Source organism: Pseudomonas sp. Z2-11, from assembly GCF_054161305.1.
Map to the genome: position 1 here is coordinate 5,375,515 of NZ_CP096395.1, position 56,768 is coordinate 5,432,282.

Here is a 56,768-nt window from a genome sequence, read left to right on the forward strand (position 1 = left end):
TGCAGTGCTTCGAATTTCACCGGTTTGCTCAGGTAATCGATCAGGCTACCCGCAGGGCAATGCGCCTGGTCCACGTTCGGGCTGACCACCAGCACGGGTAAGTCCTGGCAACCTGACATCGCGCGGATCTGACAGCAGACCGACACGCCATCCGATGGTGTCGACTGGCAATCGAGCAGCACCGCGTCAAAACTGTCGCCCTGCAACAGCTCCAGCGCCGCGCGGCCACTGTCGGCGGTGCGTACTCGGTAGCCAAGCTTGAGCAACATGCCGCGCATCACCAGTTGGTCGATGTTGTTGTCGTCGGCCAGCAGCACCGTGCACTCCTGGGGCAAGCGCGCAGCCCGGCGTGCGCCGCCAGGAAACGTTGCCGGGACGGCCACAGGCAAGGCGATGTCAAATTCCACGTCCAGCTGGAAACGACTGCCGCGCCCCGGCTCCGAGGTATGGGTCAGGCGCCCGCCGAGCAATTCCACCAGTTGCCGACAAATCGCCAGGCCGACGCCGAGGCCGCCGTATTCGCGGGTCATCGAGCCGTCGAGCTGGAAGAAACGCTGATACAGGGTCGCCTCCCCCAGATCGGTAAAGCCGATGCCGGTATCGATCACGGCGAAAGACAGCACCAGGCGATCGAGCTCCGACGTCCGGCCACTGACTCGCAGCGCGATGCCACCGACGCGGGTGAACTTGATGGCATTGTCCAGCAGGCATTCCAGGCACTGGGCCAATTTACCGCTGTCACCTAGCAAGCGGTCCGCCAGGCCAGGCGCTACGTCGACCTTGAAATCCAGGCCCTTGGCCGCCGCGTTGGCGCCGAACTGCACCTGCAGGGCCTCTATCACGCTGCGCAGGCTGAACGGCGCCGGATACACCTTGAGCTTGCCGGCCTGCAACTCGGTGAGGGTGAGCATGCCGTTGACCATGCGCATCATGTCCCGCGCCGAACCGGCTGCGGTCTGCTGATACTGGCTGAGTTCCTCGTCCATCTCGACGGTTTCCATCAGTTCGAGGCAACCGATCACACCATTCATCGGCGTGCGCAACTCATGGGTCAACGTGGCGAGAAATTCGTCCTTGAGCTTGTTGCCCTGAGCCAACTGCTGGTTCAGCACTTCGAGTTTCTGCCCGGCGTCGAACAGCGTCTGCGCCTGCTGTTCGCGCATGGCGTTGATGCGGTCCGCCAGGGCCAGGGACAACAGCGCCACCTCGATGGCAGAGCCGATCTGGCTGGCATACATGGTCAGGAAGATGTTTGGCAGGTAACCCAACACCATCATCGTATTGACGACGCCCCCCAGCAGAAACGCCGACCAGGCGATAATGAAGTAACGCGCCACCCGCAGCCCCCGCCACCAGGCGAACAAGCCGGCGGCGAAAATCACCACGGTGAACACCAGGGCCAGCGCCGTCGCCAGGCGCAGCGCCAGCGCATAGCTGGTCATCAACGACAGGCCCACCACCACCGCGCCATAGGCAATCAGCGCCAGCAGCAATCGGTCGAGCCAGCGGCTGTGCTGGGCGGTTTGCAGGAAACTGCGGGCAAACTGGCTGCCAAAAACCCCCGCGCAGCCAATGAAAAACGGCGTCGCGGCGTTGGCCCACCAGGGGTTGTCCGGCCAGAAATACTCAACCGCCGCACCGTTGACCGACAGTTGATAGAGGCCGAACGAGGCGATATAGAAGATGTAATAGAGGTAACTGGTGTCGCGCACGCTCAGGTAGATGAACAGGTTGTAGACCAGCATCCCCAGCAGTACGCCATAGATGATCCCCAGCACATACAGGCGCACCGGCTGCTGTTCCAGGTACGCGGTGCTTGACCAGAGCGTCAACGGGGCCTGGATCGAGCCCTGGCTTTGCAGGCGCAGATACACGGTCTGGCGTTGATCGGGTTGGAAATCCAGGCTGAACAGGTAGTTGTTCTGGCGCACCTCGCGACTGGCGAACGGCAAGGCATCGCCGGTCTGGCGAACCAGGCGATAGGCACCTTGCGTATCGGCCAGATACAAGTCCAGGCGGTCCAGCGGCGGATACGCCAGCTCCAGCAGCCAGGTGCGCTGGGCGCCGGGATTGCCCGGGCGGTAGTGCAAGTCGATCTTCAGCCAGAACGCCGAGCGCGAATACCCTGCGTTCAGCGTGGCTTGGTCGTGGGGTTTGAAGCGACCGGCCGCGGCCTGGGCCAGGACATCCTCGAGCGTGGCCGTGCCGCTGGCGTCTTCAAACACCTGCAAGGCATGGCCCAAAGGCAGGCTTCGGGTAGATTCATCGAATTCAAGGGCGCTTGCCAAGGGGGACAAGCACAGCAGCAACATCAGCAAATAGCGCATTAAAGCCCCAGCGTGGCCTGTCCGGTTGAGTCAGGAAGCCCCCCATTCCCTGAGTAGACGTAAAACCGGCATTACCTGTTATTGGTTGGATCCATCCGTAGCATAGCCGTTGATGGCCAATTTGCACCATTGAAATTTTTCCGACAAAAGGCTCTAGCACGGGCGTCTCAGCGCCAAGCGTTGAGATAGAGCTGTTGCTTTGGTCAGGTTGGTACTGGCGGGCCATTCGTGGCGAGGGAGCTTGCTCCCGCTCGGTTGCGTAGCGACCGCAAGATCTCGGGGTCGCTTCGCGCCCCAGCGGGAGCAAGCTCCCTCGCCACAAAAACAGTCGCCAGCAGGAAACGTCGCGTAAAACCCTCAGAGCCCGATCACCGATAAATGGGGTTTGGTGATAAGCTCGCGCACCATGAATATCTACAACTCCCGCCCCGTTGTCCTCTGTCTCTCCGGCCACGACCCCAGTGGTGGCGCCGGCTTGCAGGCAGATATCGAAGCCCTGCTCGCCCAGGGTTGTCATGCCGCCCCGGCCGTTACCGCGTTGACCGTGCAAGACACGGTCAATGTCAGCGATTTCCGCGTACTCGATCGCGAGTGGGTGCTGGCCCAGGCCAATGCCGTGCTCAACGATTCGCCCGTCGCGGCGGTCAAGCTGGGGATGCTCGGTTCGCTGGAAATGGTCGACACAGTGGTCGAGCTGCTCCAGGCGCATCCACATCTGCCGATGGTCTGCGACCCGGTGCTGCGCGCCGGTGGTGGCGGACGGCTGGGCAAGGATGAAGTCGGCTACGCCATGCGCGAGCGCCTGCTGCCGCTGGCGATCATCGCCACGCCCAACCTTCCTGAAGCACGCATTCTCGCCGAACTGCCGGAAGGCAGCGCCGATGAATGCGCCGAAAAACTGCTGCCCTTCGTCAAGCACCTGCTGATCACCGGCGGTCACGGCGATGAACATGAAGTCCACAATCGCCTGTACAGCCGCGACGGACGCCGCGAGACCTTCACCTGCCAGCGCTTGCCCGGCAGCTATCACGGTTCCGGCTGCACTCTGGCCAGCGCCCTGGCCGGCCGGCTGGCCCAGGGTGAACAGCTCGCCAGCGCGGTGAAGACCGCGCTGGATTACACCTGGCGCACCCTGCGCGATGCCGAACAATTGGGCAAAGGCCAGTTCGTACCGCGTCGCCTGCCGCTGGATTTCTGCTCGTAGCAAAGGAGCCGTGGAATGAAATTACGTGGCCTTTATGCCGTCACCGACAGCCAGTTGCTGGCCGGCAAGTTCCTCGCCTATGTGGAAGCCGCGCTGGAAGGTGGCGTGACCCTGCTGCAATACCGCGACAAAAGCAGCGACGAGGCCCGGCGCCTGCGCGAGGCCGAGGCGCTGCGCAACCTGTGCGAGCGCTACAAGACCCAATTGATTATCAACGATGACGCCGAACTGGCCGCACGCCTCGGCGTCGGTGTCCACCTGGGCCAGACCGATGGCCCGCTGGCGCCGGTGCGGGCGTTGCTGGGGCACAAGGCAATCGTCGGCGCCACTTGCCACGCCAGCCTGGAACTGGCCGAACAGGCCGTCCGGGAAGGCGCCAGCTACGTCGCGTTCGGGCGCTTCTTCAATTCCAATACCAAGCCCGGGGCGCCCGCCGCAAACCTTGAACTGCTCGAACAGACCCGTATCAAACTGCATATACCGGTGTGCGCCATCGGCGGCATCACTCTGGAAAACGCCGCCCCGCTGGTGGCCCATGGCGTCGACCTGCTCGCGGTGGTCCATGGCCTGTTCGGCGCCGACAGCACGGCTGAGGTGACGCGCCGCGCCCGCGCCTTCAACGACCTGCTGCAAACCAAATAGTCATTTCCCGATTTCGAGAGCCCTACCATGTCCCGTTCCGAAACCCTGTTTGCCAACGCTCAGAAACACATCCCCGGCGGCGTGAATTCACCCGTTCGTGCGTTCAAGAGCGTCGGCGGCACCCCGCTGTTCTTCAAGCACGCCGAGGGCGCGTATGTCACCGACGAAGACGACAAGCGCTACGTCGACTACGTGGGTTCGTGGGGCCCGATGATCCTCGGCCACAGCCATCCGGACGTGTTGGACGCGGTGCGCAAGCAATTGAAGCACGGCTTGTCCTATGGCGCGCCGACCGCGATGGAAACCGAAATGGCCGATCTGGTCTGCTCCATCGTGCCATCGATGGAAATGGTGCGCATGGTCAGTTCCGGCACCGAGGCGACCATGAGCGCGATCCGCCTGGCGCGCGGCTACACCGGGCGCGACAGCATCATCAAATTCGAAGGCTGCTACCACGGTCACTCCGACAGCCTGCTGGTCAAGGCCGGCTCAGGCGCGCTGACCCAAGGCGTGCCCAGCTCGGCGGGCGTACCGGCGGCATTTGCCAAACACACGCTGACCCTGCCGTTCAACGACCTCGAAGAAGTCGAGAAAATGCTCGGGGAAGTCGGCCAGGAAGTGGCCTGCATCATCGTCGAGCCGGTGGCCGGCAACATGAACTGCGTGCCGCCAGCGCCGGGTTTCCTCGAAGGCCTGCGCAGCCTGTGCGACCAGCACGGCGTGGTGCTGATTTTCGACGAAGTGATGACCGGCTTCCGCGTCGCCCTCGGCGGTGCCCAGGCTCATTACGGCGTAGCGCCGGACCTGAGCACCTTCGGCAAGATCATCGGCGGCGGCATGCCGGTAGGCTGCTTCGGCGGCAAGCGCGCGATCATGGAATGCATCGCCCCGCTGGGGCCGGTCTACCAGGCCGGTACCTTGTCGGGCAATCCGCTGGCCATGGCTGCCGGCCTGACCACCCTGCGCCTGATCAGCCGTCCGGGTTTCCACGCCGAGCTGAGCGACTTCACCACTCGCCTGCTCGACGGCTTGCAAGTACGCGCCGATGCGGCGGGCATCCCGTTCGTGACCACCCAGGCCGGCGGCATGTTCGGCCTGTACTTCAGTGGCGCCGATGACATCGTGACCTTCGACGACGTGATGGCCAGCGACGCCGACCGCTTCAAGCGCTTCTTCCACCTGATGCTCGAGGGTGGCGTCTACCTGGCGCCAAGCGCGTTCGAAGCCGGCTTCACCTCCATCGCCCATGGCGAGGCCGAGTTGAAGATCACCCTCGACGCGGCCGAGCGGGCCTTTGCTGCGCTGAAGTAAACGTATGGCCAATCACTGACGCTGGCTGACACCAGCGTCAGTGATTGCCCATTGCCTCGGTATGCCTTTTTCCAGGTATTTGCCCAACAAGCGGCCGCTATCGTTCCCTCGCAGCAGAAAAACGAGTAAAGACTTTGTAAGGATGGCCCTGCTTATTTCATAATGCGCGCTTATTGGATCCCCCGGAGGGTCCACGCGCCCCTCAGAGGTAAGTCGATCCCCATGAACCGCACCGGCCGCACCCTTGCCTTGGGCTGCCTGTTGCTCCTTCAGCCCCTGCTCGCCAACGCACAGGCAGGCGGCAACTCGTTGTTGATCCCGGCGATGGGCCGTTGCACGCTCAACACCCAGCCACAAGATCTGGCACCGGCACTCGACGCCTGTCGAAAAGCCGCCGACGAGGGCGATGCCCAAGCGCAATATGAGCTGGGCGAGTTCTACTATGACGGCAAGGCCGCGCCCCGCGACCTCAAGCAAGCCCTCGACTATTTCGAAAAAGCCTCGCTGCAAGGCCACGCCCAGGCGCAATTCAAGCTTGGCGGCATGTTCTTCCATGGCGAAGGCGTGCCGGCCAACAACGTCCAGGCTTACATCGTCTTGAAGATGGCAGCGGTCAACGGCGCCGAAGAGGCACTGGACACCGCCGACGAAGTCGCCGAGCAGATGCCCCGCGACGAGCTGGAAGTGGCGACCCAGGTGCTGGGCCAGATCTTTCGCAAATACCTGATGGAATTGCAGAACGCCGACGGGCGCACGCCGTTTTCGCCGCTGCCCTGATTATTGCTTCGGCCTGGATGGCCTCATCGCGAGCAGGCTCGCTCCCACAGTTGGATCCCTGTAGACACAAAATTTGTGTGCACCAGCAATCCATTGTGGGAGCGAGCCTGCTCGCGATTGGGGGCAACTCGGTGTTGAGCCTTACTTCTCAGGCATCGGCATCGGAAACGGCATGACATTGCCGACCGCGCCACGGGCTTCGCTGATTTTCGGCGTGCCCAGGCGCTCGACCTCGTCGATGCGCACGATCGAGTGCATCGGCACGAAGCTGCGCACCACGCCTTCGAACTGCGCCTTGAGCTTTTCTTCGCTCGGATCGACGACCACTTGCGTGCGCTCGCCAAAGACGAATTCCTCGACCTCCAGGAAGCCCCACAGATCACTCTGATAGATCTGTTTGGCGTACATTTCGAACACCTGGCCCTGGTTGAGGAAAATCACCTTGTAGATTGGAGCTTCACGTTTGGTCATGGCTGGCGAAACACATCGGCGGGTAAAAATGAGGGCGCGAACTATAGCATAGCCACTGCTCGCGCGAATTAGCCACACAGGCCACTATTTCCCTATAATGCGCGGTTCTTTGAATCACGTGATGAACCCGTCCATGGCCAAGAAGCTTTACATCGAAACCCACGGTTGCCAGATGAACGAGTACGACAGCTCGCGCATGGTCGATCTGCTGGGTGAACACCAGGCCCTGGAAGTCACCGCCCGGGCGGAAGACGCGGACGTGATCCTGCTCAACACCTGCTCGATCCGCGAACGCGCCCAGGACCGGGTGTATTCCCAGTTGGGCCGCTGGCGCGAACTGAAGCTGGCCAACCCGGACATGGTTATTGCCGTTGGCGGCTGTGTCGCCAGCCAGGAAGGCGCGGCCATTCGTGACCGCGCGCCCTACGTGGACGTGGTCTTTGGCCCACAGACCCTGCACCGCCTGCCGGAAATGATCGACGCCGCACGCATTACCAAGCTGCCGCAAGTAGACGTCTCGTTCCCGGAAATCGAAAAATTCGATCACCTGCCCGAACCGCGTATCGACGGCCCAAGTGCCTACGTATCGGTGATGGAAGGCTGCAGCAAGTACTGCACCTTCTGCGTGGTGCCGTATACCCGCGGCGAAGAAGTCAGCCGCCCCTTCGACGACGTGATTGCCGAAATCATCCACCTGGCGGAAAACGGTGTGCGTGAAGTGACCCTGCTGGGGCAGAACGTCAACGGCTACCGCGGGCTGACCCATGACGGTCGCCTGGCGGACCTCGCCGAACTGATCCGCGTCGTGGCGGCGGTGGATGGCATTGACCGCATCCGTTACACCACCTCACACCCGCTGGAGTTTTCCGACAGCCTGATCCAGGCCCACGCCGAGGTCCCCGAACTGGTCAAGCATCTGCACCTGCCGCTGCAATCGGGTTCCGACCGGATCCTCGCGGCCATGAAACGCAACCACACGGCGCTCGAGTACAAATCCAAGCTGCGCAAGTTGCGCGCAGCGGTACCGGGGATCTGCATCAGTTCGGATTTCATCGTCGGTTTCCCCGGCGAAACCGAGAAGGATTTCCAGCAGACCATGAAGCTGATCGAGGATGTGGGCTTCGATTTCTCCTATTCCTTTGTCTACAGCCAGCGCCCCGGCACGCCAGCGGCGGACCTGGTGGACGAGACGCCCGAGGAAGTGAAGAAGGAGCGACTCAATGCCTTGCAGCACCGCCTTAACCAGCAAGGTTTCGAGATCAGCCGACAAATGGTCGGCTCCATCCAGCGGATCCTGGTGACCGATTACTCGAAAAAAGACCCGGGCGAATTGCAGGGGCGCACCGAGAATAACCGTATCGTCAACTTCCGCTGCGACACTCCGGCATTGATCGGCCAGTTCGCCGACGTGCACATCGACGCCGCGCAACCGCACTCCCTGCGCGGTTCGCTGGTCCAGTAACAACACCACTCCATGTGGGGGCGAGCCTGCTCGCGAATGCGCTATTACGGTCAATATCGAGGTTGGATGTGACAGCGCTTTCGCGAGCAGGCTCGCTCCCACACTGGTCGTGGCGAGCCTGTTGTCAGATTGCACCGCTTAAGAGCTTTCGCACCCAGCCTACTGGCGTTATCCTTGATTTCATCTTAATTGCCCCTGGGCGGCTAAAAACGACCTTGAACGCACCCATCGAACCACATCGTTTCATTCTCGAGCCCTTCGAGGCTCGCCGCTTCGCCAATCTGTGCGGGCAATTCGACGAGCATCTGCGCTTGATCGAACAGCGCCTGGCCATCGAGATCCGCAACCGCGGAAACCAGTTCGAGCTGATCGGCGAACCCAAGCACACCTCCTCCGCGGAAAACCTGCTGCGCCGCCTCTATCGGGAAACCAAGGCAAGCGAGCTGTCGCCGGATCTGGTCCATCTGTTCCTGCAGGAATCGGCTGTCGAGGAACTCGACAACCCAGCCCCTGCGGAACCTGCGGTGGCCCTGCGCACGAAAAAAGGCATGATTCGCCCGCGCGGCCTGAATCAGCAGCGCTACGTGAAGGAAATCCTCGCCAACGATATCAATTTCGGTATCGGCCCGGCCGGCACCGGCAAGACGTACCTGGCCGTGGCCTGTGCGGTCGATGCGCTGGAGCGCGAACAGGTGCGACGCATCCTGCTGGTGCGCCCGGCGGTCGAAGCCGGGGAAAAGCTCGGCTTCCTGCCCGGCGACCTTTCCCAGAAAATCGACCCGTACCTGCGCCCGCTCTACGATGCACTGTACGAAATGCTCGGCTTCGAATACGTCGCCAAGCTGATCGAACGCCAGGTCATCGAGGTTGCACCACTGGCCTACATGCGTGGCCGCACGCTGAACAACAGCTTCATCATCCTCGACGAAAGCCAGAACACCACCGTCGAACAGATGAAGATGTTCCTGACCCGGATCGGCTTCGGCTCCACCGCCGTCATCACCGGGGACATCACCCAGGTCGACCTGCCCCGTGGCACCAAGTCCGGGCTGAACCATGTGATCCAGGTGCTCAAGGATGTTCCGGGCATCAGCTTCACGCATTTCATGCCCAAGGATGTCGTGCGCCATCCGCTGGTGCAGCGCATCGTCGAAGCCTATGAACGCTTCGAGAATCGCCAGGAAGACGCGCCCGCCGCCAAGGGCAACAGCCACGATGCTTGAACTCGACCTGCAACTGGCCAGCGAACATGCAGCCCCCGGCGAGGCCCAGTTCCGTCAATGGTGCGAACTGGCCCTGCGTCAGCGTAGCGCCGACTCGGAACTGACCATTCGCCTGGTGGACGAAGCCGAAGGTCGCGAGTTGAACCACACCTGGCGGCAGAAGGACTACGCCACCAACGTGCTGTCCTTCCCCGCCGACGTGCCCGACGAACTGCTCGATATCCCGCTATTGGGCGACCTGGTGATTTGCGTCCCCGTGGTGGAGCGTGAAGCGGCAGAACAACACAAGAGCCCTGAGGCCCATTGGGCTCATCTGGTGATTCACGGCTGCTTGCATTTGCTCGGTTACGACCATATGGAAGATGACGAAGCCGAGGAAATGGAAGCACTGGAACGAACGTTGCTTGCCGAGCTGGGTCATCCCGACCCTTATGCCGGCGACGAACACTGATACATCAACCTGTAACGACAAAGGATTCAGAGTAATCGCTATGAGCGAAGATCGATCGACCAACGGGCAGAAGTCATGGCTGGGCAAGCTCACCCAGGCTTTTGCCCATGAGCCGAAAAACCGCCAGGAGCTGCTGGAGCTACTGCGCGATGCACACCAGAACAAACTGTTGGACAGCGAAGCGCTGGCCATCGTCGAAGGCGCCATCCAGGTCGCTGACCTGCAAGTGCGGGACATCATGGTCCCGCGCTCGCAGATGGTCAGCATCAAGGCGACCCAGACTCCCCGCGAATTCCTGCCGGCCGTGGTCGATTCCGCTCACTCGCGCTACCCGGTCGTCGGCGAGAGCCATGACGACGTCATGGGCGTGCTGCTGGCCAAGGACCTGCTGCCGCTGATCCTCCAGGAGAACGGCGACAGCTTCAACATCAAGGACTTGCTGCGTCCGGCCACCTTCGTGCCCGAGTCCAAGCGCCTTAACGTGCTGCTGCGCGAGTTCCGCGCCAATCACAATCATATGGCCATCGTCATCGACGAATACGGTGGCGTGGCCGGACTGGTTACCATCGAAGACGTGCTTGAGCAGATCGTCGGCGACATCGAGGACGAACACGATGTCGAGGAAGACAGCTACATCAAGCCACTGCCCAGCGGTGACTTCCTGATCAAGGCCCTGACGCCCATCGAGAACTTCAACGAGTTCTTCGACAGCGAATTTTCCGACGATGAGTTCGATACCGTCGGCGGCCTGGTCATGAGCGCTTTCGGGCACCTGCCCAAGCGTAACGAAACCACCGAGATCGGCTCCTGGCGCTTCCGCATCCTGAATGCCGACAGTCGCCGGATCCATCTGCTGCGCCTGTCACCCATTGCCCGTTAACCCCTGCGAGACCCGCTAAGGAAATACATGCGCTGGATAACCCGCCCCGGCTGGCCCGGTAACCTGCTGGCCGTGGCGGCCGGCGCGATCACCACCCTGGCGTTGGCACCCTTCGACATCTGGCCGCTGGCATTGCTCGCGGTCGGGTTGTTCTACGCCGGCTTGCGCGAACTCTCGCCCCGCCAGGCCCTGGGCCGTGGTTGGTGTTTCGGTTTCGGCCTGTTTGGCGCCGGCACCAGCTGGATCTACGTCAGCATCCACAACTTCGGCGGCGCCTCGGTGCTGCTAGCCGGTCTGTTGATGCTGTTGTTCATCGCCGCCATCGCCTGGTTTTTCGCCCTGCCCGCCTGGCTGTGGGCGCGCTGGCTGCGGCGCAACGAGGCGCCCCTGGCCGACGCACTGGCCTTCGCCGCGCTGTGGTTGGGCCAGGAAGCTTTCCGCGGCTGGTTCCTGACCGGTTTCCCGTGGCTTTATTCCGGCTATAGCCAGCTCGACGGCCCGCTGGCGGGGCTCGCGCCGCTGGGCGGGATGTGGCTGATATCCCTCACCCTCGCCCTGACCGCCGCGCTGCTGTACAACGTGCCCCGGCTGCTGCGCGCCGGGCGCAAGGGCTTCATTGCTGCGGGCCTGGTGCTGCTGGTCGGTCCGTGGGTCGCCGGCATGGCGCTCAAGGGTCACGCCTGGACCAGTCCTTCGGGCGACCCGCTGAGCGTGGCGGCGATCCAGGGCAATATCGAACAAAGCATGAAGTGGGACCCCGAACAGCTCAACGCGCAGTTGGCGCTGTACCGCGACATGAGCCTCAGCTCCAAGCGCGTCGACCTGCTGGTCTGGCCGGAAACCGCGGTGCCGGTGCTCAAGGAGTCCGCCCAGGGTTACCTGGACATGATGGGCAGCTTCGCCGCCGAGCGGCATTCGGCGCTGATCACCGGCGTGCCGATTCGCCAACTGGTGCGCCACGAGAGACGCTACTTCAACGGCATCACCGTGACCGGAGAAGGCGATGGCACCTACCTCAAGCAGAAACTCGTGCCCTTCGGCGAGTACGTGCCGTTGCAGGACCTGCTGCGCGGGCTGATCGCGTTCTTCGACTTGCCCATGTCGGATTTCGCCCGGGGCCCGGCCGACCAGCCGCTGCTGCAAGCCAAGGGTTACCAGATCGCTCCATTCATTTGTTACGAAGTGGTCTACCCGGAATTCGCCGCCAGCCTTTCGGCGCGCAGCGACCTGCTGCTGACCATCAGCAACGACACCTGGTTCGGCACTTCGATCGGCCCGTTGCAGCATTTGCAAATGGCGCAGATGCGCGCGCTGGAAGCCGGCCGCTGGATGATTCGTGCCACCAACAATGGCGTGACCGGCCTGATCAACCCCTTCGGCCAGATCACCGTCAGCATCCCGCAGTTCGAGCGCGGCATCCTCTACGGCGAAGTGGTGCCGATGCACGACCTGACGCCCTACCTGCAATGGCGTTCGTGGCCGTTGATCATCCTGTGCGTGTTGCTGCTGGGCTGGGCGTTGATGGCCGGACGGATGGCCAAGACCGTTTGACACATCTCTTGTAGGGCTGGATATCTCTGTGGCGAGGGAGCTTGCTCCCGCTCGGCTGCGCAGCAGTCGCAAAACCGGACAGTGCGGTTTACCTGGAGCACTGCTGGGGCCTGCTTCGCAGGCCAGCGGGAGCAAGCTCCCTCGCCACAATAGCGTTCACCTTGATAAGTCAGCGGTAGAACAACCAATACCCTACCAACCCCACCGCTTCATTCATCAACTGTCCCGACTGCCAGATCGACTTGAACTCCGGCATCCAGCCGCCCAATGGCCGGGCATTATCCTGGCCGAGAAACCCCATCGGCGCCGGTACCACCTCGAAGCCCGCACGCTGGAAGCTCCAGACCGCGCGTGGCATATGCCAGGCCTGGGTCACGACGACCACGCGCTTGACGCCTTCAGGCAACAGGATCTGCGCGCTCATCTGGGCATTTTCCCAGGTCGTGCGGCTGCGCTCTTCCAGCCAGCGTACGGTCACCCCGTGATCATCGAGCATCGCGTCGGCCATCAGCTTCGCTTCGCTGGGCGGAGTGCCATAGTGCAAGCCACCAGTAGTCAGCACAGGCAGGCCGGACGCCTTGGCCAGGCGCGCCGCATAGCGCTGGCGCTCCAGACCGATACCGGTGGGCTGGTCAGTGCCCCAGGCCAGGTCGCCACGCTCACGACCGGACCCCAGCACCACGATGGCGTCGGCACGCTGAGCCAGGGTCGCCCATTCACTGCGCGGCAGTGGCGGCTCACGCTCCAATGCCCCGGCGCTCCACTGCACCACCACCGGCAGGCTCATCAGCCAGAAACCACCGAGGCCCGCCGCAAAACACAGGCGAGCCAGGCGCGGCCGGGAGTCGCGCCACCACCAGGCAAGCGCCAGCAGCAGTAAAAGAATGCCGGGCGGCAATAGAAGTTGTTTGATGAAATAACGAAACGGCATCGGGCATCTCCAAAGATGCCCGAAGCCTAGGTGGGTTGACGCAATGCGACAACAGATTCGAAAAAAGCCGAATCAAAAAAAAGCGACACGCGTGGATCCGGCTTCACTTGAACTGCAGCGACCGGACCTTTACAGCATCCTTGTCGGGCGTCCGGTCCTTGAGCCAGACAACCTTGGCCGGACGGGGCGCATCGAGACGCTTGTTTGCCTGGACACCACTGGAGGAGGCCTGGTGCCCGACTTGCTCAAGGTAAGCCTTGACGACTTCGAACTCTGCGGGGCTCAAGCCGCGTAGTTCCAGCTCTGCCGGGCGTTCATCACGCAAGCGACCGGCGGTTCTTGCCGCGTCCAGGGCCACCCCGAGACGATCGATCAGTTTTTCGTACAGCTCAGGTGTAGCGACTTTTCGTTGTGATTCAACCATCCCTCACCTCATTGAAGATAAGACTCACTCCCCATTGAGAAGCTTAGCTTCGCTGGGCAAACCGGCAGGACGCCGCGACCAACGGCCCTGAACGCCGGCCGTCGGCAATGGTCGGCAACGCCTGGACACGCAATCAAGGTTTCCCTCGGCAGAGCGCGGTCATGTATGCTACGGCGCTTCCTGTAACTCCACTTCCAGCCTGGCTGGGCATCGAAAACGCCGCATCCGGCGTCGTCTGCGTCCAGCATGGCAATGAAGAGGATTGGGCCACCCCATTCAGTACAAAAGTAGCCATGCACGAACACTACCAGCCCCGTGAAATCGAAGCCGCCGCCCAATCGTTCTGGGACGAGCAAAAGTCCTTTGAAGTCAGTGAACAGCCAGGCAAGGAGACGTACTACTGCCTGTCGATGTTCCCTTACCCCAGCGGCAAGCTGCACATGGGGCACGTGCGCAACTACACCATCGGCGACGTGATCTCCCGCTACCAACGCATGCAGGGCAAGAATGTCCTGCAACCGATGGGTTGGGACGCCTTCGGCATGCCGGCGGAAAACGCCGCGATGAAAAACAACGTGGCCCCTGCCAAGTGGACCTACGAAAACATCGCCTACATGAAGACCCAGCTGCGCAGCCTGGGCCTTGCGGTGGACTGGTCTCGCGAGGTCACCACCTGCAAGCCCGAGTACTACCGCTGGGAGCAGTGGCTGTTCACCCGCCTCTTCGAAAAAAGCGTGATCTACCGCAAGAACGGCACCGTGAACTGGGACCCGGTGGACCAGACCGTACTGGCCAACGAGCAGGTCATCGACGGTCGCGGCTGGCGCTCCGGCGCGCTGATCGAAAAGCGCGAGATCCCCATGTACTACTTCAAGATCACCGCCTACGCGGATGAACTCCTGGAGAGTCTCGACGAGCTGACCGGCTGGCCCGAGCAGGTCAAGACCATGCAGCGCAACTGGATCGGCAAGTCCCGGGGCATGGAAGTTCAGTTCCCGTACGACGTCGCCTCCATTGGCGAGGCCGGCACCCTGAAAGTCTTCACCACCCGTCCGGATACCCTGATGGGCGCCACCTACGTGGCCGTGGCCGCCGAACATCCGCTGGCGACCCTGGCGGCGCAGAACAACCCCGAGCTGCAGGCGTTCATCGCCGAATGCAAGGGCGGCAGCGTCGCCGAAGCCGATGTCGCCACCCAGGAAAAGAAAGGCCTGCCGACCTCGCTGTTCGTCGAACACCCGCTCACCGGCGAGAAACTGCCGGTGTGGGTCGCCAACTACGTGCTGATGCACTATGGCGACGGCGCCGTGATGGCCGTGCCGGCTCACGACGAACGCGACTTCGAGTTCGCCCACAAGTACAACCTGCCGGTCAAACCGGTCGTGCGCACCAGCGCCGGTGACCAGACCCCGGCGCCATGGCAGGATGCCTATGGCGAGCACGGTGAGCTGATCAATTCCGGCGAGTACAACGGCCTGGATTTCGCCGGCGCATTCGATGCCATCGAAGTCGCGCTGATCAAGAAAAACCTCGGCGCCTCGCGCACCCAGTTCCGCCTGCGTGACTGGGGCATCAGCCGCCAGCGCTACTGGGGCTGCCCGATTCCGATCGTGCATTGCGACACCTGCGGCGATGTACCGGTACCGGAAGACCAGTTGCCAGTGGTCCTGCCGGAAGACGTCGTACCCGATGGCGCCGGCTCGCCCCTGGCGCGCATGCCCGAGTTCTACGAATGCAGTTGCCCGAAATGCGGCGCACCGGCCAAGCGTGAAACCGACACCATGGACACCTTCGTCGAGTCCTCGTGGTATTACGCCCGCTATGCCTCGCCGCATTATGAAGGCGGCCTGGTGGAAAAATCCGCGGCCGACCACTGGTTGCCAGTGGACCAGTACATCGGCGGCATCGAACACGCCATCCTGCACCTGCTCTACGCGCGCTTCTTCCACAAGCTGATGCGCGACGAAGGCCTGGTGAGCTCCAACGAGCCGTTCAAGAACCTGCTGACCCAAGGCATGGTGATCGCCGAGACTTACTATCGTCGCGAAGCCAATGGTGCCTATACCTGGTTCAACCCGAGCGACGTCGAGCTCGAACGCGACAGCAAAGCCAAGGTCATCAGCGCCAAGCTGATCGCCGACGGCCTGCCGGTGGAAATCGGTGGTACCGAAAAAATGGCCAAGTCGAAGAACAACGGCGTCGACCCACAATCGATGATCGACCAGTTCGGCGCAGACACCTGTCGCCTGTTCATGATGTTCGCGTCGCCACCCGACATGAGCGCCGAATGGTCCGACTCCGGCGTCGAAGGCTCGCACCGCTTCCTCAAGCGCGTCTGGCGCCTGGCCCAGGCTCACGTCAGCCAGGGTCTGCCGGGCAAACTGGACCTCGCCGGCCTGAACGACGAGCAGAAAGCCATTCGTCGCTCGATTCACCTGGCGATCAAGCAGGCCAGCCATGACGTCGGCCAGAACCACAAATTCAACACGGCCATCGCTCAAGTAATGACGCTGATGAATGTGCTGGAAAAAGCCGCGCAAGACACCGAACAGGATCGCGCGCTGGTTCATGAAGGCCTGGAAGCGGTGACGCTGCTGCTCGCGCCAATCACCCCGCACATCAGCCATGAACTGTGGAATCAATTGGGTCACGCCGACCCGGTGATCGACGCCGGTTGGCCGGTGGTGGACGAAACAGCGCTGGTACAAGACAGCCTGACCCTGGTCATTCAGGTCAACGGCAAGCTGCGCGGCCAGATCGACATGCCGGCCGCCGCCACTCGCGAAGAAGTCGAAGCCGCCGCACGCGCCAACGAAAACGTACTGCGCTTCGTCGATGGCCTGACGATCCGCAAAGTGATCGTCGTGCCCGGCAAACTGGTCAATATCGTCGCAAGCTAATTGGATCGGGCGTCCAGGCCACCGGCCGGACGCCGAATATGACCTGCGGGGCCGCACAGTCGGTCCATGGGTTTCAAGGGGAGCAACAAGATGATCAAACGTAATCTGCTGGTTATGGGCCTGGCGGTCCTGTTGAGCGCCTGCGGCTTCCAGCTGCGCGGCACTGGCACCACCGAGCTGGCCATCAAGGAACTGGACCTCAGCGCGCGGGACGCTTATGGCGATACCGTGAAAATGCTGCGTCAGACCCTGGAAAACAGCGGTGTGAAAGTCTACAGCGGCGCACCGTACAAGCTGGTATTGGCAAGCGAACAGCAAAGCCAGCGCAGCCTCAGCTATGCCGGCGCCGGTCGTTCGGCCGAGTACGAGCTGACCAACGTGTTGAACTACGAAATCCGCGGCCAGAATGGTCTGTCGCTGCTGGATGACAAGCTGCAGGTGCAGAAGGTCTACCTGCACGACGGCAACAACATCACCGGTTCCGATCAGGAGTCCGTCGAAGTACGCGGCGAAATGCGTCGTGAACTGGTCCAGCGCATGATGCTGCGCCTGCAACAGCTGAGCCCCGCTCAACTGGACCAGTTGCAACAGACCGCCGACGCTCGCGCCAAGGCCGAAGCCGAAGCGCTGGAAGCGGCACGCAAGGCTGAGGCGGAAACCCCGCAACAGTCGCCGTTGCAGATCCCGGCTCAATAAGCCTTGCGGGGCGCTCCGGCGCCCCGCTCGCCTGCGCCTATGAAACTCGCTCCCGCTCAACTCGGCAAACACCTGCAAGGCGCGCTCGCGCCCGTCTATATCATCAGCGGCGATGACCCGCTGCTGTGCCAGGAAGCCGCCGACGCCATCCGCTCTGCCGCCCGCCAGCAAGGTTTCGACGAACGCCAGGTGTTCGCCGCCGACGCCAGCTTCGATTGGGGTACGTTACTGCAGGCCGGGGCAAGCATGTCGCTGTTCGCCGAGAAACGCCTGCTGGAACTACGCTTGCCCTCCGGTAAACCCGGTGACAAGGGCGCCGCCGCGCTGATCGAATACTGCTCGCGGCCCGCCGAGGACACTGTACTGCTGATCAGCCTGCCGAAACTCGACGGCAGCGCGCAGAAAACCAAGTGGGGCAAGGCGCTGGTCGAAGGCCAGCAGACTCAGTTCGTGCAGATCTGGCCGGTGGATGTCAGTCAGTTGCCCAGCTGGATCCGCCAGCGCCTGTCCCAGGCCGGCCTGTCGGCCAGCCAGGACGCGGTCGAGCTGATTGCCGCCCGGGTCGAAGGCAACCTGTTGGCCGCTGCCCAGGAAATCGAAAAACTCAAGCTGATGGCCGAGGGTGGCCAGATCACGGTGGAAACGGTCCAGGCGGCCGTGGCCGACAGCGCACGCTTCGATGTCTTCGGGCTGACCGACGCGATCCTCAACGGTGAAGCCGCCCACGCCTTGCGCATGCTTGAAGGCCTGCGGGGCGAGGGCGTCGAACCGCCGGTGATTCTCTGGGCGCTGGCCCGGGAGTTGCGCCTGCTCGCGAACCTGTCGTTGCAATACAGTCAGGGCGTGCCGCTGGACAAAGCCTTCAGCCAGGCCCGGCCGCCGGTATGGGACAAACGCAAACCGTTGATGAGCAAGGCGCTGCAACGTTACTCGGCATCACGCTGGGCGCAATTGCTGCTCGAAGCCCAGCGCATCGACGCACAGATCAAGGGCCAGGCCGCAGGTTCACCGTGGATGAGCCTGAGCCGGTTGTCGCTGTTGATGGCCGGCCAACGGCTGTCATTACCCGCTGAATAAACCGGTACCTGTGGTGAGGGGACTTGCTCCTCGCCACAAAATCTCTCCATCCAGACAACATAACCAGCACGGTCCAGGGACTGGACAAAAACCCAGCTCTGTCCCATGATTGCCTCGCGAAAAACCATCCCCAGGAGAGATCTGATCATGAGCAAAAAGCCATCCAGGCATGGCCCCAACAAGGCCAAGTCCATCGTCGCCCAGCCCCTGTTCCGCAGCCGCCAGGAACGACCCGCCAAGGGCAAAGGCAGCTACCGCCGCGAAGCCTTCCAGTCTGACAACTGGGAGGCTTCTTGCTTTCTGGCAGCCTGAAACACTCGAACAAGCTCTACAGCCCCTGCCCATGTTAAGGTCAGCACTTGATTCGTTTATCTGGACCCGTGCATGCCCCTCTGCCTTTCCCGTCGTTGGCCACTGCGCCAATTGATAGCTGCCGCAAGCGTTGCGTTATTGGTCGCCTGCGCTGAAAAACCCACCGCCGCCGATGCCCAACCGCTCAAGACCCTGCCTGCCGTGACCGCACCGGCCATCGTGCCGCCCGTAGTGCCGACCGGGGAGAACCTGGATATTGCGCCGACCCAGACCTTCGCCGAATGGCAAGCCGGGTTTCGCAAGGAAGCACTGGCCGCCGGGATCCGGGCCGACCTGTTCGACCGTGCCTTCATCGGCGTCAGCCCGGACATGAGCGTGATCAAGGCGGATCGCAGCCAACCTGAATTCAGCCGGCCGGTATGGGAATACCTCGATGGCGCCTTGTCACCTTTGCGGGTGCGCAAAGGCCAGGCCTTGCTCCAGCAGCACGCCGACATCCTGCAAAGCATCGAACAGCGCTACGGCGTTGATCGCCAGGCGCTGGTAGCGGTGTGGGGCATGGAGAGCAATTTCGGCCAGTTCCAGGGGACCAAGTCAGTGATCAATTCCCTGGCCACCCTCGCCTACGAAGGACGGCGCCCGGGCTTTGCCCACGCACAACTGATTGCCGCGCTGCAAATTCTGCAACAGGGCGATATCACCCCGGAAAAAATGCTCGGCTCCTGGGCCGGCGCCATGGGCCAGACCCAGTTCATTCCAACTACCTACAACACCCATGCAGTGGATTTCGATGGCGATGGGCGTCGTGATATCTGGGGCAGCGCCACCGACGCCCTGGCCTCGACCGCGCATTACCTGCAAAGCTCCGGCTGGCAGCGCGGCCAACCATGGGGATTCGAGGTCTCGCTCGGTGAAGGCTTCGACTACACCCTGGCCGATGGCACGATTCGCAAACCCGTCTCCGAATGGGAGCGCCTGGGCGTTTCCGAATATGGCGGTTTGCCGATTGCCCCGGATGAGAAACAGCTCTCGGCTTCCCTTCTCCTGCCGGCAGGCCATCGCGGCCCGGCATTCCTGATATTCGACAACTTCCGAGCCATCCTCAAGTACAACAACTCATCGTCCTACGCCTTGGCGGTTGGGCTGTTGTCACAGCGCTTCGCCGGCGCAGGCCTGGTCTACGGCCAGTGGCCAAAGGAAGACCTTCCCCTGAGCCGCAGCGAACGTATCGAACTGCAGACCCTGCTGGGCAAGCACAACTACGATGCGGGCACGCCCGACGGCATTATCGGCGCCAACACCCGCAAGGCGATCCGCGGCGCCCAGCAGTCGTTTGGCTGGCCGGCGGATGGATATCCGACGCACAAGTTGCTGGAGGCGTTGCGTAGTCGCTGAATTGCCGCATGGCGGCTGACGCTTTCGCGAGCAGGCTCGCTCCCACAGGTGCTCATGTATTCCCTGTGGGAGCGAGCCTGCTCGCGAAGACTGACTATCAGGCAACAGCAAATTAGCGGCTGACCACCACATCCTGCTCCAGCACCAACCTCTTCTCCCCCGCATCCAGCGTCACCAGCGCGCCCATCGGCAACGTCAGGTTCGGATCACAATGCCCGCTGCGCCAGCCGGACAACACCGGAATACGCAGTGGTTCGAAGGTCTGCTTGAACAAGCGGTTCAGCGCATCGCCATCCACACCGGCGACATCCCCCAATAACACGCCTCGCAGCTTCGCCAGGGTGCCTGCCAGCCGCAATTGGGTCAGCAGACGGTCGATGCGATAGAGCGGTTCATTGACGTCCTCGACCAGCAGGATCACGCCTTCGGCATCGATTTCGTAAGGCGTGCCCATGGTCGCGGCGATCATCGACAGATTGCCGCCCAGCAGGCGCCCTTGGGCAATGCCGGGTTCCACGGTGGTCAATGGATAGGCTGCGGGATGGCTCAGTACGTCGCCCGCTTTCAATTGGCCGCGCAGCAGGCTGAAAAAGGACGTGACGGTCGGGGGCTCTTTGTCGCTCAGCAGGTCGGCGTTGAGCAACGGTCCGTGAAAGGTCACGAAACCGGCGTAACGGCTGATTGCCAGATGCAGGGCGGTGATGTCGCTGTAGCCAACGAATGGCTTGGGGTTTCGTTTTATGAGGTCAAAGTCGATGCGATCGAGCAGGCGGGGGGTGCCGTAGCCTCCGCGCAGGCAGATGATCGCGTTTACCTCTGGGTCGGCGAAGGCGGCGTGCAGGTCGTTCAGTCGTGTATCGTCGCTGCCGGCCAGGTAGCCGTCTTTTTCGTAGACGCCGGGGAAAATTCGCAGATCATGGCCCCTCGCGCGCATCCATTGGATGGCTTTTTCCGTGTCCAATGGGGCTGGGCCGGCGGGGGCGATCACGGCGATCAGGCCTTCGGGCGGGAGGGCTGGGACGGGGTGATGGGGGGTTAGGGTGTGGGCCATGGGTTTTCCGGTTTTTTGATCGTGTGAATATCCGTTTCTGCGGTAATGGCTACTTAGGGTTCCGCTCTTACAGCGGGTCACTTTTGGTAAAGCGCCAAAAGTAACCAAAAGCGCTTTGCCCCACCACTCGGCACCTCGCCTGGGCTCGGTGTGCCCTCACTCCGGCATTGCTCCGTGGGCCGCCGCGAAGGGCCATCCATGGCCCAGCGCGGCTATCCCGGCATCCATGCCGGGATGCCCACTGCGCAATGCCTGCGTTCGGCCAGCGTGGTTTAACGGGGCGCTGAGATCAGAGTCAAAAGCAGAGCAAGAGCAAGAGCAAGAGCAAGAGCGAGACATGTGCCAGTAACTATTTAGCTGAACCACCGCCATCGCGAGCAAGCTCGCTCCCACATTCGATCTTCGGCTGACGCAGATTTCACGACGTACAGAGAATCACTGTGGGAGCGAGCCTGCTCGCGAAGAGGCCAGCACATCCAACATTTTCATCGACTGACAATCCGCCATCGCGAGCAAGCCCGCTCCCACAATTGATCTTCAGCAACCACAAAATTTGCGTACAACGCAGCCCCTTGTGGGAGCGGGCTTGCCCGCGAAGGGGCCGTCACACCCAACATCTTCATTGGCTGGCACACTGCCTTCGCGAGCAGGCTCGCTCCCACAGAAGAAACGCAATCCCGACAAACCAGGTCGGCCCTAAGGCCGCCTCGCGGTGGACGTTGATTTCGGCGCCCCGTTAACCACGCTGGCTGAACGGAGGTGTTGCGTAGTGGGCACCTCGGCATGGATGCCGAGGTAGCCGCGCTGGGCCAGGGATGGCCCTTCGCGGCGGCCCACGGAGCAATGCCTGCGTTCAGGCATGCCGAGCCTAGGCGAGGCACCGAGTGGTGGGGCAAAAGCGTTTTGGTTACTTTTGCGCTTTATAAAAGTGACCCGCTGTAAGAGCGGAACCGTCAGCCGCCATTACGCAAAAAACGGATATACCCCAAAAAACTCAGGAACCCAAAAGCTCAGCCTTGACCAATTTAGCCTGCTCATCCGCATGATAAGAAGACCGCACCAACGGCCCCGAAGCAACGTTCTTGAAGCCCATCTTGTACCCCTCCTCCGCAAACCAGGCAAAGGTATCCGGATGCACAAAACGCTGCACCGGCAAATGGCTACGGGAAGGCTGCAGGTATTGGCCCAGGGTCAGCATGTCGATGTCGTGCTCACGCATGCGCTTCATGACCTCGATGACTTCCTCATCAGTCTCACCCAGGCCCAGCATCAAGCCAGACTTGGTCGGAATATGCGGCATCATCTGCTTGAAACGCTGCAGCAGGGTCAGCGACCACTGGTAGTCCGAACCCGGACGCGCAGCCTTGTACAGGCGTGGCACGGTTTCCAGGTTGTGGTTGAAGACATCCGGCGGCTCGGCGGCGGTGATTTCCAGGGCAATGTCCATGCGGCCACGGTAATCAGGCACCAGGGTTTCCAGCTGCACGTTCGGCGACAGCTTGCGAATCTCGCGGATGCAGTCGGCGAAGTGCTGGGCACCGCCGTCACGCAGGTCGTCACGGTCCACCGAGGTGATGACCACGTATTTCAGCTTCAGGTCGGCGATGGCGATGGCCAGGCTTTCCGGCTCGTTGGTATCCAATGGCTTCGGACGGCCATGGCCGACGTCGCAGAACGGGCAACGACGGGTGCAGATGTCGCCCATGATCATGAACGTTGCGGTGCCGCCGGAGAAGCACTCGCCCAGGTTCGGGCAGGAGGCTTCTTCGCAGACGCTGTGCAGCTTGTGCTTGCGCAGCAGGGCCTTGATCCGGTCGACTTCCGGAGAGACCGGGATGCGCACGCGGATCCAGTCGGGTTTCTTCGGCAGTTCGGTGGTCGGGATGATCTTGACCGGAATGCGTGCAACCTTCTCGGCGCCGCGCAGCTTGACGCCGGCCTCTACCTTGGCACGCGGGGCCGGACGTTCGGTGACGTCCAGCGTCGGGATCATGGTTTGCACTGCATCAGTAGTCATATCAGTCGATTCCGCCCGTGAGGGTCGTCTGCTCAGCATAGTCGAGGTGTTTGACGAGCTGCGCGCGCAGCCGGGCACTTACCTCGGCAAATTCAATCGATCCTGTGTGATCGCGCAGCTGGGTCATTGCCAGCCCTGCATAGCCACAGGGATTAATCCGTCTAAACGGTTCAAGATTCATGTCCACGTTCAGCGCCAGGCCATGGAACGAACAGCCATGGCGGATGCGCAAGCCGAGCGAGGCGATCTTCGCCCCGTCGACGTAGACGCCCGGTGCATCCGGCTTGGCCGCCGCGGTCACGCCGTAGCTGGCGAGCAGCTCGATCAGGCATGTTTCCATGCGGGTGACCAGCTCGCGCACGCCGAACCCCAGCTTGCGCACATCCAGCAACAGGTAGGCAACCAGTTGGCCGGGGCCATGGTAAGTCACCTGCCCGCCCCGGTCGACCTTCACCACCGGGATATCGCCCGGCAGCAGCAAGTGCTCGGCCTTGCCGGCCTGGCCCTGGGTGAACACCGGCGGGTGTTCCACCAGCCAGACTTCGTCGTCGGCGCTGGTGCCACGTTCGTTCGTGAAGCGCTGCATGGCGTGCCAGACCGGCTCGTAAGCCATGCTGCCCAGCTCGCGAAAGCCCAGCGTGCCCGGCATCACAGCACCATATGCACGAAACCGGTCGCTCGCAGCTCGCTGTTGATGTCGTAGAGCTGTTCCTGGCCGGTGGCAATGATGTGCAACTGGATGGTCGTGTATTTTCCGTTGGTACTCTGGCGCTCGGCCAGGGTGTTGTGGTCAACGGTGGCGTGTTTTTCAAGGATCGCGATGATCTTGTCCTTGAAGCCCACACCGGTATCGCCGATTACCTTGATCGGATAATCCGCGCAGGGAAATTCGATCTTTGGCGCTTTTACTTCGGAGTCTGTCATGGCGTAACGGCCTCGCAAGCCGTGATAACGAACATGGCCCCGCACCGGAAAGGAACGGGGCCATGCAGGTCAACACTCGAAATCAGTTGAACAAGCCGTAGAAGAATAGACGGATGCTATCCCACATGCGGCGGAAAATACCACCTTCCTCGACCGCGTCCAGCGCGATCAGGTCGGCGCTGTGCACCACCTTGTCGTCCAGTTTGACTTCGACCTTGCCGATCACGTCACCCTTGGCGATAGGCGCGGTCAGCTGAGGGTTCATGGTCATGCTGGCGGCAAGCTTCTTGAGCTGGCCTTTAGGCAAGGTCATGGTCAGGTCCTGCGCCAGGCCGGCTTTCACCTGGTTGCTGGTGCCTTTCCATACCTGGGCCTGGGCCAGTTCGGTGCCCTTCTGGTAGAAGGTCTGGGTTTCGAAGAAGCGGAAACCGTAGGTCAGCAGCTTCTGGGTCTCGGCGGCGCGGGCCACTTCGCTGTTGGTGCCGAACACCACGGCGATCAGGCGCATGCCGTCACGAACCGCCGAAGACACCATGCAGTAGCCAGCCTCCTCGGTGTGGCCGGTCTTCAGGCCATCGACGGTCTTGTCGCGCCACAGCAACAGGTTGCGGTTAGGCTGCTTGATGCCGTTCCAGAAGAATTCCTTCTGGGAGTAGATGGCGTAATGCGCAGGGTCTTCGTGGATGATTGCCCGGGCCAGGATCGCCATGTCGTGAGCCGAGGAATAATGCTCGGGGTTCGGCAGGCCGGTCGGGTTCATGAAATGACTGTTGGTCATGCCCAGGTCGGCGACCGTCTTGTTCATCATGTCGGCGAACGCGTCTTCGCTGCCGGCGATGTGCTCGGCCAGGGCGACGCTGGCGTCGTTGCCGGACTGGATGATGATGCCGTGCAGCAGGTCGCTGACGGTCACTTGCGAACCGACCTTGATGAACATCCGCGAACCGCCGGTGCGCCAGGCGTTTTCGCTGACGGTCACCGGATCGTTCTCACCGATCTGGCCGCGACGGATCTCCAGCGTGGCGATGTACGCGGTCATCAGCTTGGTCAGGCTGGCCGGTGGCAGGCGCTGGTCACCATTGTTCTCTACCAGCACATTGCCGCTGCTGGCATCCATGAGGACATAGGCTTTGGCAGCCAGTTGCGGAGGCGAAGGCATCATCTCGACCGCGAACGCGGCCGGAGAGAGAAGCAGCGGGACTAGCAGGCAAAGGCGTTTGGCAAAGGTGGTGATGTTCATCCGTCTCTCGAAATCGCTAATGGGACTGCCCGAAGGCAAAAACTAAACTGGCAGTTTTACAACGAGCTGCCGCGTATTTAAGTTGCTCACTCACAACCCCTGCCGGGCTTTTGTTATTCGTGGAGCCAACAACCTGACCCGCCCAAACCACGAGCGGGCCCTCAATCAATCATTCGGACGTGACCAGGCTCGGCGAGCCGAGATTGGCCAGGCGTACGCTATTCTGTACCTGCTGGACCTCACCCGGAGAACCGATCGGCCCCAGGCGCACCCGATGCAGGGTCTGCTGGTTGCGCACGATCGAGCTGATGAACACCGGCGCGCTGACCATCGAGCTCAGCTTCGACCTCAACAGTTCTGCAGCGTCCGGGTTGGCGAACGCGCCCACTTGCAGATACTGGCCAGACGCTGTTGCAGAAGCGTTTTTTTTTTGCATCGATCTGCACCGGCACCACGGCCGCGGCGTGTTGCTGCGGCGGCGGGGTCCATTGCTCGACAGTGCCGGTGGAGGCTGTCACGGTCGGCGCGGCATTTTGCGCCACTTTTGGTTCGTTGAGCATCAAAGGCGCCGGACGGCCACGCTGGGCCCACCATTCCTGCGGATCGATGCCTTCGACCTTGACCCGGGCGGTGCCGGTTTCAGCGTAACCGAGCTTTTTCGCCGCCGCATATGACAAGTCGATGATGCGATCGGAATAAAACGGCCCACGGTCGTTCACCCGCAGGATCACCGTCTTGTTGTTGTCCAGGTTGGTCACCCGTACATAACTGGGCAGCGGCAAGGTTTTATGGGCCGCACTCATGCCGTACAGGTCGTACACCTCGCCATTGGCGGTGTTCTGGCCGTGGAACTTGGTGCCGTACCAGGACGCCGTGCCCGAAGCGACGTAGCGCTTGGATTCGGCGATCGGGAAATAGGTCTTGCCCAGCACCGTATATGGATTGGCCTTGTAGGGGCCGGTGTGCAGGGTCGGTGTCGCGTCGGGAATGCGCGAGACATCGACATCCCACCACGGCGCGCCATCCTTGTGGGCCCGGTTGATGTCCAGGCCCGGTGTGGCCCGCACGACGTTGGGACTTTTCTGGGTCGGTGCGCGACTGGTCGAACAGCTCACGACCAGCAAAGACAGCGCCGCCAATGCCACCAGCTTGAGGGGCCTGGCTTTCAGGGGTTGATAGGTAGGCATTGCCCGCATTATTTGACGCCCCGTGCTTTGACCAGCTCTTCAGACAGTTGATATACGGCCATGGCGTACATCACGCTGCGGTTATAACGCGTAATCGCGTAGAAATTCTTCAGGCCCATCCAGTATTCGGGGCCCTGCTCGCCTTCCAGGCGCATCGCGGTGACCGGCATGTCGTCACGCAGCGCATCATGACTCGACCAGCCCAGCGCTCGCAACTCCCCGACGGTTTTTGTCGGCTCGATGCCCGTGGTCAGGCCTTGGTCCACCTGGTCGCCACGCACGTCCGCAAGGCTGACCACAGGCTCGCCGGCCTCCCAGCCATGCCGTTTGAAATAACTGGCAACACTGCCGATGGCATCGGTCGGGTTGGTCCAGATATTGATGTGGCCGTCGCCGTCGAAGTCCACCGCATAGGCGCGGAAACTGCTGGGCATAAATTGTGGCAAGCCCATGGCCCCGGCGTACGAGCCCTTGAGGGTCAGCGGATCGACCTGCTCTTCGCGGGCCAGCAGGAGGAATTCGCGTAGCTCCTTGCGGAAGAACTCGGCGCGCGGCGGGTAATCGAAGCCCAGGGTCGACAAGGCGTCGATCACCCGGAAATTCCCGGTGTTGCGGCCGAAGAAGGTCTCGACGCCGATAATCGATACGATGACCTGGGCCGGTACGCCATATTCCTGCTCGGCGCGGGCCAGGGCGGCTTCGTGCTGGCGCCAGAAGTCCACACCCCGGGCGATACGCGCCTCGGTGATGAACATCGGCCGGTACTCGCTCCACTGCTTGACCCGCTCGGCGGGCCGGGAAATCGCGTCGAGGATCGACTGCTTGCGCTCGGCCTCGCGAAACACCCCCATCAGTTGTTCACCGGCAAAACCGTAGTCGCGAGTCATCTCACCGACGAATTCGGCCACCTGCGGCGAGCCTTCGTACTCGCCGGCCAGGGCCTGCGGCGCACAGCCAAGGAAGCCGACCAGGCCGACCCACGGCGCATATCGCGTCGACCAGCCACGCATTGCTTGCATTGAACTCTTCACCTTATTCAAACCTGCGCGATCCACTTGCGATGCGTATGGATCGACATCAAAACCCCAAACGCTGACAGTAGCGTCACCAGCGAAGTTCCTCCGTAGCTAATGAACGGCAACGGCACTCCCACCACCGGCAGCAGGCCACTGACCATACCGATGTTGACGAAAACATAAACAAAAAACGTCATGGTCAGGCTGCCCGCCAACAACTTGCCGAACAGTGTCTGGGCCTGGGCGGTAATCACCAGCCCGCGCCCGATCAACAGCAGATAGATCAGCAACAGCACGCAAATGCCCACCAGGCCGAACTCCTCGCCCATCACGGCGATGATGAAGTCGGTGTGGCTTTCCGGCAAAAAGTCCAGGTGCGACTGGGTGCCCATCAGCCAGCCTTTGCCGAATACCCCGCCGGAACCGATGGCGGCCTTGGACTGGATAATGTTCCAGCCGGTGCCCAGCGGATCGCTTTCCGGGTCGAGGAAAGTCAGTACCCGCTGCTTCTGGTAGTCGTGCATCACGAAATACCACATGGCCACCGACACCGGCACGGCGGCGGCGATCACGCTGAGGATCCAGCGCCAGCGCAACCCGCCCATGAACAGCACGAACGCCCCCCCGGCGAGGATCAGCAGCGAGGTGCCGAGGTCCGGCTGGCGGACGATGAGAATGAACGGAATGCCGATCAGCAACAGACTGATACACACATGCTTGAGCTGCGGCGGCAAGGACCGCTTGGACAGGTACCAGGCAATGGTCGCCGGCATGATGATCTTGAGAAATTCCGAAGGCTGGAAGCGGATCACCCCGGGGATGTTGATCCAGCGGGTGGCACCCATGGCGTTGTGGCCCATGATGTCGACCACCACCAGCAAACCCACGCCGACCACGTAGGCCAGCGGCACCCAGCGCGCCATGAACCGTGGTTCGAGCTGGGCAATGACGATCATCGACACCAGGCCGATGCCGAACGAGGTGGCCTGCTTGGCCAGCAGGTCCCAGCTCTTGCCGCTGGCCGAATACAGCACGAACAGGCTGCCGGCGGCCAGCGTCAGCAACAGGATCAGCAACGGACCGTCGATGTGCATGCGCTGCAGCAAGGTGGCGCGACGGCGCATCACATCTTCGCTGGAGAGGATGCGGTCGAAATTATTCTTCACGGGCCGTAGCCTCCGCGCTGATGGGGCTTGCGAATTCGGGCTTGAGCTGGCCGTGCTCATCCAGCAGCCAGGCGTCCATGATCTGGCGCACCACCGGCGCGGCGACGCCGGAGCCGGATTCACCGTTCTCGACCATCACCGACACGACGATCTTCGGGTTCTCGGCGGGCGCGAAGCCAACGAACAAGGCGTGGTCGCGATGGCGTTCCTGGACCTTGGAGCGGTCGTACTTCTCGCCCTGCTTGATCGCTACCACCTGGGCGGTACCGCTCTTGCCGGCAATGCGGTATTGCGCACCGATGGCCGCCTTGCGCGCGGTACCCCGGGCGCCGTGCATGACCTGCTGCATGCCGTTGTTGACCTTCTGCCAGTCCGACGGGTTGCGCAGGATGATGTCCGGCATCGGGTCCGGGTCCACCGGTTTCTGGCCTTCGATGGTCTTCGCCAGGTGCGGCCGATACCATTTGCCCTTGCTCGCCACCAGCGCCGTGGCCTGGGCCAGTTGCAGGGGCGTGGCCTGCATGTAGCCCTGGCCGATCCCCAGGATCAGGGTTTCGCCGGGGAACCAGGCCTGGCGGCGAGTCGCTCGCTTCCATTCCCGGGACGGCATCAGGCCCGGGGATTCTTCGAACATGTCCAGGGAGACTTTCTGACCAAGGCCGAACTTGTTCATGTAGGACGACAGCCGATCAATCCCCAGCTTGTGGGCCAGGTCATAGAAGTAAGTGTCGTTGGACCGCATGATCGCCGCTTCCAGGTCCACGTAGCCGTCACCGGTGCGGTTCCAGTTACGGTACTTGTGGTCGTAGTTGGGCAATTGGTAATAACCCGGGTCATAGACCCGGCTCGACGCGGTCACCACTCCGGCATCCAGCCCGGCAATCGCCACGGCCGGCTTGATGGTCGAACCCGGCGGATAAAGGCCACGCAGCACGCGGTTGAACAACGGCCGGTCGATGGAATCGCGCAGCTCGGCGTAGGCCTTGAAGCTGATGCCGGTGACGAACAGGTTCGGGTCGAAACTCGGCTGGCTGACCATCGCCAGGACTTCGCCGGTGTTCGGGTCCAGCGCAACCACCGCGCCACGGCGTCCACCCAGCGCCGCTTCGGCGGCTTCCTGCAACTTGATGTCGAGGCTCAGGACGATGTCCTTGCCTGGAATCGGGTCGGTACGCTTGAGCACGCGCAGTACGCGGCCGCGAGCGTTGGTCTCGACCTCCTCGTAGCCGACCTGGCCGTGCAGCTCGGCCTCGTAGAAGCGCTCGATGCCGGTCTTGCCGATATGGTGGGTGCCGCTGTAGTTGACCGGATCGAGGGTCTTGAGCTCTTTTTCGTTGATCCGCCCCATGTAGCCGACCGAGTGGGCGAAGTGCGGCCCCTGGGGATAATGCCGCACCAACTGCGCCACCACCTCGACGCCCGGCAGGCGGAACTGGTTAACCGCGATCAGGGCGATCTGTTCTTCGGTCAGCTCGAACATGATCGGCACCGGCTCGAAGGGGCGCCGGCCCTGGCGCATGCGCTTCTCGAAGATCGCCCGGTCCTCGGGGGTCAGTTGCAGCACTTCGACGATCACGTCGAGGACTTTCTGCCAGTCACCGGACCGCTCGCGGGTCATGCTCAGGCTGAAGCTCGGCCGGTTATCGGCCACCACCACGCCATTGCGGTCGAAAATCAGCCCGCGGGTCGGCGGGATCGGCTGCACATGCACGCGGTTACTTTCCGACAGGGTCGAGTGGTACTCGTATTGGATCACCTGGAGGAAATACAGCCGCGCGATCAGCACGCCGATCAGCGTGACCACCGTAATGGCGCCGAACACGACGCGGCCCCGCACCAGGCGGGCGTCTTTTTCGTGGTCCTTGATGCGGATCGGCTGAGGCATGAGGGCAGGATTACTTGTGATAAGGGTGCCCGGACAGGACTGTCCAGGCACGATACAACTGTTCACCGATCAGGATCCGCACCAGCGGATGCGGCAACGTCAGGGGCGACAACGACCAGCGTTGATCGGCCCGGGCGCAGACTTCCGGCGCCAGCCCTTCCGGACCGCCGACCATGAAATTGACCGTGCGCGAATCCAGCCGCCAGCGATCGAGCTCCACCGCCAGTTGCTCGGTACTCCAGGGCTTGCCATGAACTTCGAGTGTGACGATGCGCTCGTTCGGCCCGACCTTGGCCAGCATGGCTTCACCTTCCTGGCGGATAAAGCGCGCCACGTCCGCGTTCTTGCCGCGGGTATTGAGCGGAATTTCCACCAGTTCCAAAGCCAGCTCGGACGGAAGACGCTTGGCATATTCATGCCAGCCTTCTTCCACCCACTTGGGCATGCGAGAACCGACGGCGATCAGGCGCAGTCGCACAGCGATCCCTTATTGCTGGTCTTTGTTGAGCTTGGTGAAGTGCTCATGGGTGTTTTCCGGGCTGTGGTGCGCGGCGCTGGCCGAACGGCTCTGCTCGGCACCGGCCCACAGGCGCTCCAGGTCATAGAACTGGCGCGCCGAGGCGGTCATCATGTGCACGATGACGTCGTCCATGTCCAGCAGGACCCAGTCGCTGTCGCCCTTGCCTTCTTCGCCCAACGGCTTGACGCCCTGGGCCTTCACCGCTTCGCGGACCTTGTCGAGCATCGCGCCGATCTGGCGGTTCGAAGTACCGGTGGCGATGATCATGTAGTCGGTGATGCTCTGCTTTTCGCGAACGTCGATCACCTGGATGTCCTGGGCCTTGACGTCTTCCAGGGCCGCCACGGCCACCTTGACCAGTTCTTCACCGACCAGCGCCACGCCGGTTGGCGCTTCTACCGGCAGCGGGGCGCTCTTGAAAGTGCCCTTGCGCTTTACTTTGTTCAGGTCTTTGTCAGTCATATAAAACTCGTTTTGCTCGTATGTTCGGGCGCTTCGGTACACGTTGATTCGTGTCGGCGGAGCACGCCTTGTTCAGTTCGACGCACGGTACAGACCGTGCGCATCGATGTAGGCCAGGACCGCGTCGGGCACCAGGAAACGTACCGACTTACCGCTGGCCAGCAGTTGACGGATCTGGGTGGCGGATACCGCGAGCGGCGTCTGCCAGACGAATGCAATCTGTCCGCTCGGCCCCTTGAGGGCCAACGGGTCGCTCACCGAGCGCGCCGCCAGCAGGTTGCGCAAGGCATCCGGCGGTTCGCTGTCGGCATCCGGGCGTTGCAGCACCAGGATGTGGCAATGCTGGAGCAACTCTTCCCAGCGGTGCCAAGTGGGCAGGCCGCAAAATGCGTCCCAGCCCAGAAGCAGGAAAACCTGGGCATCGGCGGCCAGCTCGGCGCGCATCAGCTCCAGGGTATCAATGGTGTAGGACGGTTTGTCCCGCTGCAATTCGCGGGCGTCCACCACCAACGGCGCCACACCGGCCACCGCGCACTCGACCATCGCCAGGCGATCCTGCGCCGACACCTGCGGCGTATCCCGATGAGGTGGCCGGGCGCTGGGCGTCAGGCGCAGCTCATCGAGGGCCAGGGCATCGGCGACTTCCAGCGCACCGCGCAAATGGCCGATGTGCACCGGGTCGAACGTACCGCCCAGGATACCGATGCGCTTTGGCGCGGTCGCCGTCACAGCGGGCGTAGTCATGGAGGCCAGTGGGTCGAGGTCGCCCAAGTCAGGCTGGCTCCTGTCCGCGCAACTGGCCGTCACCGACCACGATGTACTTCTCGCAGGTCAGGCCTTCCAGGCCCACCGGGCCACGGGCGTGCAGCTTATCAGTAGAAATGCCGATCTCGGCACCCAATCCGTATTCGAAGCCGTCGGCAAAACAGGTCGGGGTGTTGATCATCACCGACGCCGAATCCACTTCAGCCACGAAGCGCCGGGTTTCGCCCTGGTGCTCGCTGACGATGGAATCGGTGTGGTGGGATCCGTGGCGATTGATGTGCTCGATGGCCTGGTCCAGCCCGTCCACCACGCGGATCGACAGGATTGGCGCGAGGTACTCGGTGTCCCAGTCCTCTGGCGTCGCGACTGCGGCCTCGATGATCGCCCGGGTCCGCTCGCAGCCACGCAGCTCGACGCCTTTTTCGCGGAACTGGGCCGCCATCGATGGCAGGAAATCCCCGGCGACGGCCTGGTCCACCAGCAGGGTCTCCATCGCGCCGCAGATGCCATAACGGTAGGTCTTGGCATTGAAGGCGATGCGCTGGGCCTTGGGCAATTCGGCGTGGGCGCTGACGTAGACATGGCAGATGCCGTCCAGGTGCTTGATCACCGGTACGCGGGCGTCGCGGCTGACCCGTTCGATCAGGCCCTTGCCGCCACGCGGGACGATCACGTCGACGAACTCGGGCATGGTGATCAACGCGCCGACCGCGGCGCGATCAGTGGTTTCCACCACTTGCACGACCGCCGCCGGCAGGTTGGCTTCGGCCAGCCCGCGCTGGATGCAGGCGGCAATCGCACGGTTCGAATGGATCGCCTCGGAACCGCCGCGCAGGATGGTCGCGTTACCCGACTTCAGGCACAGGCTCGCGGCGTCGATGGTCACGTTCGGCCGCGACTCGTAGATGATCCCGACCACACCCAGGGGTACGCGCATCTTGCCGACCTGGATACCCGACGGCCGATAGCTCATGTCGCGGATCGCCCCGACCGGGTCCGGCAGAGCCGCCACCTGACGCAGACCGACGATCATGCCGTCGATGCGTGCCGGAGTCAGCGTCAGGCGTTCGAGCATGGCCGGCTCGAGCCCATTGGCCCGGCCGGCGGCCAGATCCAGCTCGTTGGCGGCGGACAGCTCGGCGCGCGCAGCGTCCAGCGCATTGGCGGCGGCCTGCAGGGCGCGGTTTTTCTGCGCGGTGCTGGCACGGCCGATGATGCGCGACGCTTCGCGGGCGGCGCGACCCAGGCGGGTCATGTAGTCAAGAACGGACTCAGTCATGGTCTGTGTGGTCTTGGCAAAGAGGAAAGCGGCAGATTATAGCTGTCGTAACCCGCGACTAACAGCATGGACTGACAGCGGTGACCGGCGGAGAAGCAAAACCGGCATGAATCGCTAGTGTTTCCGTGAATGTTCAGCGGTAATTAAGCTTTCCATTGTTATCATCTCGCTACTTTTGGCCCTGTTCCGTCCATGACCATGACCGATTCGCCTCCGATGCCCACTGCTTTGCCACACGCTTTTTTTGACCGCGACGCCCAGGAGCTTGCCAAGGATCTGCTGGGCAAGGTGATTCGCCACAAGGTTGGCGACCTGTGGCTGAGCGCGAGGATCATCGAGACCGAAGCGTATTACTTCGCCGAAAAGGGCAGCCACGCCTCGTTGGGCTACACGGAAAAGCGTAAGGCTTTGTTTCTGGATGGCGGCCACATCTATATGTACTACGCGCGGGGCGGCGATTCGCTGAATTTCAGCGCCCAAGGCCCGGGCAATGCCGTATTGATCAAATCGGCGTATCCCTGGGTGGACGCCATCAGCGGCCCGGCAAGCCTGGCGCAGATGCTGTTGAACAACCCCGATGCGCAAGGCCGGCCACGTACACCGCAAAAACTTTGTGCCGGACAGACCTTGCTGTGCAAGGCGCTGGGCCTGAAAGTGCCGGACTGGGACGCCAGACGCTTCGACCCTGAACGGCTGCTGGTGGAGGATGTGGGTGTGCCGACGGTCAATGTGATTCAGACCACTCGCCTGGGCATCCCGCTGGGACGAGATGAGCACCTGCTTTACCGCTTCGTCGACGCCGCCTATGCACCATGGTGCACCCGCAACCCGTTGCGACGCGGGCAGGTCGAGGGGCGGGATTATTTTCTGCTTTCCTGAATCGACAATTTGCCCTGTGGGAGCGAGCCTGCCCGCGAAGAGGACAGCCCTGCACCATTGATGTTGACTGATACACCGCTTTCGCGAGCAGGCTCGCTCCCACATTGAATCTTCAGTGGACGCGGATTTTGGTTACACCCGGAATTACCCTGTGGGAGCGAGCTTGCTCGCGATGGCGTCAGGCTTGTGAAGTGAAGGCTGGCTGACACACCGCTTTCGCGAGCAGGCTCGCTCCCACATTGAATCTTCAGTGGACGCGGATTTGGTTACACCCGGAATTACCCTGTGGGAGCGAGCTTGCTCGCGAATGGCGTCAGGCTTGTGAAGTGAAGGCTGGCTGACACACCGCTTTCGCGAGCAGGCTCGCTCCCACGGTAAAAAAACATGCGGTTTGAACAATAAATGGAGTTGTCCTTATGGGCCCTTGGCTCGATAGCATTACCGGCTGGCTGACCGTCAACCCGCAATGGCTGGCGGTGGCGGTGTTTGTCGTTGCTTGTATTGAATGCCTGGCGATTGCCGGGTTGATCGTGCCGGGCACCGTGCTGTTATTCGCGATTGCGGTGCTGGCCGGCAGCGGCGCTTTGTCCCTGGGCGAGACATTGCTGCTGGGCCTTTTGGGGGGGCTGCTGGGGGACCTGGTGTCCTATTTCCTCGGCCGGCATTTCCACCAGAACATCCGGCGCCTGCCGGGGCTGCGGCAACATCCGGAATGGATGAGCGCGGCCGAGAGCTACTTCCAGCGCTATGGAATCGCCAGCCTGCTGGTGGGGCGGTTTATCGGACCGTTGAGGCCGATGCTGCCGATGGTAGCCGGGATGTGCGACATGCCGTTCCCACGCTTCGCCGCCGTCAGCGTGCTCGCCGCGGCGGGCTGGACCGTGGCCTACCTGTTGCCGGGCTGGGCCACCGGCGCAGCGTTCCGCCTGCCGTTGCCCGAAGGTTTCTGGCCGCAGGCCGGCGTGGTCATCGGCAGCATCGCCGTGATGCTCGGGCTGAGTGTCAATAGCAGCCTGCGTCGTCATCGCCATGCCTCAGCGATCATCGCAAGTGTCGGTCTGGCGATCCTGATCGGCCTGTTTGTCGGCTTTCGTTACCTCACAGCCTTCGACCAGGGCCTGATCGCCCTGGTGCAGGAGCATCGCAGCGCGACCCTGGACGAGATTGCCGTGACGTTCACGCTGATCGGTGAATTCCGCTACATGTTGATCGTCTGCAGCCTGGTGACCGTGTTGCTGCTGTTTGCACGACAATGGCGGCAGGCAATCTTTGCCGGCGGCACGATGCTGCTGACGGCCCTGGCCAACACTGGATTGAAACTGTTTTTCGCCCGCGTGCGCCCTGAGATCCTCAGCGAACCCTTGACCAGCTACAGCATGCCCAGCGGCCACGCCTCCGGCGCTTTCGCCCTGTTCCTGAGCCTGGCGATACTGGCCGGTCGCGGCCAACCGCCGCGCCTGCGCCTGACCTGGCTACTGCTCGGCTCGTTACCTGCGCTGGCGATTGCCTTGTCGCGGGTGTACCTCGGCGCCCACTGGCCGAGCGACATTGTCGCCGGTGCCGTGCTCGCCGCCACGGTCTGCGCTGCTGTCCTGTGGCTGAGCCAGCGCCAGGAACCGTTGCGCGCCATGTCGCCGAAAGTCTGGTGGCTGGTCCTGCCGGCGCTGGCGGCGGCGTTCAGCTTCTTCGCCCTGCGGCACCTTCCGCATGCGATGTTGCGGTATGCCTACTAAAGCGCAGGCGCCGCCCCAACCTGTGGGAGCGAGCCTGCTCGCGAAAGCGGAGTGTCATTCAGCACATCCGCCAGCTGATCCACCGCTTTCGCGAGCAGGCTCGCTCCCACAGAGGTCCGCGTTGATCTGACGGTATAAGCACCTTAGGCAAACAGCTCACCCTGCAACTCATCCAGCAAGGCCTGGATCGCATCCAGGCGCTGCTGCGGGTCGTCGAGTTGCAGCAGGTCGATCTTGTCCAGTTCGTTGAACGGCAGCAGGTAAGCCAATTGATTGGCCAGTGACTGCTGACCGGTAGCCTCGGTGCCCATGTTCAGCGCCTCGACCATCGGGTGTTCCGCCAGGGCCCTGAGCAGCGCCACCAGGTCAGCATCCTCGTCCTGCAGCGGTTGCTCCGGCTCGTCTTCCAGCCACTCGATTTCAGCGACAGTCAGTTGATCCGGCTGGACACTGCTGGCATGCACGATGAAGCGCCGGCCGCCCTGCACACGAATGCCCAGCAGGCCGTTGTCCTGCTGGGAGAAGTCGGTAATCAGCGCCTCGCAGCCCACCCGGGCATAACCGTCGGGCGCGATACCGACCTCTTCGCCGTCAAGGATGCAGACCACCCCGAAGCCTTCGCCTTTTTTCATGCAGCGCCCGATCATATCGAGGTAACGTGCCTCGAAAATCTGCAGGTCGAGGATGCAACCGGGAAACAGCACGGTGTTCAATGGGAAAAGCGGCAAGCTCATAACCTGTTCCTTAGACCGTCATCGACACCACCAGCGGCAGCAGCACCGCCGTGGCCACGCCCATCAGACTCATCGCCAGCGCCGCGAAGGCACCGGACTCCTCGCTTTCCTGCAAGGCCACCGACGTACCCACCGCATGGGCAGTCAGCCCCAAGGCTATGCCCCGGGCCTCAGGGCTATGGACACCGAGCCGGGTCAGAATGCTCGGGCCGAGGATCGCGCCAAGCACCCCGGTGATCAGCACGAACACCGCCGCCATCGCCGCCACGCCACCGATCTGCTCGGCCACCAACATGGCGATCGGCGAGGTGACCGACTTGGGCGCCATGGTCATCAGAATCATGTGTTCGGCGCCAAAAGCCCAGCCCAGCACCACCGCTGAGCCGGTGGCAAACACCCCGCCTATCACCAGCGTAGTAAAAATCGGCCAGAACAATTGGCGGATTCGCCGCAGGTTCAGGTACAACGGCACCGCCAACGCCACGGTCGCGGGGCCCAGCAAAATGCTGAGGATTTCGGTGCTTTTGCGATATTCCGCGTAGCTGATGCCGCAGCCGACCAGCACGACGATCAACAGCACCATCGACATCAATACCGGCTGCAGGAACACCCAACGGGTCTTTTCATACGCCGCCAACACCAACTGGTAGGCGCCCAGGGTAATGCCGATGCCGAACAGTGGATGGTGAATCACCGACGTCCAGGCCCCCTGCCAATCGAACATCATCGGGCATCCTCCGGCTCGACGATATGGCGCCGGGCCAAACGTTGCATCAGCACGCCCGTCAGCGCCACGGAGAGCACCAGCGACAACACCAGCGCGCCAACGATGGCCCAGAAGTCGGCAGCGATCGCCCGGGCATAGACCATCACGCCCACCGCCGGCGGCACCAGCAGCAACGGCAGATAACGCAGCAGGCTGCCGGCGGCAAGGTTCAACGGCTCGCTGACTTCGCCACGGACGATCAGATAGCCCAGCAACAACAGCAGCCCAATGATCGGCCCCGGCAGGATCGGCAGGAACAAATGATTGATGGCGGTGCCCAGCAATTGGAACAGCACCAGCCAGGTCAGGCCCCGTAGCAACATCCGTTCTCTCCCCTGTAACACGTGTTCAAGCATGCGCGCGCATTATAAACACGCCCGCGCTATGGGTCGGCATTCGTAAAAAGCATGGTCGATGACCGGCCCCGCCGGTCATGTTGATCTACAGTGGTTTGCGGGGACACAGATCCCCGTTCCAGAAAAAATAGAACAGATGACCCCAGGAGAGTCTCAATGCCCTACGTTCCCGTTGCAGAGCTCAAGGATTATGTCGGCAAGGAACTTGGATACTCCGACTGGCTGACCATCGACCAGGAGCGCATCAACCTGTTCGCCGAAGCCACCGGCGACTTCCAGTTCATCCACGTCGATCCGGTCAAGGCCGCGCAGACCCCGTTCGGCAGCACGATCGCCCACGGGTTCCTGTCGCTGTCGCTGATGCCCAAGCTGATGGAAGACATCCTGCTCCTTCCTGAGGGGGTGAAGATGGTGATCAACTACGGGCTGGACAGCGTGCGCTTCATCCAGCCAGTGAAAGTCGATTCCAAGGTCCGGCTCAAGGTCGACCTGGTGGACGTTACCGAGAAAAAACCTGGCCAATGGCTGCTCAAGGCCACCGCCACCCTGGAAATCGAAGGCTCGGAAAAACCAGCCTATATCGCCGAGCCGCTGTCACTCTGCTTCGTATAGGCCCTTGCGATCGCGAAACCGCTCATGCAGTTTCGCATCGCTTCAACGCGCATAGCTGCGGCATACTCGTCGCCTGATTACCTGGATCCCGTTATGCGCGCACTTGTACCCCTGACCCTGACCCTCCTGCTCACCGCCTGCGGAAACGGCGAATCACCGCTGCCCCCAGACGCACGCCTGCCCGACGGCGGACGCTATCGCGGCGATCTGGTAGACGGGCTGTTGCAGGGCCAGGGACGCATCGACTATCCCAACGGCAGCTGGTACGCCGGGCAGTTCGACAAGGGCCAGTGGCACGGCACCGGGGAATGGCATGGCAGCAATGGCGAGGTCTATCGCGGCCAGTTCCAGCATGGCCTGTTCCACGGCCAGGGCAGCCTGACCACACCGACCAGCAGCTACACCGGCGGTTTCAAGTTGGGCCGGCGGGACGGTGAAGGCACGCTCAAGGAAAACGGCGTGACCTACCGGGGCGAGTTCAAGGCCGACCGCTACTCCGGTCTCGGCCGCCTGGAACTCGACGACGGCAGCCAGTACCAAGGCCCGTTCGTCAACGGCAAGCCCAACGGCGAAGGCCAGCGCTTCGACGCCAGCGGCAACCAGTTCACCGGCCATTTCGTCGACGGCCAGCTCCAGGGCAAGGGCACGTTCAACAGCGCCGAAGGCGACGTCTACATCGGCGGCTTCAGGAATAACCAGCTCAACGGCCGCGGTCGCTACGAAAACGCCGATGGCGATGTCTGGATTGGCCAGTTCAAGGACGGTGCGCTGACCGGCAAGGGTGAACTGATCGGAGCCGATGGCAGCCACTACCGCGGGCGCTTCAATGACTGGCGCTTCACCGGCGAAGGTCGCCTGAACCTGCCCGACGGCAGCTTCTACATCGGCCAGTTCGAAGGCGACAGCTACCACGGGCGCGGCACGCTGGTGCTGACCGACGGCACCGTACAGAGCGGCACCTGGGCCAACGGCCAACGAATCCGTGACGCCGACGGCAAGCTGTTGCCCGATGTGCTCGAACTCGGCCTGCTGGCCCAGGGTCGCCTGCTGGACGAGGCCCTCGCCAACATCCCGGCCTCGACGTCGGCGGTGGAACTGTACAGTCTGACCCTGGGCGGCGATGGCAAGCAAAGCGTGTTCCTGCGTGAGTCCGACTATGTCGCCAACATGCTCGCCAGCCGTTTTGGCGCATTCGGCCAGATTCGCCTGGTGAACCATCGCGATCACCTCGGCGACCGGCCCATGGCCACTCGCGAAAACCTGCGCCGTGCCGCTGCCACGCTGGCCGAACGCAGCGGCCCGGAAGACCTGGTGTTCATCTACCTGACCAGCCACGGCAGCAGCGAACATGAACTGGTACTCGACCAGCCGCGCATGGAGCTGGCCGACCTGCCCGCCGACGAGTTGGCCGCGGTGCTGGCGCCGCTGAAGAATCGCGACAAGATCATTGTGATCTCGGCCTGTTATTCCGGCGGTTTCATCCCCGCGCTCAAGGACGAACGGACCCTGATCATGACCGCCTCCCGGGCCGACCGAGTGTCTTTCGGCTGCTCCGAGGAGGCCAACTTCACCTATTTCGGCGATGCCTTGTTCGCCCAGGCGCTGAACCAGACCGACGATCTGGAACAAGCCTTCAAGCGGGCCAAGGGCATCGTTGCCGAACGGGAGCAGGCGGACAATTTCGAAGCGTCCGAACCACAGATGTGGGCGCCCCGGACCGTGCTTTCTCATTGGCAGCTGTTGCGCAAGCAACAGGCGCGAAAAGCATTGCAAAGTGCTGCGTTGAACGACGAGGCTAAAAAGAGCAACTAAGCTGAACCGTATCAAGGGGGAAACACTATGTACTTGACGCCTCAGCATGTTTTGCTCGCCGGCGCGACCGGATTGACCGGGGAACATCTACTGGACCGGCTGCTGAACGAGCCGACCATCACTCGGGTACTGGCGCCTTCCCGCCGGCCATTGGCCGAGCATCCGCACCTGGAAAACCCGGTTGGGGAACCGGCCGAACTGCTGCCACGGCTTGGCGGCCAGGTCGACATCGCCTTCTGCTGCCTCGGCACGACCATCAAGAAAGCCGGCTCCGAATCGGCCTTTCGCGCGGTCGACCTGGACCTGGTGGTGGCCTTCGCCAACCGCGCGCGGGAATTGGGCGCACGGCACCTGGTGGTGATCAGCGCCCTCGGGGCCGACCCGAAATCGTCGATTTTCTACAACCGGGTCAAGGGTGAAATGGAAGCTGCGCTCCGCGCGCAGGATTGGCCGCAACTGACCATCTGCCGACCTTCGTTGCTGTTGGGCGACCGGGTTGAACCACGCCTGGCCGAGCAATTGGCCGGCCCGTTGTCCAAGCTGATCCCAGGCAAATACCACGGCATCGAAGCCTGCCAACTGGCCCGGGCCATGTGGCGACTTGCGCTGGAGGAGCAGGATGGGGTGCGGGTAGTGGAGTCGGATGAGTTGCGCAAGCTGGGCAAATGATCATGTGGTGCCTGGCCGGGCGCCTTCGCGAGCAGGCTCGCTCCCACAAGGATCGCATTCAACGAGGCCCTGTGGGAGCGAGCCTGCTCGCGAAGGGCGGAACACCGATCCAAAGCCAGGTATTCATCGTGGCGAGGGAGCTTGCTCCCGCTCGACTGCGCAGCAGTCGCCCTCGGTTCTGGATCAGCCTGAAAAGCTGGGGGCTGCTTTGCAGCCCAGCGGGAGCAAGCTCCCTCGCCACGGGGTCCAGTGGTGTCTATTACATCCCACCGGTCGCTTGAAACCCCACGCCAATCACCGTCAGCAACGACAACGGCAACAGCAACGTATCCAGCAGCGCACTCCCCGGCAGATCGAGACCCGGATAGCTCGGCGCCTCGGCGCCAAAACGGTCCTTGGCGCAGCAGCCACCGTTAAGGGCGTACATGTCCAGCCGCGCCCCCGCATACACCACCGGCGCTCCCGGCTTGGCGGCGTCGAGGGTGCGGGCAGTGGCGCAGCCGGTCAGTTGCAACACCAGCAACACCGCCAGCAGCTTATTCATCGCTGCCCGGATGATGCTCGCCCCAACGTGGCAGCATGTCTTGCGGCAGGTTCAGCAAGTTGAGGATCCGCGCGACCACGAAATCGATCAGGTCGTCGATGGTCTGCGGCTGATGGTAGAAGCCCGGCGAGGCCGGCAGGATGGTCACGCCCATGTTCGACAGCTTGAGCATGTGCTCCAGGTGAATGCTCGAATACGGCGCTTCCCGCGGCACCAGGATCAACTGGCGGCGCTCTTTGAGCGTGACGTCCGCCGCCCGCTCGATCAGGTTGTTGCAGGCCCCGGTGGCGATCGCCGACAGCGTACCGGTGGAACACGGCACCACGACCATCGCCGCCGGCGCGCCGGAGCCCGAAGCCACCGGTGACATCCAGTCTTCCTTGCCATACACACGAATCTGCCCTGCCGCCGCACCGGTGTACTCGGTGAGAAAGGCCTGCATCATCTGCGTCTTGGGTGGCAACGTCACGTCGGTCTCGGTGGCCATCACCAACTGCGCGGCCTTGGAGATGAGGAAGTGCACCTCGCGATCCTCACGCACCAGGCAATCGAGCAGGCGCAAGCCGTACTGGGCGCCGGAAGCGCCGGTCATTGCCAGCGTGATGCGTTCGGGGCCGTTGCTCTCCAAGCGGGTATTCATTTCAGTGCCTCGGCGAGTTTGCCGTGCAGGCCGCCGAAGCCGCCGTTGCTCATGATCACCACATGGGTGCCGGGCTGGGCCTGGCTCTTCACGCGCTCGATGATGCCCTCCAGGGAATCGCTGACAATCGACGGCACCGTGCACAGCGCAGCCGTGGCGCCGAGGTCCCAGCCGAGGTTGGCCGGCGCGTACCAGATCACCTGGTCGGCATCGACCACGCTTTCCGGCAGGCCGTCGCGGTGAGCGCCGAGTTTCATGGAATTGGAGCGCGGCTCGATGATCGCAATCAGCGGCGCATCGCCGATGCGCTTGCGCAGACCGTCGAGGGTGGTGGCAATAGCGGTCGGATGGTGGGCGAAGTCGTCATAAATGGTGATGCCGTTCACCTCGGCGACTTTTTCCATCCGCCGTTTCACACTCTTGAACGCGCTCAACGCGGCGATGCCCATGGACGGGACCACCCCGACGTGCCGGGCCGCCGCCAGCGTGGCCAAGGCGTTGGCGACGTTGTGCTGGCCGGTCATGTCCCATTCGACCACGCCTTGGGACTGGCCTTCGAACATGACTTCGAACGCCGAACCGTCATCCTTGAGCAGCTTCACCTGCCACTGACCGCCCGCACCGGTGGTTTGCACCGGGGTCCAGCAGCCCATCTCAATGACCCGCTGCAAGGCCGGCTCGGTGGTCGGATGGATGACCAGGCCTTCACTTGGGATGGTCCGCACCAAATGGTGGAATTGGCGCTCGATGGCCGGCAGATCAGGGAAGATGTCAGCGTGGTCGAACTCAAGATTGTTGAGGATCGCCGTGCGCGGACGGTAGTGGACGAATTTCGAGCGTTTATCGAAAAACGCGCTGTCGTATTCATCGGCCTCGATCACGAAGAATGGCGTGCCACCGAGGCGCGCCGACACCGAAAAATTCTGCGGCACGCCACCGATCAGGAAACCCGGGCTCATGCCCGCATGCTCCAGCACCCAGGCGAGCATGCTGCTGGTGGTGGTCTTGCCGTGAGTACCGGCGACGGCCAGGACCCAACGGCCCTGCAACACATGATCGGCCAGCCACTGCGGCCCCGACACGTACGGCAAGCCTTTGTTGAGCACGTATTCCACCGCCGGGTTGCCACGGGACATGGCGTTGCCGATAACCACCAGGTCCGGCGCCGGGTCCAGTTGCGCCGGGTCGTAACCTTGGGTCAGCTCAATGCCCTGAGCCTCCAGCTGTGTGCTCATCGGCGGGTAGACGTTGGCGTCGGAACCGGTCACATGATGGCCCAGTTCCTTGGCCAGGACCGCCATCGAACCCATGAAAGTGCCGCAAATACCGAGAATATGGATGTGCATAGTCGACCTCGTAAAACATGGCCGCAGGTTAGCGTAGGGAGGGGGAAATCGCACCTTGTGTTTCGAACTTATCCGCGCCAGAACACCGCAGATTCCTGCTGGAGCACAGGTTTTTGTGGCGAGGGAGCTTGCTCCCGCTGGGCTGCAAAGCAGCCCCAAGCTTCCTTCACTCTGAAACCAAAGGCGACTGCTGCGCAGCCGAGCGGGAGCAAGCTCCCTCGCCACAAAAGCAGTCCGTAGCTCAGCGGGCAATCGCGTGTTTGCGCAGCTTGCGGTAGAGGGTATTGCGGCTAATCCCCAGCTGTTCGGCGGTGTGGGTCATGTGCCAACGCTGACGTTCCAGCGCATCGAGCAACGCCAGGCGCTCGGCATCTTCCAACGGATGCTCGGTCGGGGTTTCGACCACCGCAACCGGGCGTTGGCGAATCATCACCGGCAGATCCTCCAGCCCAATCCGCCCGCCGTCGCACAACGCCGCAAGAGTCCGCAGCACATTGCGCAACTGCCGCACGTTGCCCGGCCAGTCGAACGCCAGCAGCGCCTGGCGCGCCGGCTCGTCGATGAATACCGTCTCGGCACCGCTCTCCTCGGCCAGAAGGAAATCCAGCAACTGGGATTTGTCGCTGCGCTCGCGCAATGCCGGAAGCGGGATTTCCAGGCCGTTGAGGCGGTAGTACAAATCCTCGCGAAAACTGCCGTCGGCCACCCGGTCAAGTAATTGCCGGTGAGTGGCACTGATGATGCGCACGTTCACCGCCTCGGGTTCGCCGCCGATGGGTACTACCTGACGATCCTCCAGCACCCGTAGCAAACGGGTCTGCAAGGCCAGGGGCATATCGCCGATCTCATCGAGAAACAGCGTGCCGCCGTCGGCCTGTTGCAGCTTGCCGCGCATGCCTTCCTTGCGCGCGCCGGTGAAGCTGCCGCCGCGATAACCGAACAGTTCGCTCTCGATCAGACTTTCCGGAATCGCGGCGCAATTGAGCGCGACGAAGTTTTTCCCGGCGCGCTGGCTGGCGTGGTGCACGGCCTTGGCAAACGCCTCCTTGCCGGAACCGGTTTCGCCCTGGATCAGCAGCGGCACATCGCGCTCGAACACCCGCAAAGCCTTGCGAAAATGCTCCTGCAACGCCGCGTCCCCCAGGCAGATGCCCGGCAGACGGGCGGGCTCGACAGCCTTGAGCACAGGCGCGACCGCAGCCGGCACGCTACGAGCTTGCCCACGCAGGACCGCGAACAAGTGCCGACCGTCACGGGTGCGCAGCGGCCAGCTGGCGCTGGCCTGGGCGCTGGCCCGACCCAGCAACTCATCCAGCGAACAGTCGAAAAAGTCCTCGACCCGCTGGCCGAGCAAGCCACCGCGAAGGTGCCCGAGCAGGTTCAGCGCGCTCTGGTTGACTGCACAGATGCGTCCTTCGCCGTCGAACGCCAAAAGCCCTTCGCTGAACAACCCCACGGACTCGGCCTGCAGATGAAAGCGCAGCAGCCATTGATTATCGAAACAACGAAGGAAATAACAGCTCTCGATCATCTTCGCCGAGAGATTGACCAGGGCCATGGTGTGGAACTGACTCTGGCGCGATACGTCCGGCCGCGCCGAGGACACGTCGAGCACCGCCAGCAGCTCGCCATGAGGGTCGAACACCGGGCTCGCCGAGCAGGTCAGGCCGGTGTGGCGGCCGCGAAAATGTTCTTCCTGGTGGATGGTCAGGGCCTGGCGTTCCACCAGGCAGGTACCGATGCCGTTGGTGCCTTCACAGGCTTCGCTCCAGTCGGCGCCGAGCCAGAGGCCGGCCCGTTCGAAAATCTTCCGTTCGCTGGGGGCGGTGACGCAATTGAGGATCACGCCCCGGGCATCGGTCAACAGCACCGCATGGCCGGCGCCGGACAATTGCTGGTGCAAGCTGGTCATCTCGGTACCGGCGATATGCAGAACCTGCTGCAGGCGCTCGCGACTTTCCAGCAACCGGCCATGCTCGAGCACGGTCGGCGCCAGGTTCTGCGCCGGGTCGAGGTGATAGTCCTCGAGGCAGCGCAGCCAGGAACGGGCAATCGACGGATCGCTGCCAGGCCCCTGCAAATGGGCCTTGCCCTGGGTGACCGTGAGGACTTGCCGGGCATGGCGACTCAAATGGTTGCTGTGCATTTCTTATTGTTCTCCCGAAGGACCCTTTGGACCTGCCGACACCTTACCCGTGGCGAGGGAGCTTGCTCCCGCTGGGCTGCGCAGCAGACCCAAAACCTGAGCACGCGGTGCATCAGGCTGACCGAGTTGGCTTTGGGGGGACTGCTTCGCGGTCCAGCGGGAGCAAGCTCCCTCGCCACGAAAAGCGGTCCGTCCATAGACTTGGCTTCAACGCCAGCATCCTCCAGCCCAACCACCTTTGCAATGCTGGCGCGACCTGCCAGTCACAGACTGTCTCGCCGATGGCACAAACTGTCCCACCCGCCGTATCGCAACCGTGACACAGCCCCTCCGTTTGTCCGACTAGCTCCTCCCAAAGTCTTGATTTCCGGGCCCTACAAGGCAATGGCCCGACCTTTGCTCTAGGCTTGAGTACCAGCGCGTTTCTTGCGCGGCTCCCTAATAAGCACAAAAGCCAAGGAGAACTCATCATGCGTTACGCTCACCCCGGTACTGAAGGCGCTATCGTTTCGTTCAAGGCCAAATACGGTAACTACATCGGCGGCGAGTTCGTCGCGCCTGTCAAAGGTCAGTACTTCACCAACACTTCCCCGGTCAATGGCCAGCCCATTGCAGAATTTCCGCGTTCCACCGCCGAAGACATCGACAAAGCCCTCGACGCTGCCCACGCGGCCGCTGATGCCTGGGGCGCCACATCGGTCCAGGCGCGTTCGCTGATCCTGCTGAAAATCGCCGACCGCATCGAACAGAACCTCGAAACCCTGGCGATCACCGAATCCTGGGACAACGGCAAGGCCGTGCGTGAAACCCTCAACGCCGACATCCCCCTGGCCGCCGACCACTTCCGCTACTTCGCCGGTTGCCTGCGGGCCCAGGAAGGCGCAGCCGCCGAAATCGACGGCAACACCGTGGCCTATCACATCCATGAACCGTTGGGCGTGGTCGGGCAGATCATCCCGTGGAACTTCCCCCTGCTGATGGCCGCCTGGAAGCTCGCGCCGGCCCTGGCCGCCGGCAACTGCGTGGTGCTCAAGCCCGCCGAGCAGACCCCGCTGGGCATCTGCGTGCTCATGGAGCTGATCGGCGACCTGCTGCCGCCGGGCGTGCTGAACGTTGTGCAAGGTTTCGGCAAGGAAGCCGGCGAAGCCCTCGCCACCAGCAAACGCATCGCCAAGATTGCCTTCACCGGCTCGACACCGGTCGGCTCGCACATCATGAAATGCGCCGCCGAAAACATCATCCCGTCCACCGTGGAACTGGGCGGCAAATCGCCGAACATCTTCTTCGAAGACATCATGCAGGCCGAGCCGAGCTTCATCGAAAAAGCCGCCGAAGGCCTGGTGCTGGCGTTCTTCAACCAGGGTGAAGTCTGCACCTGCCCATCCCGGGCGCTGGTGCAAGAGTCGATCTACGACGAATTCATGCAAGTGGTGATGAAGAAGATCCAGCAGATCAAGCGCGGCGACCCGCTGGACACCGACACCATGGTCGGCGCCCAGGCGTCCGAGCAGCAATTCGACAAGATCCTGTCTTACCTGGAAATCGCCCGAGGCGAAGGCGCCGAGCTGCTGACCGGCGGCAAGGTGGAAAAACTCGAAGGCAACCTGGCCAGCGGTTATTACATCCAGCCGACCCTGCTCAAGGGCACCAACAAGATGCGCGTGTTCCAGGAAGAAATCTTCGGCCCGGTGGTGAGCATCACCACCTTCAAGGATGAAGCCGAAGCCCTGGCGATCGCCAACGACACCGAGTTCGGCCTCGGCGCCGGCCTCTGGACCCGCGACATCAACCGCGCCTACCGCATGGGCCGGGCGATCAAGGCGGGTCGCGTCTGGACCAACTGCTACCACCTGTACCCGGCGCATGCCGCGTTTGGCGGCTACAAGAAGTCCGGTGTGGGGCGTGAGACGCACAAGATGATGCTCGACCATTACCAGCAAACCAAGAATCTGCTGGTGAGCTACGACATCAATCCGTTGGGGTTCTTCTAAGCCAGAGAGGGCGAGACAGGCTTTCCTGCTTCGCCCTCTGGATTGCTTTCGCGAGCAGGCTCGCTCCCACAGGGATCTGTGGATAACTCTTCTTTGGGTTGGCATAGATCCACTGTGGGAGCGAGCCTGCTCGCGAAGGCGGCGGTCCAGCTTGCATCCATGCTGCATGCAACACACCGGTTCCAAGAGCAGCCCCGCTCCAACAGGGCCAAAAAACAATAAAAACAGGTAAACCCTTATGCCAAGCGATCATGCAAACCCGCAACCGGCAACGTCCTCGGTCGACTTTGAAAAAGTCGGCTCCGAATATTTCCAACAACGCGAGCTGAAAAAAGGCGCGGCAGGCTGGGTCCTGCTCGTGGGGCTGGGGGTGGCATATGTCATCTCCGGCGACTACGCCGGCTGGAACTTCGGCCTGGCCCAGGGCGGCTGGGGCGGGATGTTCCTCGCCACGCTGCTGATGGCCGCGATGTACTTGTGCATGTGTTTTTCCCTCGCCGAGCTGTCCTCGATGATCCCCACCGCTGGCGGCGGCTACGGCTTTGCCCGCAGCGCATTCGGGCCCTGGGGCGGATTCCTCACCGGCACGGCGATCCTGATCGAATACGCCATCGCCCCGGCGGCGATTGCCGTGTTCATCGGCGCTTATTGCCAATCGCTGTTCGGGATTGGCGGCTGGATGATCTACCTGGCGTTCTACATCATCTTCATCGCCATCCACATATTCGGGGTCGGCGAAGCCCTCAAGCTGATGTTCATTATCACTGCTGTCGCCGCCTTGGCGCTGGGGGTTTTCCTGGTGGCGATGGTGCCGCACTTCAACGTCGCCAACCTGCTGGACATCCCGGTCACCGAGGCCAAGGGCGCCAGCCCGTTCTTGCCCTTCGGCTACGTCGGCGTCTGGGCGGCGATCCCTTACGCGATCTGGTTTTTCCTCGCCGTCGAGGGCGTGCCACTGGCCGCAGAAGAAACCAAGAACCCCAAGCGCGACCTGCCGCGCGGCCTGATTGGCGCCATGCTGGTGCTGGTGGCGTTCGCCCTGCTGATCCTGGTGATCGGCCCCGGCGGCGCAGGCTCCAACGCGCTGATGGCGTCCGGCAACCCACTGGTGGAAGCCCTGGCCAAGGCCTATGGCGGCTCGACCTGGATGGGCAGCTTCGTCAACCTCGTTGGCCTGGCCGGTCTGATTGCCAGTTTCTTCTCGATCATTTACGCCTACTCGCGGCAAATCTTCGCCTTGTCCCGCGCCGGCTACCTGCCGCGCAAACTCTCGGAAACCAATAAAAGCAAAGCACCGGTGTTGGCGCTGGTGATTCCCGGCATCATCGGTTTCGGCCTGTCCCTGACTGGCCAGGGCGACCTGCTGATTCTGGTGGCGGTGTTCGGCGCGACCATTTCGTACGTGCTGATGATGGCCGCGCACATCACCCTGCGCATCCGCCGCCCCAAAATGGACCGGCCATACCGCACGCCGGGCGGCATCTTCACCTCGGGCGTGGCGCTGGTATTGGCTTGCATCGCCGTAGTGGCGGGCTTCCTGGTGGACCCACGAGTAGTGATCGGCGCCGCGATCATCTATGGAGTGTTAATTGCTTACTTTGCTTTCTACAGTCGGCATCACTTGGTAGCAGGTACGCCCGAAGAGGAATTCGCGGCCATTCAAAAAGCCGAAGAAGCCCTGCACTAAGCCGTAACGTGCCGAAAACCACGGCGCCGCCCAGCGGCGCCGTCACGGAGAACCTGTATGGCCAGCTTTGCACACACGGTCGGCGCCCAGACCTACCGCTTCGACAGCCTCAAAGACCTGATGGCCAAGGCCAGCCCGGCGCGTTCCGGGGACTTCCTGGCAGAGATCGCCGCGCTCAATGATGGCGAGCGGGTGGCCGCGCAAATGGCCTTGGCCGACTTGCCACTCAGCCATTTCATGCAGGAAATGCTGATTCCCTACGAGGCTGACGAGGTCACCCGGCTGATCGTCGACACCCATGACAAACAGGCCTTCGCCGCCGTCAGCCACCTAACGGTCGGGGGCTTTCGCGACTGGCTGCTCAGCGACGCCGCCGACGAACACAGCCTGCGGGCGCTGGCTCCCGGGCTGACGCCGGAAATGGTCGCCGCCGTCTCGAAGATCATGCGCGTGCAGGACCTGGTACTGGTTGCACAGAAAATCCGCGTGGTCACCAAATTCCGCGGCACCCTTGGCCTGCGCGGGCGCCTGTCCACTCGCCTGCAACCGAACCATCCGACCGACGAACCCGCCGGCATCGCCGCGAGCATCCTCGACGGCCTGCTCTTCGGCAATGGCGACGCCATGATCGGCATCAACCCGGCCACCGACAGCACGGCCTCGATCTGCGCGATGCTGGAAATGCTCGACGCCATCATCCAGCGCTACGACATCCCGACCCAAGGCTGCGTGCTGACCCACGTCACCACCTCCATCGAGGCGGCAAACCGCGGCGTACCGCTGGATCTGGTGTTCCAGTCCATCGCCGGCACCGAAGCGGCCAACGCCAGTTTCGGCATCAGCCTGAGCCTGTTAAAAGAAGGCTACGAAGCCGGGCTCAGCCTGAAGCGCGGCACCCTCGGCAACAACCTGATGTATTTCGAAACCGGCCAGGGCAGCGCGCTGTCGGCCAACGCCCACCACGGCGTCGATCAACAGACCTGCGAGACCCGGGCCTACGCCGTGGCGCGCCATTTCAACCCGTTCCTGGTGAATACGGTGGTCGGTTTCATCGGTCCGGAATACCTGTACAACGGCAAACAGATCATCCGCGCCGGCCTCGAAGATCATTTCTGCGGCAAGCTCCTGGGCGTGCCGATGGGTTGTGACATCTGCTACACCAACCACGCCGAAGCCGACCAGGACGACATGGACACCCTGCTGACCCTGCTGGGCGTGGCCGGGATCAACTTCATCATGGGCATCCCCGGCTCCGACGACATCATGCTCAACTACCAGACCACCTCGTTCCACGACGCCCTCTACGCCCGCCAGACCCTGGGCCTGAAACCGGCGCCGGAATTCGAGCAATGGCTGGCGAACATGGGCATCTTCACCCAGGCCGATGGTCGGGTGCGGTTCGGTGACAACCTGCCGCCGGCGTTTCGTCACGCCTTGGCGCATTTGGGATGAGCTGCATTTATGAGTGAGTTGCCCATGGATAAAAAACCTGTCGATCCACAAAACCCCTGGCTGAATCTGCGCAACCTGACTCCGGCGCGCATTGCCTTGGGCCGTACCGGCACCAGCCTGCCGACCTCGGCGCAACTGGATTTCCAGTTCGCCCACGCCCAGGCCCGCGACGCCGTGCACCTGGCGTTCGATCACCAGGGCATCCGTGCACAACTCACGGAGCGCGGCCACGAAAGCCTGCTGCTTCACAGCGCGGCGGCAGATCGAAACAGCTATCTGCAGCGTCCGGACCTGGGTCGACGGCTCGACGATGCTTCCGTACAGATCCTGCAGGACTACGCGGCGGCCCACCCGGGCGGCGTGGATTTGGCTATCGTGGTGGCTGACGGCCTGTCGGCGCTGGCGGTGCATCGCCATACGCTGCCGTTCCTGGCGCGACTGGAAGAACAGATCACCGCTGAAGGCTGGTCTGTGTCGCCAATCGTTTTGGTGGAACAAGGCCGGGTGGCCGTGGCCGATGAAGTGGCCGAACGGCTCGGCGCGAAGATGTCGGTGATCCTGATCGGCGAACGCCCCGGCCTCAGCTCCCCCGACAGCCTGGGACTTTATTTCACCTACGCCCCCAAGGTTGGCCTGAACGATGCCTATCGCAACTGCATCTCCAATGTCCGCCTCGAAGGCCTGAGCTACGGCATGGCGGCGCATCGCCTGATCTACCTGATGCGCGAGGCCTGTCGCCGGCAGCTTTCGGGAGTCAATCTGAAGGACGAAGCCCAGGTTCACACTCTAGAGGCGGAAAACGGTGCCGATATGAAAGGTAACTTCCTACTGGCGCCGCCCCCAAGCTGATCCGTTTGGCCAATTGCGTTTTTGATCCGCTTTCAGGCAGCATCTTGGCACGGTAGTCCGCCGTTGTTGTCGGACGCCATGTCGACCCTTGCAGACGAGACCTACCATGCGGATTATCCAAGCGACGCTGGAACACCTGGACCTGCTGACCCCATTGTTCGTCAAATACCGGGAATTCTATGGCTCGTTGCCCTATCCGGACTCGTCCCGGGCGTTCCTCGAAAAACGCCTGCGCCGCAAGGAATCGGTGATCTACCTGGCCCTGCCGGATGACGACGACAGCCGGTTGCTGGGGTTCTGCCAGCTCTACCCAAGCTATTCGTCGCTGTCGCTCAAGCGCGTATGGATCCTCAACGACATCTACGTCGCCGAAGACGCCCGCCGCCAGCTCGTCGCCGACAACCTGATCCGCACCGCAAAAAAAATGGCCAAGGAAACCAACGCCGTGCGCATGCGCGTCTCCACCAGCAGCAACAACGACGTGGCGCAGAAAACCTACGAATCGATCGGCTTCAAGGAAGACACCGAGTTCAAGAACTACGTGTTGCCGATCAGCGAAGGGCTTTGATCCCCTATGGGCTGCCCAAACAGCCCTCGCCTGACTCAGCCCCCCCGTGGCGAGGGAGCTTGCTCCCGCTGGGCTGCGCAGCAGCCCCAATCCAACTGACACAGCACGCCCGTCCTGTGGCGAGGGGATTTATCCCCGCTGGAGCGTGAAGCGGTCCCGACAGCAGGCAACTCGGTTAACCTGGTGACCGCGTGCTCAGGTTTTGGGGCTGCTGCGCAACCCAGCGGGGATAAATCCCCTCGCCACAGGTACTCAATCTCGTCACAAGCTGTTCGCCAGTCTCGAAATCCCCAGCTACAAACTCCCCCCGCTCATCACCCTCCACCCCGTATAATTCCGATCTTCCCGGCTTGTAAGAAAAAGCTGCACACGCTGTAGTCTTACTCCAAGCCAGCCCCACCAGCCCGCAGAGCCGGGCCGCCACCAAGGTGTTATGCATGGATTTCAACCCACTCGACCTCATTCTGCATCTCGACGTCTACCTCGACATGCTGGTGACCAACTACGGGACGTGGATCTACGCCATCCTGTTCCTGGTGATCTTCTGTGAAACCGGCCTGGTAGTGATGCCGTTCCTGCCGGGCGATTCCTTGTTATTCATCGCCGGCGCCGTGGCAGCCGGTGGCGCCATGGACCCGCTGCTGCTCGGGGGCCTGTTGATGCTCGCGGCAATCCTCGGCGACAGCACCAACTACATCATCGGCCGCACCGCCGGCGAGAAGCTGTTCAGCAACCCGAACTCGAAAATCTTCCGCCGCGACTACTTGCAACAGACCCACGACTTCTACGACAAACACGGCGGCAAGACCGTGACCCTGGCGCGCTTCCTGCCGATCATCCGCACCTTCGCGCCCTTCGTCGCCGGCGTCGGCAGAATGCCCTACCCGCGTTTCTTCGGCTTCAGCGTCCTCGGCACTGTGCTCTGGGTCGGTGGCCTGGTGACCCTCGGCTACTTCTTCGGCAACGTGCCCTTCATCAAGCAGAACCTGTCGCTGCTGGTAGTGGGCATCATCCTGCTGTCGCTGCTGCCGATGATCATCGGCCTGGTACGCAGCAAAATGAGCCAGCGCGGCTCGAAAGCCGAGACGCGCTGATCGGCCATGTGGTCTCTCAGCACCTGGCGTCGCCGCCGCACCCTGGCCAAACACCCCGTTGCCGACGAAACCTGGCAGCGGGTGCGCCATCAACTGAGCTTTCTCGACGGTATCAGTGCCGAGGAAGACCGATGGCTGCGTGACGCCAGCGTGCTGTTCCTGCACGACAAACACCTCACCGCCCTGCCCGGCGTCGAACTGCACCAGGAACAACGCCTGTTGCTTGCCGCCCAGGCGCAACTGCCGCTGATGCACCTCGGCGAGTTGAACTGGTACCAGGGCTTCCACGAAATCGTTCTCTACCCGGACGACTTCCTCAGCCCCCAGCGCTACCGCGACGCCAGCGGCATCGAACACGAATGGGACGGCGAACACAGCGGCGAAGCCTGGCCCCAGGGCCCGATCATCCTGGCCTGGGACGGCGTGATGGCGAGCGGCGGCTGGGAAGGCTACAACCTGGTGATCCACGAACTGGCGCACAAACTCGACATGCTCAACGGCGACGCCAACGGCCTGCCGCCGCTGCACGCCGACATGCGCGTCAGCGACTGGGCGCAAGCCATGCAAGAGGCCTTCGACGACCTCAACCGCCAACTCGACCTGAACCCCGACGCAGAAACCGCCATCGATCCCTACGCGGCGGAAAACCCGGCGGAGTTCTTCGCCGTCACCAGCGAATACTTCTTCAGCGCCCCGGACCTGCTGCATCAGGCCTACCCAAAGGTGTACGAACAGCTCAAGGCGTTCTACCGCCAGGACCCGTTGGCCCGGCTGCGGCAACTTCAGGCCGAAGATCCGGTCTATCAGGCGTCATGCTAAGGTCTCTAGGGTTTGTACGAAAAGTCGCCGAGCGGCGATCAGGCAAGGCGAAAACAGGCGAGGAAGCGGAGTTGACTGGTTGTCAATGAGCATTCCGAGCCTGTTTTTAACGCAGCATGATCGTCGCGCAGGCATTTTTCGTACAAAGCCTAAGACCCTGGTAGCGTGGCATCAGCGGCCGAATATGCCTATAATCGCCGCCACTTTTTGGTCAATCCGACCAGTCATCTGGTCAACTAACGGGGGCACCGCCCAATGAGCTACAGCAAGATTCCGGCTGGCAAAGACCTGCCGAACGACATCTACGTCGCGATCGAAATCCCGGCCAACCACGCCCCGATCAAATACGAAATCGACAAAGACAGCGATTGCCTGTTCGTTGACCGTTTCATGGCCACCCCGATGTTCTACCCGGCCAACTACGGTTACATCCCCAACACCCTGGCCGACGACGGCGACCCCCTCGACGTACTGGTCGTGACCCCTTACCCGGTTGCGCCAGGCTCGGTCATCCGCGCCCGTCCTGTTGGCATCCTGAACATGACCGACGACGGCGGCGGGGATGCCAAAGTCATCGCAGTACCACACGACAAACTGTCGCAACTGTATGTCGACGTGAAGGAATACACCGACCTGCCAGCCCTGCTGATCCAGCAGATCGAACACTTCTTCGAGAACTACAAAGACCTCGAAAAAGGCAAGTGGGTCAAGATCGAAGGCTGGGCCGGCGCCGACGCCGCCCGCGAAGCGATCACCAAGTCGGTTGCCGCCTACAAGGGCTGAAACTGCAAGTAAAAGAACCCCGGTATGCACCGGGGTTTTTTTATGCCTTAATGCCGCTTAATACGTGAAAGTATTAACATGGCCGGCGAATTGTTTATTTATGTTTAACTTGCCTAGTTACATTCAGGCAAACGGAAAGATCATCTTATAAATCGGAACGACATGTTTATTGCTGAAAACACAGTCGGCCCTAAACTTTCCGTTTATGAAAATCATATCCAGCGGCGATCGCTTCAGAGCCCTTCTCAAAGAAGCCAACATCCGATCTGTCGACTTCGCCAGGCTTTACGGCGTGAAGTCGCAGCACGTAAACAACTGGTTCAACCGCGGCATCCCGCCGGGGCGCATCCACAACATTGCCCGCATGCTGACCGTCAGCCCTGAATGGCTCGCCAGCGGTGAAGGCCCGCAAACCCCGTTGGGACTCGGCCCGGGCATTACCTACGACGCCGCCGAAACCCAGGGCGTCTACAGCGTGCCGGAAACCCTCGACATTGAACTGCCCTTCCACAAGGAAGCGCCCATCGCTCCCGGCGAAACCACAACGCACATCATCGAAGACCCCGACCAGTCCATCCGTCTGCCCCGCAGCCACCTCGAATCCCTCGACATCAACCCCAACGACGTCATTTGCATCACCATGGTCGGCGACAGCATGGCCGAACGCATCGAAGACAGTTCCACCGTCGCCATCGACCGCGGCCTGACCCAAGTCGTCGACGGCCAGATCTACGCCCTCGAACACGACGGCATGCTCCGCATCAAATACCTGCACCGCATCCCCGGCAACCGACTGCGCCTGCGCAGCCAGAACAGCGCCGCCTACCCCGACGAAGTCTTCAGCGCCGAACAGATCGAAGCCCAGAACATCCGCGTGATCGGCTGGGTCTTCTGGTGGTCCACCCTTTCGAAAAAACGACCGCAGGTGTTCGATTGACCACCCAAGAGCAAGAAATGTGACCGGAGCTTTTGTGGCGAGGGAGCTTGCTCCCGCTGGGCTGCGCAGCAGCCCCCTGCTTTTTACCTGTATTCCGCTAACCCAATGATTCCACACCAATTACTACTGGGATTCCGAAGCAAACCCGCGTATCCTGCGCCCCACATTTGCGAGCCCAAGCCTCGCACCGACAAGGCAGATCACGTTCTGACCAAGTCCCACAGCCGGCCGCAAGAGCCGGATGTACGTTTTGAAGGCTGGTAAGGTTTGTCAAAAACGAACTGAATCAGTCAACGAGAAGCCGGCCATAAGCCGGCTTTTTAATGTCTGAGATCTTTTCCCTCCCTGAGAACACGAATCGAATCGTCTGCGCTGGAAGGGCGAATCTGGAGACCGTTCTTGCTGGTCTGACTCTCCAGTTCCCTAGGGGAACTTTGCCATTTTATGGCCGCCTTTACGGCATGCTCACACCCTCGGCAACAGCCACATCGTCGTAATGCGGAAATCGCTGCTTCAGTCGTTCAATCGTCCACCGCCATTTGGACGTAGTGGGACGGCAAACCGTATTCTGATTACCAAACATTCCGACCTCCCGCACAGCCTGACTTACAGGCACGCTCTGCAGCCATTGAATCGGAACAAAGTACTCGCAGCGCTCCGGATCGTCGACAAACTCAGCGTGATAGGTGGCGCGTTTCGCAACCTCTAGTACCGGCCGTTCTTCGCCATCCTGCATAATTGTGAACTCGTTTGCAGGCGTGGACGCTCCCAAAACACGCCCAACACCGACATAACCTTGCTGGGG

The 56,768-nt window shown here is 62.2% G+C and carries 52 protein-coding genes and 1 pseudogene (2 of these 53 only partly in view); 28 read left to right on the forward strand and 25 right to left on the reverse strand.

The features are described 5' to 3' along the window. Positions 1-2,327 carry the 5' portion of a hybrid sensor histidine kinase/response regulator gene (locus tag M1E16_RS23890; RefSeq protein WP_458128548.1) on the reverse strand. The gene continues 58 nt to the left of window position 1, outside the view, so the window shows 2,327 of its 2,385 coding nt (coding positions 1-2,327); it begins with the start codon at positions 2,325-2,327; its stop codon lies off the left edge, out of view. Positions 2,328-2,733: 406 nt separating this feature from the next. Here M1E16_RS23890 and M1E16_RS23895 point away from each other — a divergent pair, with 406 nt between their 5' ends. From M1E16_RS23895 to M1E16_RS23910, 4 genes are all read left to right on the forward strand, one after another. Further along, positions 2,734-3,531 (forward strand): hydroxymethylpyrimidine/phosphomethylpyrimidine kinase, encoded by a 798-nt coding sequence (locus M1E16_RS23895; protein WP_434571636.1) that lies wholly within the window; start codon positions 2,734-2,736, stop codon positions 3,529-3,531. 15 nt (positions 3,532-3,546) lie between these two features. Then, complete coding sequence (thiE, locus tag M1E16_RS23900) at positions 3,547-4,173, forward strand: thiamine phosphate synthase (RefSeq protein ID WP_434571635.1); 627 nt, start codon at positions 3,547-3,549, stop codon at positions 4,171-4,173. Positions 4,174-4,200: 27 nt separating this feature from the next. Then, positions 4,201-5,484 (forward strand): glutamate-1-semialdehyde 2,1-aminomutase, encoded by a 1,284-nt coding sequence (gene hemL, locus M1E16_RS23905; protein ID WP_458128549.1) that lies wholly within the window; start codon positions 4,201-4,203, stop codon positions 5,482-5,484. 222 nt (positions 5,485-5,706) lie between these two features. Further along, on the forward strand, positions 5,707-6,261 hold the full coding sequence (locus M1E16_RS23910) for a tetratricopeptide repeat protein (RefSeq protein WP_305498608.1): 555 nt from the start codon (positions 5,707-5,709) through the stop codon (positions 6,259-6,261). Positions 6,262-6,402: 141 nt separating this feature from the next. Here M1E16_RS23910 and M1E16_RS23915 read toward each other — a convergent pair whose 3' ends face one another. Beyond that, positions 6,403-6,732, reverse strand: a complete 330-nt coding sequence (locus M1E16_RS23915) for a DUF1820 family protein (RefSeq protein WP_003185742.1) — start codon at positions 6,730-6,732, stop codon at positions 6,403-6,405. Between the two features lie 133 nt (positions 6,733-6,865). Here M1E16_RS23915 and miaB point away from each other — a divergent pair, with 133 nt between their 5' ends. The 5 genes from miaB (at position 6,866) to lnt (ending at position 12,299) form a co-directional block, all read left to right on the forward strand. Continuing rightward, positions 6,866-8,194 carry a tRNA (N6-isopentenyl adenosine(37)-C2)-methylthiotransferase MiaB gene (gene miaB, locus M1E16_RS23920; protein WP_458128550.1) on the forward strand — a complete coding sequence of 443 codons (1,329 nt, stop codon included), beginning with the start codon at positions 6,866-6,868 and terminating at the stop codon, positions 8,192-8,194. 215 nt (positions 8,195-8,409) lie between these two features. Continuing rightward, positions 8,410-9,417, forward strand: coding sequence for a PhoH family protein (locus M1E16_RS23925; protein ID WP_434627991.1), 1,008 nt, complete (start codon positions 8,410-8,412; stop codon positions 9,415-9,417). Further along, positions 9,410-9,868, forward strand: a complete 459-nt coding sequence (gene ybeY, locus M1E16_RS23930) for an rRNA maturation RNase YbeY (protein ID WP_434696722.1) — start codon at positions 9,410-9,412, stop codon at positions 9,866-9,868. Before M1E16_RS23925 ends, ybeY begins: the two co-directional genes overlap by 8 nt. A 40-nt stretch (positions 9,869-9,908) precedes the next feature. After that, entirely contained in the window at positions 9,909-10,748 is an 840-nt protein-coding gene (locus M1E16_RS23935) for an HlyC/CorC family transporter (protein ID WP_186610826.1), read from the forward strand. 27 nt (positions 10,749-10,775) lie between these two features. Further along, positions 10,776-12,299 carry an apolipoprotein N-acyltransferase gene (gene lnt, locus M1E16_RS23940; RefSeq protein WP_458128551.1) on the forward strand — a complete coding sequence of 508 codons (1,524 nt, stop codon included), beginning with the start codon at positions 10,776-10,778 and terminating at the stop codon, positions 12,297-12,299. A 169-nt stretch (positions 12,300-12,468) separates the two neighbouring features. Here the strand turns inward: lnt and M1E16_RS23945 are convergent, their stop codons facing one another. Together M1E16_RS23945 and M1E16_RS23950 are read right to left on the reverse strand one after the other, a co-directional pair. Beyond that, entirely contained in the window at positions 12,469-13,230 is a 762-nt protein-coding gene (locus M1E16_RS23945; protein ID WP_434672885.1) for a YdcF family protein, read from the reverse strand. 103 nt (positions 13,231-13,333) lie between these two features. After that, entirely contained in the window at positions 13,334-13,654 is a 321-nt protein-coding gene (locus M1E16_RS23950) for a hypothetical protein (protein WP_434571622.1), read from the reverse strand. Positions 13,655-13,947: 293 nt separating this feature from the next. On the opposite strand from M1E16_RS23950, the gene leuS reads away from it, so the two are divergent. The 5 genes from leuS (at position 13,948) to M1E16_RS23975 (ending at position 20,034) form a co-directional block, all read left to right on the forward strand. Further along, positions 13,948-16,554, forward strand: a complete 2,607-nt coding sequence (leuS, locus tag M1E16_RS23955) for a leucine--tRNA ligase (protein WP_458128552.1) — start codon at positions 13,948-13,950, stop codon at positions 16,552-16,554. A gap of 90 nt (positions 16,555-16,644) precedes the next feature. Then, positions 16,645-17,250 carry an LPS-assembly lipoprotein LptE gene (locus tag M1E16_RS23960; RefSeq protein WP_434627978.1) on the forward strand — a complete coding sequence of 202 codons (606 nt, stop codon included), beginning with the start codon at positions 16,645-16,647 and terminating at the stop codon, positions 17,248-17,250. A 39-nt stretch (positions 17,251-17,289) separates the two neighbouring features. Continuing rightward, positions 17,290-18,327 (forward strand): DNA polymerase III subunit delta, encoded by a 1,038-nt coding sequence (gene holA, locus M1E16_RS23965; protein WP_434571617.1) that lies wholly within the window; start codon positions 17,290-17,292, stop codon positions 18,325-18,327. Positions 18,328-18,474: 147 nt separating this feature from the next. Then, positions 18,475-18,639: an alternative ribosome rescue factor ArfA gene (gene arfA, locus M1E16_RS23970; RefSeq protein WP_030140368.1), complete on the forward strand. Its 165-nt coding sequence runs from the start codon at positions 18,475-18,477 to the stop codon at positions 18,637-18,639. Between the two features lie 72 nt (positions 18,640-18,711). After that, on the forward strand, positions 18,712-20,034 hold the full coding sequence (locus M1E16_RS23975) for a lytic murein transglycosylase (protein ID WP_434571615.1): 1,323 nt from the start codon (positions 18,712-18,714) through the stop codon (positions 20,032-20,034). Between the two features lie 112 nt (positions 20,035-20,146). Here the strand turns inward: M1E16_RS23975 and M1E16_RS23980 are convergent, their stop codons facing one another. From M1E16_RS23980 to M1E16_RS24040, 13 genes and pseudogenes are all read right to left on the reverse strand, one after another. Beyond that, positions 20,147-21,085 carry a S66 peptidase family protein gene (locus tag M1E16_RS23980; RefSeq protein WP_458128553.1) on the reverse strand — a complete coding sequence of 313 codons (939 nt, stop codon included), beginning with the start codon at positions 21,083-21,085 and terminating at the stop codon, positions 20,147-20,149. A gap of 994 nt (positions 21,086-22,079) precedes the next feature. Further along, positions 22,080-23,102 carry a lipoyl synthase gene (gene lipA, locus M1E16_RS23985; protein ID WP_014340371.1) on the reverse strand — a complete coding sequence of 341 codons (1,023 nt, stop codon included), beginning with the start codon at positions 23,100-23,102 and terminating at the stop codon, positions 22,080-22,082. A 1-nt stretch (position 23,103) separates the two neighbouring features. Beyond that, entirely contained in the window at positions 23,104-23,751 is a 648-nt protein-coding gene (lipB, locus tag M1E16_RS23990) for a lipoyl(octanoyl) transferase LipB (RefSeq protein ID WP_305498585.1), read from the reverse strand. Continuing rightward, a complete protein-coding gene (locus M1E16_RS23995; RefSeq protein WP_434627963.1) occupies positions 23,751-24,026 on the reverse strand; it encodes a DUF493 domain-containing protein in 276 nt (91 codons plus the stop codon). Before M1E16_RS23995 ends, lipB begins: the two co-directional genes overlap by 1 nt. Positions 24,027-24,108: 82 nt before the next feature. Next, positions 24,109-25,266: a D-alanyl-D-alanine carboxypeptidase family protein gene (locus tag M1E16_RS24000; protein WP_434571608.1), complete on the reverse strand. Its 1,158-nt coding sequence runs from the start codon at positions 25,264-25,266 to the stop codon at positions 24,109-24,111. A 169-nt stretch (positions 25,267-25,435) separates the two neighbouring features. Further along, a pseudogene (locus M1E16_RS24005) lies at positions 25,436-26,462 on the reverse strand (septal ring lytic transglycosylase RlpA family protein). Continuing rightward, positions 26,462-27,472, reverse strand: a complete 1,011-nt coding sequence (gene mltB / locus M1E16_RS24010; protein ID WP_305498581.1) for a lytic murein transglycosylase B — start codon at positions 27,470-27,472, stop codon at positions 26,462-26,464. Before mltB ends, M1E16_RS24005 begins: the two are co-directional and overlap by 1 nt. A gap of 17 nt (positions 27,473-27,489) precedes the next feature. Beyond that, positions 27,490-28,593 (reverse strand): rod shape-determining protein RodA, encoded by a 1,104-nt coding sequence (rodA, locus tag M1E16_RS24015; RefSeq protein WP_305501174.1) that lies wholly within the window; start codon positions 28,591-28,593, stop codon positions 27,490-27,492. A 31-nt stretch (positions 28,594-28,624) separates the two neighbouring features. Next, entirely contained in the window at positions 28,625-30,520 is a 1,896-nt protein-coding gene (mrdA, locus tag M1E16_RS24020; protein ID WP_305498579.1) for a penicillin-binding protein 2, read from the reverse strand. A gap of 10 nt (positions 30,521-30,530) precedes the next feature. Next, positions 30,531-30,998, reverse strand: coding sequence for a 23S rRNA (pseudouridine(1915)-N(3))-methyltransferase RlmH (gene rlmH / locus M1E16_RS24025; protein WP_003185785.1), 468 nt, complete (start codon positions 30,996-30,998; stop codon positions 30,531-30,533). A gap of 9 nt (positions 30,999-31,007) precedes the next feature. Continuing rightward, positions 31,008-31,502, reverse strand: coding sequence for a ribosome silencing factor (rsfS, locus tag M1E16_RS24030; protein WP_434571605.1), 495 nt, complete (start codon positions 31,500-31,502; stop codon positions 31,008-31,010). A 72-nt stretch (positions 31,503-31,574) separates the two neighbouring features. Continuing rightward, complete coding sequence (gene nadD / locus M1E16_RS24035; protein ID WP_434574088.1) at positions 31,575-32,246, reverse strand: nicotinate-nucleotide adenylyltransferase; 672 nt, start codon at positions 32,244-32,246, stop codon at positions 31,575-31,577. A gap of 28 nt (positions 32,247-32,274) precedes the next feature. Then, positions 32,275-33,546: a glutamate-5-semialdehyde dehydrogenase gene (locus M1E16_RS24040; RefSeq protein WP_458128554.1), complete on the reverse strand. Its 1,272-nt coding sequence runs from the start codon at positions 33,544-33,546 to the stop codon at positions 32,275-32,277. Positions 33,547-33,744: 198 nt separating this feature from the next. On the opposite strand from M1E16_RS24040, the gene M1E16_RS24045 reads away from it, so the two are divergent. Together M1E16_RS24045 and M1E16_RS24050 are read left to right on the forward strand one after the other, a co-directional pair. Then, positions 33,745-34,425: a DNA-3-methyladenine glycosylase gene (locus tag M1E16_RS24045; protein WP_370871057.1), complete on the forward strand. Its 681-nt coding sequence runs from the start codon at positions 33,745-33,747 to the stop codon at positions 34,423-34,425. A gap of 416 nt (positions 34,426-34,841) precedes the next feature. Further along, positions 34,842-36,158: a bifunctional DedA family/phosphatase PAP2 family protein gene (locus M1E16_RS24050; RefSeq protein ID WP_458128555.1), complete on the forward strand. Its 1,317-nt coding sequence runs from the start codon at positions 34,842-34,844 to the stop codon at positions 36,156-36,158. Between the two features lie 143 nt (positions 36,159-36,301). On the opposite strand, the gene M1E16_RS24055 is transcribed toward M1E16_RS24050, so the two are convergent. From M1E16_RS24055 to M1E16_RS24065, 3 genes are read right to left on the reverse strand one after another with little or no spacing between them, the layout of a single operon-like run. Beyond that, positions 36,302-36,892, reverse strand: a complete 591-nt coding sequence (locus M1E16_RS24055; RefSeq protein WP_434571597.1) for an LON peptidase substrate-binding domain-containing protein — start codon at positions 36,890-36,892, stop codon at positions 36,302-36,304. A 10-nt stretch (positions 36,893-36,902) separates the two neighbouring features. Then, positions 36,903-37,619: an LrgB family protein gene (locus M1E16_RS24060; RefSeq protein ID WP_305498569.1), complete on the reverse strand. Its 717-nt coding sequence runs from the start codon at positions 37,617-37,619 to the stop codon at positions 36,903-36,905. Beyond that, positions 37,616-37,981 carry a CidA/LrgA family protein gene (locus tag M1E16_RS24065; protein WP_434672891.1) on the reverse strand — a complete coding sequence of 122 codons (366 nt, stop codon included), beginning with the start codon at positions 37,979-37,981 and terminating at the stop codon, positions 37,616-37,618. Before M1E16_RS24065 ends, M1E16_RS24060 begins: the two co-directional genes overlap by 4 nt. A 189-nt stretch (positions 37,982-38,170) precedes the next feature. Between M1E16_RS24065 and M1E16_RS24070 the strand changes: the two genes are divergently transcribed. The 3 genes from M1E16_RS24070 to M1E16_RS24080 all read left to right on the forward strand — a co-directional run bounded on the left by M1E16_RS24070 (position 38,171) and on the right by M1E16_RS24080 (position 41,107). Then, positions 38,171-38,626, forward strand: a complete 456-nt coding sequence (locus M1E16_RS24070; RefSeq protein ID WP_305498567.1) for a MaoC family dehydratase — start codon at positions 38,171-38,173, stop codon at positions 38,624-38,626. A gap of 93 nt (positions 38,627-38,719) precedes the next feature. Next, entirely contained in the window at positions 38,720-40,438 is a 1,719-nt protein-coding gene (locus tag M1E16_RS24075; protein ID WP_434698958.1) for a C13 family peptidase, read from the forward strand. 27 nt (positions 40,439-40,465) lie between these two features. After that, positions 40,466-41,107, forward strand: coding sequence for an oxidoreductase (locus M1E16_RS24080; protein ID WP_458128556.1), 642 nt, complete (start codon positions 40,466-40,468; stop codon positions 41,105-41,107). Between the two features lie 259 nt (positions 41,108-41,366). On the opposite strand, the gene M1E16_RS24085 is transcribed toward M1E16_RS24080, so the two are convergent. From M1E16_RS24085 to M1E16_RS24100, 4 genes are all read right to left on the reverse strand, one after another. After that, on the reverse strand, positions 41,367-41,651 hold the full coding sequence (locus M1E16_RS24085) for a YceK/YidQ family lipoprotein (protein ID WP_458128557.1): 285 nt from the start codon (positions 41,649-41,651) through the stop codon (positions 41,367-41,369). Then, positions 41,644-42,291, reverse strand: a complete 648-nt coding sequence (gene ubiX / locus M1E16_RS24090) for a flavin prenyltransferase UbiX (protein ID WP_305498563.1) — start codon at positions 42,289-42,291, stop codon at positions 41,644-41,646. The genes M1E16_RS24085 and ubiX overlap by 8 nt, the downstream gene beginning before the upstream one ends. Beyond that, a complete protein-coding gene (gene mpl / locus M1E16_RS24095) occupies positions 42,288-43,637 on the reverse strand; it encodes a UDP-N-acetylmuramate:L-alanyl-gamma-D-glutamyl-meso-diaminopimelate ligase (RefSeq protein ID WP_434601926.1) in 1,350 nt (449 codons plus the stop codon). Before mpl ends, ubiX begins: the two co-directional genes overlap by 4 nt. A gap of 241 nt (positions 43,638-43,878) precedes the next feature. Then, complete coding sequence (locus M1E16_RS24100; RefSeq protein WP_458128558.1) at positions 43,879-45,783, reverse strand: sigma-54-dependent Fis family transcriptional regulator; 1,905 nt, start codon at positions 45,781-45,783, stop codon at positions 43,879-43,881. 470 nt (positions 45,784-46,253) lie between these two features. Here M1E16_RS24100 and exaC point away from each other — a divergent pair, with 470 nt between their 5' ends. From exaC to M1E16_RS24145, 9 genes are all read left to right on the forward strand, one after another. Further along, entirely contained in the window at positions 46,254-47,774 is a 1,521-nt protein-coding gene (gene exaC, locus M1E16_RS24105; RefSeq protein ID WP_305498559.1) for an acetaldehyde dehydrogenase ExaC, read from the forward strand. Between the two features lie 238 nt (positions 47,775-48,012). Then, positions 48,013-49,461, forward strand: coding sequence for an ethanolamine permease (gene eat, locus M1E16_RS24110; RefSeq protein ID WP_434698960.1), 1,449 nt, complete (start codon positions 48,013-48,015; stop codon positions 49,459-49,461). 57 nt (positions 49,462-49,518) lie between these two features. Further along, positions 49,519-50,913 carry an ethanolamine ammonia-lyase subunit EutB gene (locus tag M1E16_RS24115; protein WP_434696707.1) on the forward strand — a complete coding sequence of 465 codons (1,395 nt, stop codon included), beginning with the start codon at positions 49,519-49,521 and terminating at the stop codon, positions 50,911-50,913. A gap of 24 nt (positions 50,914-50,937) precedes the next feature. Then, the gene (eutC, locus tag M1E16_RS24120) at positions 50,938-51,762 is read left to right on the forward strand and encodes an ethanolamine ammonia-lyase subunit EutC (protein WP_434696705.1); all 825 of its coding nucleotides are present in this window, start codon (positions 50,938-50,940) and stop codon (positions 51,760-51,762) included. Positions 51,763-51,868: 106 nt separating this feature from the next. Further along, the gene (locus M1E16_RS24125) at positions 51,869-52,330 is read left to right on the forward strand and encodes a GNAT family N-acetyltransferase (RefSeq protein ID WP_186641436.1); all 462 of its coding nucleotides are present in this window, start codon (positions 51,869-51,871) and stop codon (positions 52,328-52,330) included. A 437-nt stretch (positions 52,331-52,767) separates the two neighbouring features. Continuing rightward, the gene (locus M1E16_RS24130) at positions 52,768-53,424 is read left to right on the forward strand and encodes a DedA family protein (RefSeq protein ID WP_434696703.1); all 657 of its coding nucleotides are present in this window, start codon (positions 52,768-52,770) and stop codon (positions 53,422-53,424) included. 6 nt (positions 53,425-53,430) lie between these two features. Further along, entirely contained in the window at positions 53,431-54,243 is an 813-nt protein-coding gene (locus M1E16_RS24135) for a M90 family metallopeptidase (protein WP_458128559.1), read from the forward strand. A 255-nt stretch (positions 54,244-54,498) separates the two neighbouring features. Next, positions 54,499-55,026, forward strand: a complete 528-nt coding sequence (gene ppa, locus M1E16_RS24140; protein WP_024780093.1) for an inorganic diphosphatase — start codon at positions 54,499-54,501, stop codon at positions 55,024-55,026. A gap of 205 nt (positions 55,027-55,231) precedes the next feature. Continuing rightward, the gene (locus M1E16_RS24145) at positions 55,232-55,963 is read left to right on the forward strand and encodes a LexA family transcriptional regulator (protein ID WP_458128560.1); all 732 of its coding nucleotides are present in this window, start codon (positions 55,232-55,234) and stop codon (positions 55,961-55,963) included. Positions 55,964-56,417: 454 nt separating this feature from the next. Here the strand turns inward: M1E16_RS24145 and M1E16_RS24150 are convergent, their stop codons facing one another. Next, positions 56,418-56,768: the 3' end of an endonuclease NucS domain-containing protein gene (locus tag M1E16_RS24150; RefSeq protein WP_458128561.1), read on the reverse strand. The gene runs 765 nt beyond the window's last position; only the last 351 of its 1,116 coding nucleotides appear in the window; its start codon lies off the right edge, out of view — the gene reads right to left on this strand; its stop codon occupies positions 56,418-56,420.

What these genes read in the sequence shown, in the direction of transcription:
- M1E16_RS23895 (WP_434571636.1), top strand. Translation starts at nt 2,734, where the DNA reads ATGAATATCTACAACTCCCGCCCCGTTGTCCTCTGTCTCTCCGGCCAC.
- thiE (WP_434571635.1), top strand. Translation starts at nt 3,547, where the DNA reads ATGAAATTACGTGGCCTTTATGCCGTCACCGACAGCCAGTTGCTGGCC.
- hemL (WP_458128549.1), top strand. Translation starts at nt 4,201, where the DNA reads ATGTCCCGTTCCGAAACCCTGTTTGCCAACGCTCAGAAACACATCCCC.
- M1E16_RS23910 (WP_305498608.1), top strand. Translation starts at nt 5,707, where the DNA reads ATGAACCGCACCGGCCGCACCCTTGCCTTGGGCTGCCTGTTGCTCCTT.
- M1E16_RS23915 (WP_003185742.1), bottom strand. Translation starts at nt 6,732, where the DNA reads ATGACCAAACGTGAAGCTCCAATCTACAAGGTGATTTTCCTCAACCAG.
- miaB (WP_458128550.1), top strand. Translation starts at nt 6,866, where the DNA reads ATGGCCAAGAAGCTTTACATCGAAACCCACGGTTGCCAGATGAACGAG.
- ybeY (WP_434696722.1), top strand. Translation starts at nt 9,410, where the DNA reads ATGCTTGAACTCGACCTGCAACTGGCCAGCGAACATGCAGCCCCCGGC.
- M1E16_RS23935 (WP_186610826.1), top strand. Translation starts at nt 9,909, where the DNA reads ATGAGCGAAGATCGATCGACCAACGGGCAGAAGTCATGGCTGGGCAAG.
- lnt (WP_458128551.1), top strand. Translation starts at nt 10,776, where the DNA reads ATGCGCTGGATAACCCGCCCCGGCTGGCCCGGTAACCTGCTGGCCGTG.
- M1E16_RS23945 (WP_434672885.1), bottom strand. Translation starts at nt 13,230, where the DNA reads ATGCCGTTTCGTTATTTCATCAAACAACTTCTATTGCCGCCCGGCATT.
- M1E16_RS23950 (WP_434571622.1), bottom strand. Translation starts at nt 13,654, where the DNA reads ATGGTTGAATCACAACGAAAAGTCGCTACACCTGAGCTGTACGAAAAA.
- leuS (WP_458128552.1), top strand. Translation starts at nt 13,948, where the DNA reads ATGCACGAACACTACCAGCCCCGTGAAATCGAAGCCGCCGCCCAATCG.
- M1E16_RS23960 (WP_434627978.1), top strand. Translation starts at nt 16,645, where the DNA reads ATGATCAAACGTAATCTGCTGGTTATGGGCCTGGCGGTCCTGTTGAGC.
- holA (WP_434571617.1), top strand. Translation starts at nt 17,290, where the DNA reads ATGAAACTCGCTCCCGCTCAACTCGGCAAACACCTGCAAGGCGCGCTC.
- arfA (WP_030140368.1), top strand. Translation starts at nt 18,475, where the DNA reads ATGAGCAAAAAGCCATCCAGGCATGGCCCCAACAAGGCCAAGTCCATC.
- M1E16_RS23975 (WP_434571615.1), top strand. Translation starts at nt 18,712, where the DNA reads ATGCCCCTCTGCCTTTCCCGTCGTTGGCCACTGCGCCAATTGATAGCT.
- M1E16_RS23980 (WP_458128553.1), bottom strand. Translation starts at nt 21,085, where the DNA reads ATGGCCCACACCCTAACCCCCCATCACCCCGTCCCAGCCCTCCCGCCC.
- lipA (WP_014340371.1), bottom strand. Translation starts at nt 23,102, where the DNA reads ATGACTACTGATGCAGTGCAAACCATGATCCCGACGCTGGACGTCACC.
- lipB (WP_305498585.1), bottom strand. Translation starts at nt 23,751, where the DNA reads ATGCCGGGCACGCTGGGCTTTCGCGAGCTGGGCAGCATGGCTTACGAG.
- M1E16_RS23995 (WP_434627963.1), bottom strand. Translation starts at nt 24,026, where the DNA reads ATGACAGACTCCGAAGTAAAAGCGCCAAAGATCGAATTTCCCTGCGCG.
- M1E16_RS24000 (WP_434571608.1), bottom strand. Translation starts at nt 25,266, where the DNA reads ATGAACATCACCACCTTTGCCAAACGCCTTTGCCTGCTAGTCCCGCTG.
- mltB (WP_305498581.1), bottom strand. Translation starts at nt 27,472, where the DNA reads ATGCAAGCAATGCGTGGCTGGTCGACGCGATATGCGCCGTGGGTCGGC.
- rodA (WP_305501174.1), bottom strand. Translation starts at nt 28,593, where the DNA reads ATGCGCCGTCGCGCCACCTTGCTGCAGCGCATGCACATCGACGGTCCG.
- mrdA (WP_305498579.1), bottom strand. Translation starts at nt 30,520, where the DNA reads ATGCCTCAGCCGATCCGCATCAAGGACCACGAAAAAGACGCCCGCCTG.
- rsfS (WP_434571605.1), bottom strand. Translation starts at nt 31,502, where the DNA reads ATGACTGACAAAGACCTGAACAAAGTAAAGCGCAAGGGCACTTTCAAG.
- nadD (WP_434574088.1), bottom strand. Translation starts at nt 32,246, where the DNA reads ATGACTACGCCCGCTGTGACGGCGACCGCGCCAAAGCGCATCGGTATC.
- M1E16_RS24040 (WP_458128554.1), bottom strand. Translation starts at nt 33,546, where the DNA reads ATGACTGAGTCCGTTCTTGACTACATGACCCGCCTGGGTCGCGCCGCC.
- M1E16_RS24045 (WP_370871057.1), top strand. Translation starts at nt 33,745, where the DNA reads ATGACCGATTCGCCTCCGATGCCCACTGCTTTGCCACACGCTTTTTTT.
- M1E16_RS24050 (WP_458128555.1), top strand. Translation starts at nt 34,842, where the DNA reads ATGGGCCCTTGGCTCGATAGCATTACCGGCTGGCTGACCGTCAACCCG.
- M1E16_RS24055 (WP_434571597.1), bottom strand. Translation starts at nt 36,892, where the DNA reads ATGAGCTTGCCGCTTTTCCCATTGAACACCGTGCTGTTTCCCGGTTGC.
- M1E16_RS24060 (WP_305498569.1), bottom strand. Translation starts at nt 37,619, where the DNA reads ATGATGTTCGATTGGCAGGGGGCCTGGACGTCGGTGATTCACCATCCA.
- M1E16_RS24065 (WP_434672891.1), bottom strand. Translation starts at nt 37,981, where the DNA reads ATGTTGCTACGGGGCCTGACCTGGCTGGTGCTGTTCCAATTGCTGGGC.
- M1E16_RS24070 (WP_305498567.1), top strand. Translation starts at nt 38,171, where the DNA reads ATGCCCTACGTTCCCGTTGCAGAGCTCAAGGATTATGTCGGCAAGGAA.
- M1E16_RS24075 (WP_434698958.1), top strand. Translation starts at nt 38,720, where the DNA reads ATGCGCGCACTTGTACCCCTGACCCTGACCCTCCTGCTCACCGCCTGC.
- M1E16_RS24080 (WP_458128556.1), top strand. Translation starts at nt 40,466, where the DNA reads ATGTACTTGACGCCTCAGCATGTTTTGCTCGCCGGCGCGACCGGATTG.
- M1E16_RS24085 (WP_458128557.1), bottom strand. Translation starts at nt 41,651, where the DNA reads ATGAATAAGCTGCTGGCGGTGTTGCTGGTGTTGCAACTGACCGGCTGC.
- ubiX (WP_305498563.1), bottom strand. Translation starts at nt 42,291, where the DNA reads ATGAATACCCGCTTGGAGAGCAACGGCCCCGAACGCATCACGCTGGCA.
- mpl (WP_434601926.1), bottom strand. Translation starts at nt 43,637, where the DNA reads ATGCACATCCATATTCTCGGTATTTGCGGCACTTTCATGGGTTCGATG.
- M1E16_RS24100 (WP_458128558.1), bottom strand. Translation starts at nt 45,783, where the DNA reads ATGCACAGCAACCATTTGAGTCGCCATGCCCGGCAAGTCCTCACGGTC.
- exaC (WP_305498559.1), top strand. Translation starts at nt 46,254, where the DNA reads ATGCGTTACGCTCACCCCGGTACTGAAGGCGCTATCGTTTCGTTCAAG.
- eat (WP_434698960.1), top strand. Translation starts at nt 48,013, where the DNA reads ATGCCAAGCGATCATGCAAACCCGCAACCGGCAACGTCCTCGGTCGAC.
- M1E16_RS24115 (WP_434696707.1), top strand. Translation starts at nt 49,519, where the DNA reads ATGGCCAGCTTTGCACACACGGTCGGCGCCCAGACCTACCGCTTCGAC.
- eutC (WP_434696705.1), top strand. Translation starts at nt 50,938, where the DNA reads ATGGATAAAAAACCTGTCGATCCACAAAACCCCTGGCTGAATCTGCGC.
- M1E16_RS24125 (WP_186641436.1), top strand. Translation starts at nt 51,869, where the DNA reads ATGCGGATTATCCAAGCGACGCTGGAACACCTGGACCTGCTGACCCCA.
- M1E16_RS24130 (WP_434696703.1), top strand. Translation starts at nt 52,768, where the DNA reads ATGGATTTCAACCCACTCGACCTCATTCTGCATCTCGACGTCTACCTC.
- M1E16_RS24135 (WP_458128559.1), top strand. Translation starts at nt 53,431, where the DNA reads ATGTGGTCTCTCAGCACCTGGCGTCGCCGCCGCACCCTGGCCAAACAC.
- ppa (WP_024780093.1), top strand. Translation starts at nt 54,499, where the DNA reads ATGAGCTACAGCAAGATTCCGGCTGGCAAAGACCTGCCGAACGACATC.
- M1E16_RS24145 (WP_458128560.1), top strand. Translation starts at nt 55,232, where the DNA reads ATGAAAATCATATCCAGCGGCGATCGCTTCAGAGCCCTTCTCAAAGAA.